Origin of the sequence: Prevotella heparinolytica (genome assembly GCF_004342845.1) — a bacterium.
GTDB lineage: Bacteria > Bacteroidota > Bacteroidia > Bacteroidales > Bacteroidaceae > Bacteroides > Bacteroides heparinolyticus.
In genome coordinates, this window is sequence record NZ_SLXB01000028.1 from 1 (window position 1) to 52,744 (window position 52,744).

Here is a 52,744-nt window from a genome sequence, read left to right on the forward strand (position 1 = left end):
GAAAATCTATCATTTAGGTCTAAGTAATTGGCTATGAACAGCCTTATGAGTTATGAAATGCAGTAGGTAATGATTTAGCGACCTATCTTCAACAGTGATATACAACGCTTTGCATAACTCGAATAACCTATTGCAAAGATAAAGGTATATCGTGAGAAAAAAGAATTTTCTCCAAATTATTTTCACAGAGCCGTCCGTTGGGACGGCTTTTTGTTTTCAGTGTATTCCGTTTTATGATAAGATGCAGTCCTCGAAAACTGCGTTTTTTGTTTTCGCCCCGCTTCTCCGTCTGCACATCCTCCACTTATGCCCGTGTATTATGTCGGGATCGGTTGTTCGTTGTCAGCGGCAAAGGTAGTTCCGGGCTTCCACGGACAAAAAAGGTCGGGGCGGCAAGCCGTTTAGACGACAATCTCCACACTTCCATTTCATTGCAGGTAGTATTCTCGCCATAAAACCTTGTTTGTCCTAAGCCCTACCTTTTTACGCCACTGAAACGAAAACGACCGACCCGACGGAAAGACGCATAAAAAAAATGTCGGATATGCGAGAAGCAGGGAAAAAGAAAATGGAAACTCAACTCCCTCACCTCTAAAATCCGCATAAAATCAAAAAAATCAGACAAGATGAAACTGAGATACAAAATATCAATTTGGGTGGTACTTGCACTCGCAGGCTCTCTCCTTTGTGGCGGAAGCGTCTGGCTTTGGCTGGCATGGATATGTGTGGGAAAACTCCTCATTCGGCTACTCCTTACCATTGCTTTGGCAATCGCCGCATACATTTTGGCTTATGCCCTCATCATCGGGACAATACTTTGGATACTCATTTCTTAAACAGACAGATATATGAAAAGAAGAAGCAAGACAATCGCACAGCAATGCAGATACTACGAAGTGGACAACATCTTCGAGTATATGGTATCGGTTTACCTCAACGGAAACATATCCACCTTTGGGGAACTATACAAGGAACTCTATCGGAAGGACAGAAAGGAATTTATACTCTATCTCTTTTCAGAAGTTGAACCTATTCATATCCAAGAAATCATTTTAGAAACCATCTAACTATATAAGACAATGAAAGGAACAGAACATTTCAAGGACGTTATCCAAAACTATTTGGAAACGAGAGCATCATACGATGAACTCTTTGCGGAGAGTTTCCGCAAAGAGAACAAGAGCATAGACGAGTGTATTACCTACATCTTGACGGAAGTCCAAAGAATGGGGTGTGCAGGTCTGTCCGATGAGGAGGTATATTCCCTTGCCGTGCATTATTACGACGAGGATAACATCGAGGTGGGCAAGTACATCAACTGCCAAGTCGTGGTAAACCATACTATCGAACTCACGGAGGAGGAAAAAACGGAAGCAAGAAAAAAGGCTATCGAGCGATACCAAGCAGAGGAATACCGCAAACTTACCGCCAAGAAACCCAAATTGGAGAAGCAGGTGGAACAGCAGATAGCACAACCCTCACTATTCGAGTTTTAACCCTCTAAACAACAAAAGAAAAATGGAAGCAACGGATTTGAACGAAGCACGCATCTATGTAGGCACTTATGCCAAGTACAACAACGGCTCATTGCAGGGCGAATGGGTGGAACTTTCGGACTTCTACGATTTGGACGGCTTTATGGAGCGTTGTGCCAGGATACACGAGGATGAGGAAGAACCCGAATATATGTTCCAAGCGTGGGAGGAAATCCCCGATGGTCTGATAGCCGAGAGCCATTTGGAGGAAACCTTCTTTGAACTTCGGGACGAGTTGGACAGACTGAACGACACGGAGAAAGAAGCCTTTTGGGTGTGGGCAGACGGCAACAGCTCTCAACTCACACAAGACGCTTACAGCCTTGTGAAGTCTTTCCAATCGGACTACATAGGAAGTTATGCAAGCAGGGAGGATTTTGCGGAGGAACTTGCAAAAATGGAGAATGAGTTATCCGATTTTGCACTGAATTACTTCGACTTCTCCAAATATGCCAATGACCTTTTCGATATGGACTTTTGGTACAAGGATGGTTATGTATTTCGCAATAACTGATTAAGGAGGACAGATTATGAAACCGAGAAACAAGTTCGAGAAAGCAGTACTTGCCGAGAGCAAGCACCTGCGACCGATAACCAAGACACAGAGCAAATGGGCATTCCGTGAGTGTATAGACCATTTCGCCTACCGACTGCCCAAAGGTCGTATCACGTGTATGGATTGTGGGTATAGTTGGACAATGGAGAACCCAACCGAACATTGCACTTGCCCTCATTGTAGAGCAAAGTTGCAAGTCCGAACGACTTTTGAACGTAAGATAAGGCAGAAGCAATACTTTACGATACTTACCGCTTGTGGAGAGTACCAAGTATTAAGAATGTTTCTTCTTTCTGTGGAAATGGAGAAAGGTTGCAAGGCATCATCATACACTATTGAAATCGGTCAGTATTGGTGGAACGCACAAGGACGAAAGACGACTGTTGCCGTTCAGAGAGTATTGGGCAGATACATCGACACCTTTTCCTATTGCTCGCCTATGGCTGTGAGAAACGACAACGAAGCCTACCGCCATATATCGTACTCTCCGATATATCCGAAGTTCAAGGCAACGGAAGCACTCCGCAGGAATGGATTTAAGAATGATTTTCACGACATCGCACCAACTGTTCTCATTCCAGCCCTATTGTCCGACAGCCGTGCGGAAACATTGATTAAAGCAGGTAGAACCGAGCATCTGAAATACTTTCTTGACAATTCGAGGGCATTTGACGCTTGTTGGCAATCCTATAAAGTCGCCACTCGCAACGGCTATGGCATAGAGGACATTTCAATATGGTGCGACTATGTGGATATGCTCCGCAGATTGGGCAAGGACATACACAGTCCGAAGTATGTTTGCCCCACCGACCTGCATAGGGAACACGACCGCAGACAACACGAACTCCGCAGACAAAGGGAAAGGGAAGAAAAGGAGAAGAGACGCAAAAAGGCAATGGAGGACGAGAAACGTTTTCACGAACTCAAATCAAAATTCTTCGGTATCCGTTTCACGGACGGCACAATCCAAGTCCACGTTTTGGAGAGTGTGCAGGAACATTTGGATGAGGGTGTGGCAATGCACCATTGTGTGTTCGACAATGCCTACTATCTTAAAGAGAACTCACTGATACTTTCGGCGACCATTGAGGGCAGACGGATAGAAACGATTGAAGTTAGTTTGGACACACTCAAAGTCGTGCAAAGTCGTGGCGTGTGCAACAAGAACACGGAGTATCACGAGCAGATAGTGAGCCTTGTCAATGCCAACCGCAAATTGATTAGGCAGAGAATGAGAGCGACAGCATAAGCAACAATCACCAAAACATCACAGATATGAAAGCAGAAATAGAAAGTATCGTATGCAACTGGGCGGACGAGATACCCTATATCCTTGTAAGGATAGTCAATGCCATTACCTTATCCGCCAATGAGGAGGAACTAAGGGCTGCCGTCAAGCGGATAGCCGAAGAAACGGAACTTGACAAGTTCTTTGCATACGGCTATGGCGCACACCATTTTTGGCTTACCCATCGCAGGTTATCCAATGGAGAGCCAAAAGAACACAGATTACTAATTGCTGAATTTTGAGAATATGAAGAAGAGAGTTTACAGAGTACGGACGCGGTACATTTTCGAGGGAGTTTTTGAGGTGGTTGCCGAGAGCAGAGAAGAAGCACGACAAAAGGTCATTCAGGATTGCGGAATGGTGATGGGTGGAAACATTCACAGCACCCTGCCCGATGAGGAAATCAATTGGGCTTTCTCCACGCACCCCGAAGTAATTACGAGACGGATAACCGTTCAAGAAGAACTGGCGAAGTAAAGCGGTCGGCAGATTTGCCGACCGCTCCTTTCTTTCGTGAGCTTCGGGCGGACAAAGAAAGGAGCAAAGAAACCCCAATAAAAAACACCTCGTTACTTTTGACGGTGAGTTGAGACGGCTCAAAAGTAACAAAAAGCCCCAATTAGGGTTATTATATTAATGCTCGTATTAGGCGATTTATCTCTTCATCAAATGGATGGTTTACAAAATCAAATCCTTTTCGTGCGATTAAAAAATCAGGGCAACATTCCTCAAAAGTTCCAGATAATAAAATCGGTATAAACTTTGTCGTATCTTGATTTTGGTAAATAGCTCGTGAAATAACTCGACCTTCATGGGCCACTCCACCAGTTGAAAGTTCTGCCTTTTCTTTATACTTGGGAGTGAGAAATACAAGACATTTTGTACAATCTCTTATTTCTTTGTTCATGAAACGAACGAGATCTGCTCCATAAGGAACATCCTCATCTATACGCACTTCGATATTCGCATTTTTCAAATGTTTAGCGATTCTTTGTACTTCCTCTTTGTTTTCATCCCATGCATAAGATATAAATACTATCATAGGAATAACTCTTAACTCACCTTTTTCCTCTTGAGGTTTACTAATCTTTTCTACATTGTCAAATAAGGTCGTTTCTACGCAAACATCAGACCTCTTGTTGTTTATCGAAATGTTTATCTTCTCGGATAATTTACTTATAAATATTTTAACATCCTCATCTGAGAGTAAGGAAAAAAGTTCTCGATACCATACCACTCTTGAAGTCGAGACTCCTTCTTTTTTCCTATACTCTATATACTCAGAATACGAAGGATATGCACCTTGTATAAAAGGTTTTATGGTATTATAATAATCGGGACCATTTACATAGAAGAAAGCCTCTTCTTCTTTCCCAATAAACCTCCATAATTCATTGAATATAAAATCCTTCCCTTTTTGTTCTATTTCTCTTAAGTACATCAAATCTCCTAATGAAATAGATAGTTCCAGCGGAAAGTCTCCATTTATATGGTCATATCCCTTTTGAGAAAGCATAATAAAATCTTGAGACGAGTTACTAAAATGCAAATAATCATTGGATAGCAATAAATTCAACACAACGTACAGGTTATTCATTTCTGACCTATTCCTGACATAGTCTTTTTCTGCTTTGAAACTAATGGTTCTAAGAAACAATCCTTGACCAACATTCATACCAGCAAAGAATGATAAAATGAAATCCTTGTACTTATTTATTTTTAATTCATTCATAATAATTTGTTTTCTGCAAAGTTACTCATTCATAACGAGAAAGTCGAATAAAATGGCAGGAAAACTCCTCTTGCGGCATTTTTATGCTCCGCAAGAGGAGTATTTGATAATCAGGGTATATAAAACAAGGCAAACTCCACTTTTCGTCGTTTGACAAGACCTCTGAGAACTTTGCCCTTGTATCGACAGAAAGAGACAAATTCGCAATAGAAATTCCTGTTGCCAGACTCTATCTTCCGCAGCAATCGGCTCTTGGGATGTTTGCCGTATCCCAGTAATCTGCCTGCTCCTATGTTGTAGGACAGAACGGCAAGCAGCAGGGCATCCTTTCCGTAGTCCTTGAACATCATCAGACGCTTCATCAGGTCTACACGGAGCAGAGAGTCCGCCTGCCGTTCCGTCATTGCTGCCGTGAAGTGTTCACAGGGCAGAAGCCGATGTCCATAGCCTACATAGGGATAATCCTTCCAAGAATGTAAGCCCTCGAAGTGTTTGATGCAGACAACGGCACGCTCGAACGGCGGTAGTGAAAAGAGAGCCTTTCCGCCCTCCTGAGCGGAAAGGCGGAAGCAGGATAGGCAAACAAGGCAGAACGATAAAACGAGAAGTTTACTTCTTGTCCCCATTCGTTTTCTCCTTTTCCTCGTCCTTTTGACTGTTGAACTCAAACGAGAGTTTTTCCGTCTGTCCGAAATTGTCCTCCACATACACATCTATCGTCTGCTGGTCAGAGGAAGCAGAGGTGTAGTATAGCCTGAACACCTCTTTTGTAAGCGGGTAACGGTCATTGGGCTTGAAGACCGTGCCGTCGTCCATCTTCAGCCGTCCCTTTCCATCAGGCTGAAAGTACCTGATGGTATAGCGGGTGTCGGCAAAGTTGCCCTCCCTTTTCAATGTACAGCGTATCTCCGCCGTCTGTCCCTTGACGATGTGCTTCTGCACCGGCATCGTCTCTACCGTGAACGGGTACGCCTGCTGAATATCCAGCTCGTGATCACAAGCAGATAGACAAAACCCCGCGAGGGCAAGCACCCCCATTACCCAAATCGTATTCAATATTTTCTTTTTCATTGTTCATTATCGTTTTGTTGTTCGTTATACATTGTTCCCTACATTCTTGGAAAGCAGAAACTCATTCAAATCCTTGTGGTCGGCATACAGGGAGGAACGGTCGATGACCCTCTCTCCGAAACAGTCGTGTAGTCTCTGAAAAGTCCTTCTCCCTGCATCGTCATTGTCGAGGAAGCATTCTATCCTTTCATAGACCTGCAAGGCTTTCACCGCCTTCTCCACGTTGGAAACGGAATTAAGGACAAGCCAGTCCGAAGCGATGATACCTAATTGCATAGCAGAGAGATAATCCATAAAGCCCTCAAAGACGGAACAGACGTCCGAGCCGTTGCGCTTCAGTGAAATGTCTTTGGGCGGTATGCAACCCTTGAAGATACGGTTGCGCAACTCCAGTCCTTCACTCATATTACGGAAGCCGATGGCATAGTACCGCTTGCCCCGTACACGATACCTCACCTCCTCGCAGTTGGGGATGGCAACGTGGGCATTGATTCCTCGTTCTTCCAGATAACCCAGCAGTCTGGTATCCTGCAACGGTCGCACCCAAATATCATTGAAGACGGGTTCTTTCTCTTCATTCCTTTGTGGATGTTCTATTATGGGAAGCGGATAAGCTCCGTTCCGTGCAATGAATGCCGCCCGCAGGAGGAAATCCTCGCTTCCGATAAACTCTCCTGCCAAGTCAAAGATGTCTCCGCCTTTGCCAATGCCAAAGTCGAACCATACGTTTCTATTTATATCAAGCTTGAAGGAGGGTCTCCGCTCCATGCGGTACGGAGCGGAATACCACAAAACTTTTCCTCTCTGTTTGCTCGGATGAATCCCCATTGCGTTCAGGAAGTCCGCAATCGAAATTGCTCTCATCTTATCCACCTCCATCAGTCCAGCATAATTTTCAGTCCGACACCACATTGGGTATGAAAACGCCCCGTAGAGCCTCCCCACAAACAACGCTCCCTGCCATAGAGCAGCAGTATAAGGCGGTCATTCAGATAGGTCTCCACCTGTAGGGTGATTGCCCCACCATAGATAAAGCCGTCTTTATTGCGTATCGTAGAGCCATCGAACAGCAGTTTCTTTCCACCATTGACCGTCTCATAGCCTGCCAAGGCGGAAATACCCGCTGACAGGAAAAAGGTCTTACTTCCATCGGAAAGCACGCCAAAGAAGAAACCTCCCTCTCCCGTGAATTGCTCCATCGGAATACGGCTTTCGCGATAGGGATGGTATTTGCGGAGATATTCTACTCCGAAACTCCATTGGTGTCCGCCTTTCGTATAGGTGGCAAGCGAAGCCCCGAACGAATAGCCCGTTTCATTCTTTGAAGAGGGAGAATAAAAACCATCCGCCATACCTGCGGTCAGGCATATACCTTTCATCTTGGGCAGACAACGCTGGGCGTGCGCCTGCCCTGCAAAGAGGGCAAGCGACACGACAAACAGGAAAAACAAAGACTTTCTCATACTACTTCACTTTGAGTTCATTGATTTCCCTTGCACGCACAAGGTCTTCATTCTCCACGATAAAGGATTGGTGTCTTCCGCCGTTCTTCTCGTGCATCTCCACAATGAGCTGCTTGTCATCGGGGATGGTGAACTTTTGCAGGGTGAATACCGTGCGTCCGCTCTTCTGCCCCGCCACGCAGGTGATGTAGTTGTAAGCACGCAGCGGAAGCAGTACCTGCTCCTGCATGGCCGTCTGTTTGGCGACCTTCTTGTCCACGATTTTGAACGTGATGAAGTCGATGTCGAACGGCACGTTGGACTTGTTGCGCAGTTCCGTATGGAAGTACAGCAGTCCGTTGTGCGAATACAACCCTTTGAGCAGGTACTGAATACCGAAGGACTTGCTGCCGATGTGCTTCACCGTCCGCCTGTCCTCCTTGTGAATGGATTTCATGATGAGCCTTACCAGCATCGGGCTTTCGCTTCCGAGTTCCTTGAGATAGACCTCCATGGCGTTGTTCGGACGGTTTACGCTCTCCCCATCGTGGATGAAGTCCGCCATTTCCACATTGAGTAACAGCGGCTCGTTGGCATACTTGACATTGAATGTGTAGAATGCCCCGTCTTCGGTGATGACGCTCATGTTCGTCTCTTCGTGGAAGTCCTTGACCGTCGCCTTCACACGGATGACGTTTTCCGCCCCGTCCGCCTTTCCCGCAATGAGATTGGGCGAACCCAGATCCACATAGCGCACGGCAGAGGGGAAGATGATATGTACCGTCTTGTCGTAGGTAATTTCCAAGCCGTGAGGCGGTATCATCCGCTCAAAGGCGATTTTGCGGGTCAGCCCCTGATAGAGGTCTCCCGTTGAAGTCGTTTCCTGTGCGTTTGCACAGACTGCGCCCAGCATCAGGGCGATGGCTAAAACTGTTCTTTTCATTTTTACTTTGGATTAAAGTGGTGAATAATAACTGTGAATTACTTGTTGTCCGGTTGGTAGAGCAATACCTTGTATCCTGCTTTGAGATGCACCTTGACGGTGCGCATTTTCTTGGCGAAATACTGCGAGGTGCCTTGTATCAGTCCCTTCCCAAAATCAGCGGCAAGCTGTGCGCCCGCATCAGTGGAGAAGTTCATACTGCTGCCTGCGGAAGTACCCATTCCTGCGACAATCTCCTTGGCGGCACTGCGCTCCATCGAGCCGGGGATGAATATCCCTGCTTGTCCGTCCGTATCGTACACTGCCAATTCCACGGGGATGATGTTCCCGTGATATTCCAGCGAAGAGATGAGTACGTTCAGGCGTTCGCCCTGTATCTTCGCCACGCCGACCAACAAGGTGTTCCGAGGGATTTCCTTGCCGGATACCAGCATCGGTTCCAAGAGACGGAAACGTACCGTTTGCCCGTCCGTAACCGTCTGCCGGGTATGCACACAGGCGGAGATGGTATTCTTCTCCGTCAGCGGGGCTGTTCCGATGGCGGTATGGAATATGTAGTTCCTCTCCTTGACATATTCGGAGCGGAAAGTCGAGTCGCTCATCGGCTGTGCCAGAGCCGACACCACTTGTTCGCTCACGGGGGCAACGGGAAAGGCTGCCGCCTTCCCGTTTCGGGTAGTTGCGACCGCTTTCCCTTCGGAAGCCGTCTCCCCGTCCGATGCCAATACCATATTGGAAGAAGACTGTCCACCGCCCGACGGCATATATTTTGCCGCCAACTGATAGGACTTTTCAAGTAGTGCCATCTGGTCGTTCACGGTTATGGCGGGCGACTGCTGTTCGCTGCTCATACGGTTTTCCAACTCTGCCAACCGGGCACGCAGTTCTTCCTTTTCAGGGTCTTCCCTCGGTGCTTCATAGAAACTGCCGAGCGTGCGGTTGATGTCTTGGTAGGCTGATGCCGAGGCGTGGAATCCCTCTTGCGGAGCAGCGGTGCGAGAGCCGAAGCCGTTGTCTCTTTCCGACAAATCTGTCTTTAATGCCAACTCTTCGGAACTCTGCTCCGGTTGTCCTCCTGTCATTTCCCCGAATATGGAACTGAGGCTTTGCATGGCACGACTTCGTTCCTGCTCCTTCTGCTCCATCATCTCCTTCTCGTAGGCTTTCTTCTTATCACCGATCAGTTCGGTTGCCATCGGGTCGGGCACTTCCGTGTTGAAGCCCTTGGTCTGTTTCTCCTCTTCTTTCTCCGATGGAGCGAAGATGAGCCACATAGAGCCTGCAAAAAGCAGAAACATCAGGGGGTAAATGATAAACTTTTTTCGCCTTTGTCTCTCTTCCTCCGTCAGCTCAGGCGAGGTGCTCGTATCGGAGGCTGTCTTTCTTTTGAATGGGAACATAATCGTAATACTTTAATAGGTTGATACTGTCGTTGGGATAGAGCCGCCTTACTTCAGGGGCTTCTATATGCTCGATTGCCGGTAACGTTTCCTCTTCAGAGTCTCCGTCTGAGAAGATACGGTACAAACCGTTGAAGAAAACATAGTTGGCAAGGAAAGCGAAGAAAAGAAGCATCGTCAGGACGACATACAGCCTCAGATGAGCGGGGATGCGTCCGCACAGGCGGCGGAGTCTTGCCTCCGCTCCCTCCTGCATCATTCGGAACAGACTTTTCTTTTTCATCGCTTACGGGTACTGATGTCCTTGTTCTCCACAATCTCGAATCCTTCGATATTGAAGCCATTCGGATTGTCATCGCTGCGGCTCGTATTGAGCAGGCGGCATACGGTCACGAGACTGCGCTCGGTCACGTTGGTCGCACGGATAATCATCTGCCGGGCATACGTCCGTACCGCATAGGGATAGCTGTCGAAGTCACAGAGAACGCTGTCCACCTGCACGACCTGATTGATATTTCCTGCCACGATACGGTTGTAGTATCCTTTCTCGGAGAAATCCCGATAGTAATTGTAGGCACTCTTGTCCGCCAAGAGCAGCGCGCGGGAGATATTCCCCTCGATGGCACTCTTATCGGGCGAAAGAGTGAAAAACAACTCGTGGAAGCGGCGCACGTGCTCCTTGGCTTCCGCGGGTCTGTTCTGCGACAGATCCTGCGACAAGGCGAGCATCAGCGACTTACCGCCATCCAACACATAGATTTTCTGCCTCTGGGCTTCGGCAAAGGAGTAGGCACTCCATACCGAATACCCCGCAAGGAGAGCACACAGGCAGACGACGACCAAGGTAAAGAGGCGTATCTGCCTGAAACTTGTTTCGATATTCTTTAATGACTTAAATTCCATAGCATTTCATTTTTGTTTATTATTCGGGAGCATTTCCGCTTCTCCTGCGGAAAAGCTGCCCTGCCACCTCCTTGGCTTTATGTCCCGCACTATGCAAGACCTGTTTTCCGTGTCCTCCGGCAAATCCACCAACGGCTCCGCCCGCAGCACCTGCGATACCGGCACCCTTTCCTGCCGCATAGTTCACGTTTTTACCGTAGTTACCCGCTCCTCCGGCTTGTATTACCCAGCCCGCAACCGTTGGAATGGTGAAGTAGCCGATAATGCCGATAATCATGAAGACGAGGTACACCCCGTTCGAAGCATCTATCGTATAGGTGGGATCATTCTGCAACTGCGTGATGTCGTGTTTGAGCATCAGTTCCTGAATCTTTGCCAGCATCGAACTGAACAAGTCCGCCACAGGCAACCACAGATAGATGGAGATATACCTCGTGAACCATTGCGTGAGGGTGCTTTGGAAACCGTCCCACACGGAGATGGCAAAGGCTATCGGTCCCAAAATGGAGAGGACAATCAGGAAGAATGTCCGGAGCGTGTCGATGAGCAGGGCGGCAGCGGCAAAAAGCAGTTCCAAGAGTTCCCGTACCATATTGCGAATCGATTTCTTCAGGTTATACATACCTCGCTCCACGTACATTCCCGCCATCGTCGCCATATCCGAGGGAGAGATACCGAGTTCATCCAATTTCTTGTCAAACTCTTCGTTACTCACCAGATAGGCTGTTTCGGGATTCTTCACCATCGCCTCGTATTCCAGCTTGTCCCGCAACTTGCGGTATTCGTCCATGCTGAAAGTCTGCTTTTCGAGCATCTTGTGCGTACCCTGCACGACGGGACTGAGCACGCCGTTGATGGTCTCCAAGACCATCGGAAAGAAGAGGATGCAGAGACCGAGAGCGAACGGACGGAGCAAAGGATAGACATCGATGGGTTCGGCACGGGCAAGCGTCTGCCATACCCTGAGTGCCACATAGAAGAGTGCGCCCAAGCCCGCAATGCCTTTGGCGACGCCAATCATGTCACCGCACATCGGCATCATCTCCGTGTAAAGCGAACGGAGCACCTGATGCAGGTTGTCAAATTCCGCTCCCATGACTACCAATACCTTTCGTTGTCCGTTCCATAGAGCGAGAGCACCCGGTCGGTGTCCTGCTGCTTCTTGGCTCTGAGATAGCTCACGGAGATGTTCTTGTTCGTGTAGTAACGCACAAGGTTGCGGTAATCCCTGATTTCCTTGTAGCAGCGATCTACCACGTCCATACGCTCCTTGTCGGTCATCTTCAGCGTGGTGATGTTCACCACCTGCTTGAGTTCCTTGAGCAGGTTGTTGCTCTCCCCGAGCAGTTTGGTGTAGCCGTTGGCAATGGCGACCAGCTCTTCCGGACGGAAGTTCGAGTCAGAGAGCATCTTCTTGTAGTTCTTCACATAGATATCGGAGATTTCTCCGACCATCAAAATCGTCTCCTTTACCCGTTGGGCGTCCCGCACGAGGTTGTTCACCTTTTTCAGGGCATCGTAGTATTTCTTGCTCTCATTGTAGAGCTTCTCGACCTCCTTGAAGTTGTCAAGCGTGTTCTTGACCGTCTTGGAGGTCTGCACGATTTCCTTGGTCGTGTTGATGATACTCTGTGCAAGATTGGTGGGGTCTGTGACCACCCACTGGGCGTGTGCATTGCCTGCCAAGAGGCAACCGCACGCCATAAGCATTAAAATTTTCTTTCTCATTTTTCAAATTGATTTTAGCGTAGATACAATGTCGTTCGAGCCACTCGGAAAAATCAGTCGAGTAAATCTGAAAATCAGTCGACTGTTTTCTTGAAATATGACATCATATTTTTCGGACTTGTTGTATTACGCGGTTAAACATTCATTGATTACTCTTCTTCGGCGAGCTGCCTGACGGCAAGCTCCATATTCCCGCCGAGTTGCTCGGCACGGGCAAGTACGCGCATTTTCTCGGTCTCCTCCGTCGTGTAGGTGAGGTATTCGGCTTTCGACACTTCGGTGGCATAGACAGCAGACTGCACACCTCCCAGTCCGATCCACACCTCCTTGTACGACCGTGTGGCATCGTTGCTCTGGTTGATGGAGAGTATCTGCCCCCGCTCCTTGTCCGTCAGTCCCAAGAGTGCCTGAATCTGGTCGAACTTGTTCATGTACTTGCGCTGGTCAAGCAGTATCTTGCAATCGGAGTTGTTGATGATGGACTCCTTGACAATGTCTGAGGAGATGATGTCATCCACCTCCTGCGTCACCACGACCGCCTCACCGAAGAATTTTCTTACCGTCTTGTAGAGATAGCGAATATAACCTGCCATGTTTGCGGAGGCAATCGCCTTCCAAGCCTCCTCGATGAGGATGACCTTCCGTATTCCTTTCAGACGCCGCATCTTGTTGATGAACAGTTCCATAATGATGATGGTCGTGATAGGGAAAAGGATGGGATGATCCTTAATCGCATCAATTTCGAAGACGATAAAGCGTGCATTCAACAGGTCGAGTTGCTTGTCCGAGTTCAGCAGGTAGTCGTATTCGCCACCTTTGTAGTACGGCTCCAGCACGTTGAGAAAATTGGCCAAGTCAAAATCCTTTTCCCTGACCTTTTTCTCACGGAGCAATGCCGAGTAGTCGGTGGTGAGATACTCGTAAAAGCTGTTGAACGAAGTAACGAGACCGTCGTCCGTCTTGATACGCTCGATAAAGAGTGAAACGGCATTGGAAAGGGCGACCTCCTCCGAACGGGTGGCTGGCTCGTTATCCTTCTTCCAAAGGGTCAGCAGCAGTGTCTTGATGCTCTCCCTTTTCTCCACATCATACACCTTGTCGGTGGTATAGAAGGGATTGAAGCTGATGGGGCTCTCATCCGAGTAGGTGAAGTATACCCCATCCTCGCCCTGCGTCTTGTGGCGTATCATCTCACACAAGCCCTGATAGCTGTTTCCCGTGTCCACTAAGACAATATGGGTGTTCTGTTCCCAATACTGCCTCAAGAGGTGGTTGGTGAAGAACGATTTTCCTGACCCCGAAGGACCCAAGATGAACTTGTTTCGGTTCGTGATGATGCCTTGCTTCATCGGCAGGTCGGAGATGTCGAGATGAATCGGCTTGCCGCTGCGGTCTGCCATCTTGATGCCGAACGGCGAGAGCGAATCGCGGTAGTTGGTCTCTTCGTTGAAGAGGCAGACCGCCTGTTCGATGAACGTGTAAAAGCTTTCTTCTGCGGGGAAGTCTGCTTCATTACCGGGAATGCCCGCCCAGAAGAGCGTCGGCATATCCACCGTGTTGTGTCGTGGCTTACACTCCATCAGTGCGAGTTGGCTGCCCACGTCGTTGCGGATACGGCGGAGTTCCTCCTCGTCCTCGCTCCACGCCAAGACGTTGCAATGACAGCGGACGGAGGTAAGCCCGAAGCTGTATGCCTCGTTCAGGTATTCGTCAATCCATTGCTTGTTGATTTGATTGGAGCGACTATAACGGGAGAGCGAATGCATATTCCGTGCGCTCTTCTCGAAGCGTTGCAGGTTCTCGGCACTATCATCAATAAGCACATACTGGTTGTAGATATGGTTGCACGAGAGCAATAACCCTACGGGAGCGGCAAAGGAAAGGCGGCAGTCGCTGCGGTCGGTGGATAATCGCTCATAGCGCATATCCGTGCCTACCAGCCCGGGCAGGTCTTCCGTATCGGAAAGGGTATGCAGGCAGAGCCGCTTATCGCCGATACGCATTTGGTCGGCTTTGAGGTCGATGTCCTCCAAAACCGTCGTGTCGGAGAGGGACAGCGAGAAATACTTCTCAATCAGTCCCGGTGTCTCCGCCGTCCCGATAATCTCCTCGTCCGTCAGGCGAGAGAGGCGAATAAAACCGCTTTCGTTCATAATCCGCTCGAATTGCTCGGTCGCTTCAAGGAACTTGCGGGCAGTATCCCTGTCCCGTACCTCCTTGGGGATGATATGTCCCCGGCAGAGGGTGGAGAAGTTGCTTTGCTGCCGGTTGCGATTCTTGGTCGTCTTGGTCAGGAACAGGTAGCAGGCGTGATTCAAGAATGGTCGCTCATTGAAGTGTCGCTCGAAACTACGGGAGAGGAAACTCATATTCTCCTTTTGCAAGTCCGGACGGTAGCCCTCCTTGACAAACCAATCCTGCTTGTGTACGACGCTGTAGGTCGGCAACACCTTGATTGCCTTTACCCAAGAAGAATGGATAGCGGCATACTCCGCACTCGTCACCGTATAAAGTTCGGGAAGCTCGACCCGAAAGGCGACCGTAATGTCGGCGTCTTTCGAGAGGATACAGCCCTCTTCGACGGCAAGTAGCGGAAAGCGGTTCTCCAGCGTAGTGGCTTTCAATAGGTTTCTCATTGCTTTTCCTCCTTTCTGTTTTGCAGATTCTTCATCGGTCGGGTTACCGCTCTTTTCCGCTCTCGATGGCGGAAGAGACGGGGGATGCGTCGTCGGTTGATGAGGTAGCGGGGATGGCTGTGCAGCGCGGAACGCTTCATCAGCCCGTGTTCCCCGTACTTTCTGTTTAGGGAGAAAGTCTGCCACACCAGAATGGATGTGGAAGTCCCTCCGAAGCCGATACAGATCCATTGATTGACACCCGCCATATAGAGGATGACAAACAGCACGAAGAGGGCAAGCAGTCCTCCGGCGAAAATGAACAGATACTGGCTTTTGAGTCCCTGAAACTCCACCGAGCGACCGATTCCCTTGTTGATGGGATAGGTCTCCATAGGCTTAGAGGAAGAAACTTCTTAAAATGGTGGCTGCCACGATAAGGAAAATACAGGCTCCGAACCAGCTTGCGGCGGTCTTCGAGGTGTCGGGATCTCCGGACGAGAACTTTGAATAGACCTTTACCCCACCGATAAGTCCCACGACCGCACCGATGGCGTAGATGAGTTTCGTGGCAGGGTCGAAATAGGAAGTTACCATGTTGGTGGCTTGGTTGATGCCCGACAAGCCGTTGCCTTGGGCAAAGGCAGAGGAAATGGAAAGCAGCAGAATGGCTGCGATAAGAAAATGTCTTTTGGTCATAAATCTTTGTTTTGTGCCGAGAGGATTGGATAGACTCTCCCGACGGATGAATACTGTTGTTACTTTCGGATTTTAGTGGTGGCTCTCTTAGGGTCAGCCGTACTCTTTTTCTTTCATTGCTTGTTGCATTAAAGGGTTCATACTATTGGGTCAAGACCATTCGGAAGGGGGCGTTACGCCTTTTCGCCGCTGTAAAGCTCCTCGAAACGGGCACGGACGATTTCATCGATCGTGGCTGAGCGTTTCGCATCGCTTCGGAGCGTTTCCATCAGGCGGGTTCCTTCCAACGCTCTCAGCGTATCGCCGGTACTCTGTCGCTCTGCTTCGGTGTGGGCGTGGCGGTGAATGACCGATAAGGCTTCCAGCACCCGTTCGAAATCAATTCCCGTGGCATATTCGCTTTCTCCCTGTATGGGAAGTTCCTCGTCTTCCTCTTCAAACGATGGAGCATCCGAAGACTCATACACCAAAGGAATCTCATCTATGTCGGGCTGTTCATCCGCCTCTTCCAATGGCTCTTGTCCGTTTTCGGGAGCAAATGTAGATGCCTTTTTTGCTTCCGCCTCGTCTTTTGGATAACTGCGTACTTGTGGCGTCGAGTGGCTGAGTTTGAAGTGACTTTTACCGATGATTTCAGCTTCAGAGACCATTTGGCAAGGCTTTTTCTCAATTGCCCTGTTCTTCCTTTTTCTTCGTTCATACGAGAGAAAAAGAAATAGCCACAGGAGATAGAGCAAGAGAGCGGCAAGGACTATTCGGTACATAGGCGTTGCAGGATTTCGTGAAGCTCATTACCTAACTCAATACAGAGCCTGCTCAACTTCCCTCCGTGGGGTGGGAAGAGGGTGCATACCCCTCTTCTGCGTTCGGAAAGCAGCGGACGATACAAACGGGAGTGGCTCAATGAGGTATGCATCAAGAGGACTCCCGTTTCATCGGCAAGGATGCGACAGTGTTCGTCGGCATCCTCACGTTCCCAAGCCTCTATCATATTGCGAAGCAGGTAAAGCTCCCTGATATTGCCCTTACCCATCGTCAGTATCTGCTCTCCCAAGATGTCTATGAAATGGCGGACGGCTTCCATATCCATCGGACTGCCCGTAACGGGAAAGACGGCGGCATCCATTGCTGAAAGCAACTCCACCGTCCCTTCGGTACGCATCAGTGCCGGGAGATCGAAGAGGATGCAGTGAGGAGTATTGTCCGCACAGTGTCGCTCCACCCAGTTCAGGGCTTCTCGCACCGGAGTACAGATAATCGGATAAGGAGCATAGGGTGTCCGATGTTTCAGGTGCATCAAGCTTTTCAGGTGCATCAGGCTTTGATGATTTAGTTCTTCCGTCTCTTGCTGACGTAGACGGGCGATTGTATAGACGGGATGGTTGCAATCCACGACGGCGACATTGTACCCTCTGTGGTAATGCAGAATGCTTGCGGAAAGTACCGTAAGCGAGGTTTTGCCGACACCTCCCTTGGGGGAAGCGATGGCGAGATAAATGGGTTTACTCATATTTTCTCTTTTCTTTGAACGGGTGAATACTATGTCTTGATAAATCGTTTGTAATCGAAGTTGCCTGACTGAACCTCTTTCGGAGCTTCTTCGGCAACACGCTCCAGTAGTTTGCGAACTCGTTCTCCGGCCGCTTTCTTAATCGCTTGGAACATCGGGGAATCGTGTATCTTATAGATGGTTTCAGCGGCTTTCGCTGCTTCCTCTATCGGGGCATTCTTACAGGAGAGGACATTACCCATTTGTTGCAGCTCTTTCGCTGTGATGCTTTCCGAGAGGGAGTAGCTTTCACCCTGGACTTCCACCAATACATAACCCTCTTCCTCTTCGGAAATGTCCGGAGAGGTCTCTTCCGATATTTCCGTTTCAGGCGTCTGTTCCTGTAACTCTTCGTCAATGGGCAACTCAGCTAAAAGGACATTCTCCTCTTGGGAGAGTTCCTTCTGGGGGATGCGGATGGTAACGACGAATTTCCCCTTGCCTCGTTCTCGGAAAAAGAGCCGCAATTCACGGTAGAGTCTCACGGCACTCCGATAGCGTCCATACAGGAAGCGGGCGACCTGTACGCTGCCGAGATAGGCTAAGCCTACCGACAGCAGAATGACAATCACCTGCTTCATCGCTCGAAACGTTTACGGAACTGTTGCTCAAACAAGGCGTCTATCTCATCACGGTGACTCTCTAAGTGATGCCGGAGGATATGCTCTACAAATGCCCCAATCGTCAGTTTGCCTGCGGCTGCCACATAGACGATTTCGGAAATCTCTTCCTGTGTCTTTTTGGAAATGAACACGCCCTTTCGGTCTCCGATGTTAAGGGGTTGCAGAAAGGTGGTTTCGTAATCGCTCTTCTCTTCCTGAAGGAGACCTGTAGAGTGTCCCTCAGAATGTTCGATGAGCGTGGTGGAGTTACGGATGGTTACTTTTGAAGAGACGCTTTTTCGTTCTCTGCAGGACTCTTTGCCTGCCATTGGTCGGTTTGTTTTCTGTTTCATATCACAATAATTTCTTGAAGTTCTTTTCACTTAATCGGTTGATTTCTTCCTTGTAGTCCTCCAAATGTTTGAGAAGGATGTTTTCCACGTACATGCCCAATGTCATCTCCCTCTTTCGGATGAAGAGGACGATTTCCGACAGTTTGTCCTGCAACTCTTTGGAGATGTAGATTGCCTTGCGGTCATACAGGTCATTGCGGTGCATGAAGAGTGAGATGTAATCTCCTTTGGCGGGATTCTTGCGACGTGTTCGGATGGGTAGTTGTGGTTCTTCCAAAGCCTCTTTCTGTGTTTCCGGAACAGACGCATCCACCTCTTCGACGGTGACAGGCGGTATCATCTCGCTCTCTTTCTTTTTCATCGGGATACCCTGTGAAATCAGTTCCCGGATAGCGACGGGATCTATCGCCCCTTTATTCTTTCCTGCCATATGCTTCAGGTTTTACGATGGACAAGATTTCCTCCACAAGCTCTTTCAGACGACTGCCTCTAAGCAGCGTGCGAGAGGCGGGAAAGATGGTTGAACGGAAGAGGGTCGTACCCTCCTCCATTACCTCCTTTTTGTAGCGGGTCGTATTGGGGACTGCCGTTTTTAAGATGGGAAGTCCCAAATCGGCAATGACCTTTTCATACATCGCATAGAGGGGTGTTTTCTCTCTGCCGTCCACCATGTTCCAAAAGAGGTAGATCCCTTTGTTGGCAGTGTCTATATTGTCGGTTATCGCCTCCTTGATGATGGCTGAAAAGCTCAGCGTGCTTTCCAAGGATATACGGTCGGCGGAGATGGGTGTGAAAATATAATCCATACCGGAGAGGGTGGTCAGCACACCGTCATTGTTGATGGTTCCGGGCAGGTCAAAAAAGACGAAATCCGTATCCGGCTCGTGCGTCTCCAGATATTCCCTAACCGTATCCACGGCTGCCTCTGCCGTGGCACAAAGGATGGTGTACGTGGGCTTTTGCAACTCGGAGAATTGGGTGGCTGCCAATTCTTGCAGCGCGGGGTTGCGATCCACCCCCTGTGCGTCACGCTGACGCATGGCATTGATGCTGAATTGCGGATAGTCACAATCCACCACAATAAGGTTATACCCGCAGGCATAGTGCAGGTAACTTGCCGTCAAGACCGTAAAGGTCGTTTTGCCGACACCGCCCTTCTGGGTGGAGAAGGCAATGAAAACTGGTTTCTTTTTCATTTCATTTTCTGTTTAATGGTTCTACATATATGTGTGGAAAGGCGCATGCACGCCTTGGCTTGTTTCCTTGAAAAGGCGGATATGGAAATGAGTCCGTGAGGGAATAAATCTCCGGACAGACATACGATAAGGTATTCCGATAAGGGAACATAGACCCGCATTTCGGGATATGTCCCTCCCTGCATAAGGGTGGGGCTATATGATGGGATTCATACCTGCACACGTCCCCCCATCCACACGTCCACACTTGTACCCTTGCGCAAGGGTATGGGGGGCGACGGGTGCAATAACTTGTACACATTCTCATTCCTATTTCCATTTCCGTAATTGTCTGTTCAAATGGCTGCGGACAGGTTTTCAGACTTGGGCAGGCAGGTATGTCCACCGACCTGCAAACACCTGTTCGACGGGGCAAATATAGAAGCCTTTACCTCCTTGTTTCTGCCCTTTTTGCTAACTGCGTACTTGTGGCGTCGATTTGCGTATTTGTGGCTTCGTGAGAGGTAAGTGACTTAGGCACAACGCTTAGTAACTTTGCACCCAAGCGGCAAGCCGAAGTCTTCGAGACATAAAGCGTTCTTTTTTGAGTGAATCGTTTTCCGTCCTTCGCGGACGGATTTATTTGCGCCGGAGCAAATAGCAAGGTATGTTTTATGCAGCACGACTCCGTTTTTGCAGCATAAAACCCTTGCTCTTGCAGAGGGTTGAAAAAACTCCGAAGTCGTTTTTTCTTGGAAGGGAGAATGCCTTGTCTCGAATACCGGAGATGCCGTGAAACACTAAAATCCAAAGTAGAAAATGAAACAAAAGAAAATGCGGAGCATAAGCTCCAAAGTGAAGACCGAGAAACGGGTTTCGGTCAATTTTACGGCGATGGAATTTGCCGAGTTTCTCTCCATGAAAGAGACGGCGGGTGTACAAAGTCAGTCGGCTTTCATCAAGGCAAGGGTCTTTGACAGGACTTTCCGTGTCATAAAAGTAGACCGCTCCTTGCTTGACTACTATCAAAAATTGACAACTTTGTACGGACAGTTTCGCAGCGTGGGGGTCAATTACAACCAAGTAGTGGTCGCCTTAAAAAGCAATTTCACCGAGAAAAAAGCCTACGCTATGCTTGCCCAACTGGAGAAACTGACACTCGAATTGGCGGCTATCGGAGGCGAAATCGTACAACTCACCCGTGAATTTCAAGAGAAATGGTCGCAAAGATAAGCTATGGGAGTTCCCTTTTCGGGGCATTGGCGTACAATGGAGAGAAAGTAAATGAGGGGGTCGCGAAGATTTTGGAGACCAACAAAGTGTTTTGTTCTGCCGATGGAACACACGATATAGCGGCATGTATGCAGGACTTTCTGGCATATATGCCGAGTCTGATTCATACCCAAAAGCCTATTATACACATCTCTCTGAATCCACATCCCGATGATAAAATCACCGATGAGCAGTTCTCTGCCATCGCACAGGAGTATATCGAAAAGATGGGCTATGGCAATCAGCCCTTTGTCGTGTATAAACACGAGGACATAGACAGGCATCACCTGCATATTGTCACCTTAGCCGTCGATGAACAAGGAAAGAAGATTAACGATGGCAACAACTTCTACAGGAGTAAGCATATCACACGAGAGATAGAGCAGAAATACAGCTTGTTGCCTGCCGAAAGACAACGGAAAAAGGAGGCTTTTCGACTGCAAAAAGTCCAACCCCAAGAGGGAAATATCAAAAAACAATTGGCTTCGGTTATCAAACCGGCAGCAAAATTCTACCATTGTCCGAGTTTCAAAGAATACCGTGCCTTGCTCTCCACCTATAATATATGCGTGGAAGAGGTCAAAGGGGAGATGTATGGAAAGTCCTATAACGGATTGGTCTATTTTGCTACCGATGATAAAGGTAAGAAGGTAAGTAATCCTTTCAAGTCTTCCTTCTTCGGGAAGGCTGTCGGATATGATGCTCTGCAAAACAGGTTCAAGGCTTCAAAGGAGGAACTGAAAGAAAAAGGTCTTGCTCCCAAGACCAAAGCGGTCGTAGCCGGAGCATTGAGGCGTTTTACCACGAAAGAAGATTTCAGGGATAATCTCTATCGCAAGGGGATTGATGTCCTCTTCCGTGAGAACGAAGAAGGTAGACTATATGGTGTCACTTTTATAGACCATAACAACGGCTGTGTCGTCAATGGCTCGAGATTGGGCAAGGAACTTTCGGCAAACGCTATTGCCGAGTGGTTCGACCGCCCGCATCCCGAACTGTCTGCTCCTATACAGCAGAGTGAGAAAGGCTGTATTCCCCAAACTCAGACTTCGGACGAAGATTCTGTCTTGGGCGGTTTGCTTGACCTGCCGTTGGAGGTTCACGGTACGGATTGGGAGGAAGAGCAGTTCAGAAGAAGGATGCAACGGAAGAAAAGAAAACAACGTAAAATCTAAAAACAACGGATTATGTCACAACAAGAAGACGATTTGAGAGCACTGGCGAAAATCATGGATTTTCTGCGTGCCGTAAGTATCATACTGGTGGTTGTCCATCTCTATTGGTATTGCTATGAAGCGATACGGCTATGGGGCGTGAATATCGGAGTGGTAGATAGGATACTGATGAATTTCCATCGCACGGCGGGACTATTTGGGAATATGCTTTATACCAAGCTTTTTGCGCTGGTACTGATGGGACTTTCATGTCTGGGTACGAAAGGTGTGAAAGAGGAGCATATCACGTGGTCGAAGATATGGGCATTCATGGGCGCCGGCTTTGTCTTTTTCTTCCTCAATTGGTGGATACTCGCCTTGCCACTGCCCATAGAGGCGAACGCGGCTCTCTATACTTTTACGATAACCGTAGGCTATGTTTGTCTGCTGATGGCGGGACTCTACATGAGCCGTCTGTTGAAAAACAATCTGATGGAGGATGTCTTCAATCAGGAGAATGAATCCTTTATGCAGGAAACAAGGCTCTTGGAGAACGAGTACTCGGTCAATCTGCCGACCCGATTCTATTACCGCAAGAAATGGAACAGGGGCTGGATAAACGTGGTCAATCCTTTCCGTGCAGTCTCCGTCTTGGGAACGCCGGGCAGCGGAAAGTCCTATGCCATCATCAATAATTTCATCAAGCAGCAAATCGAAAAAGGTTTTGCCATCTACTGCTACGACTTCAAATATCCCGACCTCTCCACGATTGTGTACAATCATTTGCTGCATCACTCGGAAGGATATAAAGTCAAGCCGAAGTTTTACGTGATCAACTTCGACGACCCTCGGCGGTCGCATCGTTGCAATCCGATACACCCCGATTTCATGAGCGACATATCGGATGCCTACGAATCGGCTTATACGATTATGCTCAACCTGAACAAGACGTGGGTGCAGAAGCAGGGAGATTTCTTCGTGGAGTCGCCCATCGTACTCTTCGCCGCCATCATTTGGTATCTCCGCATTTTCGAGGGAGGGAAATACTGTACCTTTCCGCACGCCATCGAGTTTCTCTGCCGCAAGTACGAGGATATTTTTCCAATACTTACTTCCTATCCTGAATTGGAGAACTATCTTTCTCCTTTCATGGATGCTTGGCTCGGAGGGGCGGCTGACCAGTTGCAGGGACAGATAGCCTCTGCCAAGATTCCTTTGTCGAGGATGATCAGTCCGCAACTCTATTGGATTATGACGGGAGATGATTTCACACTCGACATCAATAACCCCAAAGAGCCTAAAATCCTTTGTGTGGGGAACAATCCCGACAGACAGAACATTTACGGAGCAGCATTGGGGTTGTATAATTCGCGTATCGTCAAGCTCATCAATAAGAAAGGAATGCTGAAAAGTTCCGTGCTCATCGACGAGCTACCTACCATCTATTTCAAGGGGTTGGACAACTTGATTGCCACCGCACGAAGCAACAAGGTGGCGGTATGCTTGGGCTTTCAGGACTTCTCCCAGTTGAAGCGTGACTATGGAGACAAGGAGGCTGCCGTGGTGATGAACACCGTCGGGAACATCTTCTCCGGTCAGGTGGTCGGCGAGACGGCAAAGACGCTCTCGGAGAGGTTTGGCAAGGTGCTTCAGAAACGGCAGAGCATGAGCATCACCCGAAGCGACAAAACGACCTCCATCTCCACGCAGATGGACAGCCTGATTCCGCAGAGCAAGATCTCCACGCTCACACAGGGAATGTTCGTGGGAGCAGTCGCCGATAATTTCTCCGAACGCATCGAACAGAAGATATTCCACTGTGAGATTGTGGTGGACAATGCGAGGGTGGCAAGGGAAACGGCAGCCTATCGTCCGATACCTGTTCTGACGGACTTCACAAATGAAGATGGCGAGGATATGATGGAACAGGAGATAAAGGCGAACTATGATCGGGTAAAGACGGAGGTGCGGGACATCGTGGAACGGGAGTTGCAACGAATTTCCGACGATCCGGAACTTTCCAAACTGCTCAATACCAAGAAATGATGGCTGTTTTTCTTGGCTCTAAGACGGGATTTTTGTATTTTTGAACACGCTAATTGATGACACTATGAATTGTTTTAATCATACTCAAGAACCGGCGGTAGCCCAATGTTCCGATTGCGGGAAAGGGCTGTGTTCCGAATGTGCGGAGAGGTATCAACCGATACTCTGTACACCTTGTTTTCAGAAGAGAAAACGCAGCGAGATTTGGCGAAGCATCTTCAGCCTGTTGTTTCTCATTGCCTTGTTTGTCATAGGTTTCAAATGGAACTTCTTGGCGACCAAAGGCGTTGAGGATATGCGATGGATGTCCGGATATGTGCTGATGGCGATATGGTCAGGCTATCTCTTTGTGGAAAAGTACATTCCTTATAAGATGATGGCTGGGACAAATGGGCAGTGGATTGTTTACTATATTGTCAAACTGCTCCTCTTTGTCGTCATAGGAGTCTTCACCGCACCTTTCACCTGCTTGTGGGCAGTGTTCAGGGTAATAAAGGCTTTTCGGTAAGAGGCGGCAAGAATAACATCTATAAAGAAGAAAGAATATGAGTACGCACAATATACCACTCACATCAGCAGAATACCTGAGTTTCAAGGAAGAGATAACAAAGCGAATTCGCTCTGCACAATACGAGGCGTTGAAAGCCGTCAATAAGGAGATGATAACTCTCTATTGGGAGATAGGCAGGCGCATTACTGAACAACAGAAGGCACTCGGATGGGGAAAATCCGTTGTGGAAAACCTCTCACAGGACATTCAAAAAGAGTTCCCTGGAATCAAGGGCTTCGGAGTTTCCAATATGTGGGACATGGCACGCTTTTACGCTGAATATCAAACGAATGAATTTCTCCAACCATTAGTTGGAGAAATCAGTTGGTCGAAGCATATCGTTATTTTGACTAAGTGTAAGGAGACGCAGCAGAGACAGTTCTATATTCTGGCGACCAAGAAATACGGATGGACGAAAGACGTGCTGATACACAAAATAGAATTGAAAACGTATGAGAGTTTCCTGCTCGGACAGAGTAACTTTGATACTACGCTACCTGAAAATATCCGTAACCAAGCCGTCCTCGCCGTAAAGGACGAATATATGTTGGATTTTATTGGATTGGGCGAGGAACATTCGGAGTATGAGTTGGAACAGGCTATCATCAAGAATATCCGCTCTTTTCTGATGGAGTTCGGAACGGACTTTTCGTTTATGGGAAACCAATACCGATTGGAGGTGGATGGCAGGGAGTACTTCATTGACCTGCTGCTATACAACCGTCGCCTGCAGGCAATGATAGCCGTGGAGCTGAAAATCGGTGAGTTCAAGCCTGAGTACAAAGGGAAGATGGAGTTTTATCTCAATATCCTGAATGAGACGGTTAAACTACCACATGAGAATCCTGCCATCGGCATCATCATTTGCAAATCCAAAAGCAGGACGATTGTGGAGTATGCCCTCAAAACTTCTGCAATGCCTATCGGGGTGGCAACATACAACCTCTCACCCGAATTGCCGGAGGCATACAAGGAACTGCTTCCAACATCTGAGGACATAGCCAAGAAGTTGGAAGTGCTTATCAAAGAATGAATGAAGGGAGGTACTCCGAAATACCGGAATATCTCCCTTTTGATTTACCGTTTCTTGAACTTGCCACCTTTCAGGTCACTCTCCACCATACGCTTGTTCAGCTTCTCACGGAGTTCATCAAGAAAGTAGGTACGGCTGTCATCCTTGCGGCGTTTCATGTTCATATAGACGTTGTAGCAGTTCTTTATCTCCACTCCAAAGATTTCAGAAAGAACATCAGCTAATTCCTCCACACCTATTTCTCCATCATTGATACAGTCGCAGGTGTCGAGAGCATAAAGGAGTTCAACTAAATCTGTTGCCTTGCCTGTCCAACAGAGTTTCTTGGCGGGTTTGACGGGCAAAGCTGGAAGAAGTCCCTGCATTCGCATTTTCACTAATTCCAGCTCCGTGTCAATGACAAAGAGCAGCTCCGATACATTTTTTTCCCATTTCAGTTGGTATGCCTGATGTTTCAGTCATACTTTCTAAATGGAATCGAGTGTAATGGAGAGTACGATACAATGAAGCAAGGTTTGCTTCGGTTTCCCCCAACCTTATAATTTCCTTGATAAGACTGTCTGTTGCAGTTTTGCTATTGTCTGATAGCAGCAACTCAAAGGTTTCTGTTTCAATCAGTTGTTTCATATTATGATTTTTATATTGCTAAATTGTTTGTGCTTATGATAAATGCACAAAACCTCCACCTGTTACAACTTCTGATTGCAACAAATGGAGGTAGAATGGAAAAGAGAAGTTTTACTTGCCTTGTTCCAGTGTGCGAGTGGTGAAATAACTGTCCGAAATTGAAGGGGTGAACTTAATAACGTTGTTATTCAATACCGACTTTCTTTCATTTTTCAGATTAATCATTGTCATCTCCTTAAAGCGATACTTATGGTGCTTTGTATCCACTTCCGTGATTGCAGAGACGGTCATCTCCTTTTCTTTCTCTCCGGCAAGATTGTAGTATGTAGCCTTACGGATAATAAAAATGTGCTTGTCGATATAGGCTATTTTCTTAGAGAAGCCGTTTTCATTGGCAATGGTTTTGTTCTTTGGCGTAATTTCTAAGACATAGCAGACATGATTACCTACATTTTGGTCTTTCAAGAATTTATAGTTGAAATCTTCGACAGCTGGTGTGGACATATCGGCGTAAGAAAACTCAGACCCCATGAAACTTTTGGCATTCTCTGAACTTACAATACGTCGGGTTTTACGAAGAGCCGGCATATAAATCCACTTGTCATCGTTCTTCTTCAAATAATCGAACGATAGAAACCCGGTGCCTTTCACATCAGCAGGCTCGGTAAACCGAATGAGTTTCTTTTCCAAACTACCATTCTCGTAGAGTTTACTGACGATAGTCATCTTGCGAACTCGTTTGTCTCCGGACGGACTGTAAATCGTCATTGATGATTGTGTTTCCATTCCGGCAATACGAGTGGCTTCAATGGCTTTTTGTTGTACTTGTTGCGGAGATAGTCCTCCTTGTGCATGAGCAACATTTACCCACATAGTTGCGATTGTTATAACCGCCGATAAAAAAACTTTCTTCATTGTATTTATTGTTTGATGAATATTCGTGTATCAATCTTCTTTGAAAAGCTCATAAGCTTTTGACTGTTTCTTTTATTGCTTTTATCCTTTCAGTCCTTTTAAGTTATTTGCAATGGATTTTCTGTCTCAAGAATTTCGGTTTCAACACCATACATAGCGCAGGTACGAGCAGCACTGCGGCAATGAGGCATACGAAAATGATTGTTACCATCATCATTCCGAAAAAGCGGACAGGCAGGAAGCCTGAAAAGAGCAGAACTACAAATCCGATAATAACGGCAATGGCATTGAATACGATACCGCGTCCCGTTGCCTTGAACAAGCGATGTACAGCCTCCTTATCGTCGTAACCCGCACGTCGTTCCTCCCGATACCGCCAGACAACATGAATCGTATAGTCCACGCCGACTCCAATAAGGATAGAGGCTTGGAAGGCGGTCATAAAGTTCAGGTCGATACCAAAATATCCCATCAGTCCGAAAAGCATCAACATGGCAAACATGAGTGGAACGATTTGCAGTAATCCTGCCTTAAACGATTTGAAACCGAGGGATATAATGATAAATACAACAACGAGGGAAATCAACAAAGAAAGGAACTGCCCGCTTACGACATGCTTGTCCATATCCGTGAATACATCGGCATTGCCACCAACAAGTTTCACATTGGGGTCATCTTTTACCATTTCCTTGATTTGAGCAACACATTGTCGCAATACCGGTGTGTTCAATTCCTTGAAACGAATCATCAAGAGAGCTTTCTCAAAATTGAAATCCACCATCTTTTCCAAATCCCTCTGACTGCCGCTCATCAGATACAACTCGAAGTATTGTGATACGGCATCGTAGGTGTCGGGGATTTTATCATAACCTTCTTCGCCTTTGTTATAGAGAGCACGGCTGATCTGACGTGTAACTTTCGCGATAGACTGCGTTGTTCCCACTTCGGGGATTTCTCGCACCTTTTTCTCCAAATCATCAATTTTCTTCAACAAGGCAGGGTCTTTGATGTCGCCTTCGAACACGACACAGAGCGGAAAGAAGCCCCCCAGCTCCTTATTGATGATTTGTGCGGACTCCTTCGCAGGATGTCCGTCAGGGAACAACTCGGCGGGATTTGAGTTGATGCTGAAACGCAACAGTCCGGCTGCTCCGATTAGAGAAATGACCACGAATAAAGCCAAAATAGTCTTGGGCTTTTTCGTTACCCAATCGGCAATAAAGTCCAATAATCTGTCCAACCCTATTCCTCTTTTGCTTTTAGGGTTGTTATCCGCTCTCAATCGAGGTTTGGTTTTGGGAAGTACCGAACTCAATGCAGGTATAAAGAACAGACTTCCAATCAAGGCAAGTCCGATACCGATACTGCCAAGAACTCCCATCTGTCCACCGGGAATCAGCACATGTCCCAACATACAGAGCAACCCTGCAATGGTTGTCAATCCTGACAAGATAATGGGAGCGCCGAGACTTGTAACCATTTTGACAGACAATTCTTTTGCTGTATAGTTGTTTCCGGGAAGATTGTCTCTTTGGTAGCGGGCAAACATGTGTATGCCATAGGAATTGGCGGTGGCAATCAGCAATACAACTAAAATAATGGTCGTAACGGCAAACTTCCATCCCAACAAAGGTGTTGCACCCAATGCCGTGAATATCGCCATGACTACAATCAGAATGGGAAGCCATACCCCTCTGAACTGGCGGAAGCTGATAAAGAGAAAGACCATCATCAACAACAATCCGAGAGGAATGAGCCGAGCCATATCCTTCTGCATCATTCCCGCATTCTGCATTCGCATATACGGAGAACCTCCCAAAAGAACTTTCTCTGTGCCGGGATACTTGGCAATCATTGCCTCCACTTGGTCTATTACGTCCTTGTCCTTTGCTCCGGGTTCAAGCAATCCAATAATGGCTGTGGTCGTAAAATCTTTGGAAACCACGCTTCCATAGACAAGGTCGTTACCGGCAAGCTCTTTCTTAATAGTGGCAACATCTTCAGCAGTCCGTGGAATCATTTTCACGGCCGCATCAACGGTCATTGCGTCATTCTCACTGCGGACATTTTTCAATTCAAAGACGGACATTACCCGTTCTACGCCTTTGATGTTCTGCATATCTTGCGAGAAATGCTCCACACGCTTCAGTGTCTTGCCATTCACGACATCATCTGTCTGTACGACAATCATTACCATATCCGTACCGCCAAACATTCTTTCTATCTGTTTTTGATTTACACGAGAAGGTAAATCTTCCGGCAGATAGGTAAGCAGGTCGGGATTAAAACTTGCATTCTTCATCTGAAAGCCCATAAAGGCTGTCAGTGCAAGAAAGAACACGATGACCGCCCAGCGGTATCGTATCACAAATTCAGCTAACTTCTTCATTCGATATTATTTTAAGATTAGATAATCTAAAACGAAACTTTCAACTCTGTAAAAACCGAGTTCTTGGTCTTTTCCAATATCCCAAACAGACGGTCGTCCGGTCCATAGAACAGCTGCCCTCCCACCGTAAGCGTAACGGCATCGGCTATGGCATAACGAATCTTGGGTTGGAAGAAGTATTCTTTCGTGCTGAACTGGCACAGTCCGAGCAGTTCCACGTTCAATGTTTCGTGGAGTAATGACAGTGCAGGTCTGACCGAAACCGAATGATTCCAACGCTCGTGTTGCGTGAAAACAATACGGTTCAGTGAGTTTAGTTTCTGAACTATCGGATTGCCTTTAATGGCTGTCTCCAAGTCCGGTATATACTTACCTATGTACTGTACAATCAAACTGAAATTATCCAAGCTTCGGTCAATCCCTATTGTATATTCCATTTGCTTATTTGAAACGGAATAGATGGGATTATTGCCTTTGTCGGGGAGTGAACAGGCAAATTCACCTCTTAATCCGTAGTTACCCAACGAGGTGGAAAAGTCCATTCCGACAACATGCACCCGATATGGCTCTTGCGATAAAAGGATTTCAGAAGGAGTTTTTTCATAAGCGATGCCGGGAAATTTATGTAACCCGTTGTAATAGGAAAGAGAGAGGTCGAAAGACGGTTTTTCCAAATCTATTTTCACTCCGAAAGACTGGTTCTTCCATCGGTAAGGACGTTTTTCATTGTTCCATACAATCCCATCTCCCATAGGCTTTCCGATGAAAGGGAACAATGATGATTTGTAAACGGGTATCCAATCTACTTCGATACGGAAGGGATAAGGATTAAAGACACCTTTCACTACGAAATTTCCCAGACGCTTATCGTCTTCCTCCGGTGAGAACACACAAAAGTCTTGGGGTGTAACGTTATTGGTCGGATTGAAACCGTCTGCCCGTCCCCAAAGAACGATTTGCTCACCCACACGAAAATCGAACTTGCCAAGATTAAGATTTACATAAGCCTCGCGGATGTCAAACTTATGATTGTTGTTGCCATCGGCTCTGTAACGGACTTCCGAAAAGGCGGAAGCACTTATGCCGATGGGAACTTCTAATTTCAAGGCACCCTCTCCGTAGTAATTGCGTATTTCCTTTTCTCCGCCAAAAATACCTGCACGGAGATAACCATTGATTTTAATGCGGTTATCCTGCGAGATTTCTTCTGTCTGGAGAGAGTCCGTTTCATTCGGAGATTGCGCATAAACAGAAATACCGGAAAACAATGAAAAGATTGTTACTCCGGCAAAAAACTGAAACTTAAATATTTTTATTTTCATTGCCTGATGTTTTTGCAGGCAAAGTTCGGAAGATTGCTTAGGGTAAAATAACCCTCAAATAGCAAGTAATATCCCTATTGCATAAAACTTATAGAGAGTCGAGAAATTGTTTGGGTTTTATACGATGATATTTATGGAAAGCTTCTGTAAAATGGCTGAGATTGGCGTATCCGACTTTATAGCCCACTTCAGACACCGAGTAGAGACGGGTGGATAGCAGGCGCTTTGCCCATTCCATCTTTTCGGATAGAGCATACTCGGCAATCGCCTTGCCAATGACCTGCTTGAAACATTTCTGTAGTTTGGAACTGCTCATATTGGCTTCGCTTGCCAGTTCTGGAATGCTCGGCACGTTGCCGAGGCTTTGAAGTATTCTGCGACGGACACGAAAGACTGCCTCCACATCATTTAGATTCAAATTGGATAGAGATTTCACCTCCGAGCGCTTTTCAAGTTTTTCGAGGAACATCGTCAGTAACTCTATCGCCTTGCCGTGAAGATGAAGTGCGGAGAACAGGGCATCGCCCTCGGCTATTGACTTGATTCCGTCCAATATCTGCTGCATGGCAGGCGTGATGGTCTCGAACAGATAAAAAGCCTTGTCTGAATGAAGCAGCCGACCGATGTAACTCTCGTGAGCCATATCCATCTTTCTCAGCCAATCCTTATTGAAAGTCAGCGTAATGTTCTCATACCGTCGCTTGGGCGGGAAACTCCACTCGGTGGGGATGCTACTCGAAGGCATGAAGATACCGTCGAGTGTGTCAATTCCTACCGTTTTCGTGCTGGTGCCGATAATCTGCTCGTGCTTATGCTCATTGATATAAAACATCACGGGAATCCATTTTGAATTTTCCACCGAACGGCGAATCATCGTCATCGGCTCGTAGGCCACGAAACTGATATAGGTCAGTGTGAGCCACGGCAACGGATAGTATTGCTTGAAAAAGCCACTACCCACCGAAGGCGGAACGGAAAAACCGTTATCCGTTACCGATGTGCCGAATTGCTCGGCAACCATCTCCATCCAATCTTCTGGCTTATTGATTGCACAAAATTCTATGGTCATATCATCATGTCTTTTTGCAAAGATAATAAATAACGAGGATAAAAGATAGAAGAATGCTTCTATTTTTACCCTCGTTGAATTTGTTTTTAAGAATGAAAATGTAGAAAATTAAGGATTACCGCAAAATGCCCTTATCCATTATTCAAATACGAGCAGACTCGAAGGTACCCCTACTGTGGTAACAACAGGTTTAGGTGAACATGCTCCTGTTGCGGGATTGTAGGTATAGTACCCAGTTCCTTCTTTGCAAGTCATCCCAAAAACTATTTCATCTTTCCATTTCCCATAAGTGAAGCATCCCATGCTTGTAGTTAGAGGCAAATTAATTTTCTCGATGGTTTTATTCCGCACATCGATTCTGACGGGTTGATAATTGAAGTCAAGGATAGAAGATTGTGCAGGATCATTGTGCATAGTAAGAGATGGAATATTGACACAAGCATACACAATACCATTTCCTGCATAGTAATAATATAGTATCCAACCATGTGGCTTATCAATACCTGTTGCAGGTGTTTTAGAGAGTTGGAAGTGATAGTCTTTATCCCATTCATCTGTCCCATTCTTAATACGAACAAAACCATCCTTCAAAGGATTATTTCCTTCCATACCGAGGCTGTAAAAATACATATCCCCTAATTCGTCAGTAAATGCAATCGTATGCCGAAACAAGCCGACGAATCCTACGCGGTCATCTTTTATCACTTTCTCAACCTGATGGGTCTTCAAATTAATGATAGCAACCTCTGCGCCAATACCCGGATAAGCAGTGTAGCGTGTTTGCTTCTGCTGAAGAGCTACATACAGTTTGTCTTTCGACTTGGAGAGAACAGCACAACCCGGATCAGGATTATTATCTTTGTATGCGTATTGGGAGAGATCTATTTCTGCCGTTTGTTTCATTGTTTGCACATCAAGTATGCTGATTTTACCACGCTGGCTGAGCACGACATAGGCTTTTCCATCATTCGAAAAGGTTATTTCACCAGGAGCTGAACCTTGTCCGAAAGTCACGGATTCTCCTCTCACGAGATAACCGTTGGCATCACGTGTGAATTTATGAACTTTATCGCCTCCGTTCCCATCGGCGACAAGCACTGTATTCCCTTGGGCAAAAGGGTAGGCTCCGAATGCAAATTCAAAAGCCTTTTTATTGTCCACAGTCTTTTGAGAGAGGTCTGCGAATGTTCCTAAGTAGTCGATTTTTTGATCAACTGTGTTGAAACAAACGAAATGCTGTTTCGTTTCTACAGGACTTGGAGTTGGTTCATCATTCTTATCGCATGACGCCAATCCAAACGTCCCGATAAACATAGCCGATAAAGCCATGTACTGAAATGTTGTTTTTTTCATTGCGTTGTTATTTATAGAGTTAAAAAATATCTTTCGAAAATACATATCTTAGTTTGATATAAAATGTACGTCCTGCCAATGGACGACGGAATTGGTCCCAAACCTCTTTATTGGCGATGTTATGGCATTCTAAAGCTATAGAGTATTTATTTCTGTAAGTCAATAATACTCCAAGATCATTAGTAAAACTGCGAGGAATACGACGTTTCTGTTGTTCCGTCAGTTCCCAAAAATAGAAAAACTCTTCTGTGAATTTCCCATCCCAGAAAGCCTTAACATGCCAATTTTTCAACAATTTATCACTGTGATACTCTGCTCCGAAATTAGCAAACAGATAAGGTATATTGGGGACACGCATTCCCTTTGTCGGATTGGGTGTTGTGCTTTTTGGGAGATAATCGAGAGCATCTCGTACATCTTGATAGGTAAAGTTAGCGTAGGCATATACTGAAGGGGTTATGTCTGCTTTCAATTCAGTTTCAAGACCTTTAATATTGACTTTTTCTGCGTTTACATATCCCGCAGCCATATGCTGATGAATTAGTTTTATCATATCGCTCACTTGCATATAAAAACTGTTTACCTCAAATTGAAGTCTTGATATGCCAAATATGTTGTTTTTGTCTATCAAAAATCCCAAATTAAAATTGTGACTTTTCTCTGGTTTCAATCCTGCAGCAGGAAATGTAATAATGCCGTCACCAAACAATTCTTTTGAATTAGGAAGACGTATTGCACGCTGATAGGAAGCTTTCAAGTGAAATCCATTGAAAGGCTCATATTTCAACGCTTCAATCCAACCAAATTGTGAAGCAGTATTCTCTTTTTGCTTTGGTGGCGTTGATATTTCATATGAAGTCAAATCATCGATCTTTGAGTTTAGATAATAATGCTTTGCTGACAACATATTAGTTAGTTTCCTGCTGAACAATTTTGATTCATAAGTAAGTCCTGACACAATGCTTATTTTCTTCCGTGGGAAGCCTGCCACTTCAAAACCTGCATGCTTACTGGCGAGATCATCCTTTGGTTGTTCATGAGCATAATTGAACAATACATTGAGATTGAAATTGTGATTGGACGAAATTTTGTAGTCGAAATTGATACGCTCATTAAATTCGAAAAAATTATCATCCGAAGCGTGAGGAACACTTCCAGTCTCTCCTTGTCCATTGGGAGAGGGATAGATATTTCCTTCGAAGTCATGGTTCACTCGTGCTGTATCTGTAAAATTATTTGTTGTATGAGAGAGAGAAAAATGCGATTCAAAATGGAGACGATTATTCAACATCCCTTTTTTTATCAGCTTGTTCTCGAACATAAGCATACTGGATTTGTTCTCGGCGTGCTGGATATTCTTCAAGACTCCTTGTATCTCGTTAAAACGGTTGTAATACCCGAACTCTGTACTAATCTCATCGAACCAAAGTTTCGTAAAAGCGACTTTCCCTTTCAGCATATACGAACGAAAACGGTCATGGTCTCGCTTCACCAATAGGTTCTCTCTTTCGGGAACTCTGAAGGAGTAATCATTCTTTGCAGAAGTATAATACCCTCCTGCACCGAGCAAAATACCACTCTTTGGGAAATTCTTGCGAGAGAAGACGTTTCCTTTGTGTGTTTGATAAGAACCTAATTCATACGAAGCATCTAAATAGTCCGTACTGAATTCTTTCGTAACGATATTGACCGCTCCCCCCAATCCGTCGCAACCGAAACGAGCAGGAATGATACTCTTATAGACTTCTATCCGTTCGATAATATCTATAGGAATTTCATCAAGAGAAAACGTACCGTCCGAAGTGCTCATAGGAATTCCATCCCACAGTATTTGGATGCGATTGCCTTCTAATCCATGAACAATAATTCTTGAACTGCTTCCCAAACCACCAGTTTGTCCGACTTTCAATCCTATGGTCTTATCTAAGATGGTCTCCAAAGAAACTGAGCGACCTTGTAAATCTTTACCATTGATTACAGTAATTGCTTCAGGAGACTCACGCATAAATTGAACTTTGGATTTACCTGTAACAACAACGCCATCCAACTCTCGTGCATTTGCCCGAAGACGTATTGTATGCTTTTTTATGGACGATTTCAATGTATCTATAGCCGTTTCATAACCGACATATCGGGTTAAAACAACATAAGAATCGACACCTTTCGCTTGTATTTGGACGATACCACGCCGATTGGTTAAAGCACCATTCTTAAAAGAAGGAACTCCTATTGGTTTCCATTGAACAGTTGCTGCCTCTATTCCATTTCCATTATCCGCATCGACAACCTTTAATTCGACTGTATTTGTCTGCGCATAGAGGTGTAGCGGAAATAGTATTGAAAGAAGCAACAGACTTACACACCTTGAAGTATAATCATATCTTGAAACTTTCATACAGTATATTTCTCTTTGAAACTTCTTGCAAAGTTAAAATGGTTATTCCGCAGAAAATACCCCTATTCTCCATACGTATGCCCCTGTTGTAGCATTTCTATGATATATCGTTTCGGGGCATTCTTCTATTCATTCAGGGTATTTTATCCGTGCTCATCTCCGTACCTTTGCATCTTAGAAAAATCAAACAGAAATCGATATGAATAAAGAGAAAATGAAGCCTCTTGATGAGGAACGGGAGAGCCGTAGCCTGCTCTCCAATGCAGTGGTTGTGCTGCAACTCGTTTTCGGCACACTGCCCCTGCTGCTCGTGGTATGGGCGGTGGACAAGTTGATGAACGGCACATTCTCTTCCACAATAGTTTGGGGAGTTGGAGGAGTAATGATCCTATTCGCCTTGCTTCGAGGCGTGTTCTACGGAACTTCGATTTGGCGGGCGCACCGCTCGGCTTACAATGCCCTTACACGATTGAGGTTGCGTATCATAAGTCATTTGCAACGCTTGCCACTCGGATTTTTTCAGGAGCGTAAGGTGGGCGACTTGGTGAACATCATTAACCATGACGTGGAGCAAATTGAGATTTATTTGGCACACGGATTACCCGAGATCCTCTCGGCAACGCTTTTCCCTGCCTTACTATGTGTAATCATTATGGTGTTAGACTGGCGTTTGGGGCTGTCGCTCATTTCTCTTTTGCCTGTAGCATTTCTTCTGCAAATGGCTGTCAAAACACTTTGGGGAAAGAGCTTTCGACACTTTATGGAAAGTACGCAAAAAATGTCGGAAGACCTTTTGGAATATGTGGCTACCATACCGGTAATCAAGGCTTTCAGCAACGAGGAAAACAGAACGCAGCAGGTGCTTGGTGGTATGCGCGACTACATCCGTTGGGTGAAGCGAAGTATGTTCAGCGTTACTGTTCCGATGACATTGATAACGATGTTCTTGGAAGGTGGTATCGTAGTAATGACCCTTGTCGGGCTATGGCTGATGACTTCGGGCGAACTGACCGTGACACGTTTTATCCTTGCCCTAATATTGGGTGGACTGTTCTCGTCCTCCTTTGCTAAGTTGGCGACATTCCAACATGTCCGAATCGTCTATGGACAGTCGTTGGCAAAAGTGCAGTCCATCACAGAGGTACAGACAAAGGACACGGCGGACAAGAAAACGGATACGACACAAACGGATGTTTGTTTCGAGCACGTTACATTTTCCTATCCAAACAAGAAAGACAATGCGCTGAAAGATGTATGTCTTCAATTTCCGAAAGGTAGTCATACAGCTATCGTAGGCGAGTCAGGGTCGGGAAAAACCACGCTGGCAAGTTTGATGATGGGGTTCTGGCACCCCCAAACAGGTACTATCCGATTGGGAGGAGAGAATATTACGGAACTCTCCGAACGTAATATCGCTGATTATTTTTCGATGGTACAGCAGGAGGTTTTTCTCTTTAACACAACCATTCGGGATAATATCCGTATAGGAAGACCTACCGCCACACAAAAGGAAGTGGAAACGGCAGCACAGCGTGCTCATATTCATGATTTTATCATGGGATTGCCGAATGGTTATGATACGCTGGCAGGCGAAGCTGGCGTAAAATTCTCCGGCGGAGAAAAACAGCGTATTTCCATTGCCCGAATGTTGCTCAAAGACTCTCCAATAGTTATTCTCGATGAAGCCACCGCTGCTTTGGACGGAGAGAATGAGAAACTAATCCAAGAAGCTCTTGATGAATTGCAGCGCAACAAGACCGTCATTACCATTGCCCATCGTCTCAATACGATTCAGGATATGGAGCGTATTGTTGTGATGGACAAAGGGCAGGTTGTCTCAAAAGGAACACACCAAGAACTGCTGAAAGACTGTTCTCTGTACCGCAATATGACGGAGACGCAAGAACAAGTAAGTAAATGGCAACTGAAAGAAGAGGAGGTATAAACAATGGTACGCAATATATTGAATGAATTGACCGCTCGCGGAGTGCGGCATCTGATTATCTCTGCACTGTTTTTCGTGGTTTATGCTCTTTGTGGCACGGCAATCATGCTAACCGTCCTGTTCCTTATCGACCGTCATATACAGGGAGAAAGCATCTCTTTCATTTCGGCAGCATGGTTACTTGGCGGTCTGCTGGTATTGAAAACCATATCCAATGCCATTGCCGATATGAGCAAGCATTTTGCCGGATTTGATCTTGTGGAACGTATCCGTGAGAAAATCATATTGAAACTGAAAATGTTCTCACTCGGTTTCTATACCAATGAGCGTCTGGGAGAGATAAGTACAGTCATTCACAAAGACGTGGATAATATGGAAATGGTAGTAGGACATCTATGGACACGGATGTCTGCTGATTTCATTGTAGCTCTGATACTTGGCATCGGACTGTTCTGTGTGGACTGGCGCATGGGATTGACAATGGTAGCCATTCTTCCTATTGCCCTGTTTTCTCTGTATCGGGGCATTCGCTCGGGAATGAAAGCACAGGAAGAGTCTCAGAACAATCTGGCGGATATGGTCAGCCTCTTTGTAGAATACGTTAAGGGCATTCCGGTTTTGAAAGTGTTTGGAGGAAAAGGAATGTTCCGTGACAGACTCGACCACTCTGTCAGTGAATTTGGAGAAAGCAGTAAGAAGACTTCACGTTTGGCAGCTGTGAGTGTGGGCAGATACACTTTCCTTATAGAGTTGGCTTTCGCTCTGATGGCTACAATCGGTCTTTGGTGGACTTGGCACGGAGAACTTTCCGTTTTTGCCTACCTCATGTTCATTATTGTCTCGAAAGAGTTCTACAAACCTTTTGTCAATATGGAGAGTCATTGGCTGAACTACATCAAGGTAAAGGACAGCTACGGACGCATTTCCCACCTGTTGGACGCTCCCATTGTCGTCAATCCATCACAGCCGAAAACAGCGGAACGCTTCGACCTGTCATTTGAGGGAGTCGGGTTCCATTATGAGAAGGAAAGTTTTGAGATGAAAAATCTCACGTTCAACGTTCCCGAACGGACGGTAACGGCACTTGTTGGCTCGTCAGGTTCTGGTAAAACAACCATTACCAACCTGTTACTTCGTTTTTGGGAACCGCAGAACGGCAGTATCCGTATCGGTGGTATAGACATTCGAGAAATGGACTATGATTATCTACTCGGTAAAATCAGTGTGGTGATGCAGAATGTTATTCTCTTTTCAGACACCATTGCCAATAATATCAAAGTGGGCAACCGCAATGCTACGCAGGAAGAAATCGAGGAAGCTGCACGACGGGCGATGATACACGACTTTATCATCAGTCTGCCAGAAGGTTATGAAACAAAAATCGGAGAAAACGGTTTGGGACTGTCCGGGGGGCAGAAACAAAGGCTTTCAATCGCCCGTGCTTTCTTGAAAGACGCTCCCATCATTCTTTTGGACGAGATAACGAGCAATGTTGACCCTGTCAATGAATATAAGATACAACAGGCAATGTCTGCCCTTATCCGAAATCGCACAGTCTTGGTCATTGCCCATCATTTGCAAACCATCCGTAACGCTAATCAGATTATCGTGATGGACAAGGGACAACTTGTAGAGAATGGAACGCACGCCGAACTCGAAGCAAAAGGCGGAGTGTATTGCAAACTATTGTCAATGCAATAACCTAATCAATGAAAAATATGGAGGTATGGAGTTTGAGCCATACCTCTTTTTTTGCCACTTCTATCCATATCGAAGCCACAAGTACGCAGTTATCCAATACCTCTAACATACACGGTTTCTTTGGTTTACTTTTGTCCGTGCACCGCTGTTGGTGTCATTAAATACATTATAATATGGACGAAAAAATCAAAGACCAAGAAGTCCTTTTGGTCAAGGATCAAAAGGGCGAAAACCTCAAAGCCGTCACAGGAACGGACGAGAAAGGCGGACTGAAAACCGTTCCGCCTACCGCCGAGCATGAACAGAGCTTCCTGAAGTTCGACAAGCACAGCAATGCGCTGGAAAACTTCCTCTCCAACTTCATGCGGCAGTTCAAGCATCCCACACCGTTGAATTTCTTCAAAGTGCCTTTTGAGAGTGCCGTTGCCAGTGCCCGCGTACTCTCGGAGATGCTCCAAGCTCCGGATGTTCCCTCCAATAAGGAGATGCTGGACTCCGCCCGTGTCAATCCCTCAGACTATACAGGAGAGCAGAAGCAGTTCTTTCAAGGCATTGACCCCGACAAGGTGAAGTGGGAGCAGTTCGAGCAGATGGGTGTAAGCCGTGAGAGTCTCGAAAAGGGCAAGCATCTTGATGACCTACTTCAATACCGCAAAACTCCGCTTATTCCCATCGCAATCAAAATCGGAGAAGTCTCCCTTTACACCGATGCCCGTCTTTCTCTGAAAGCCTCCGGAGACGGTACGTTTATCCCCGTTGTCCACGCCATCCGCAAGGAACCACAGTTGGAACGCGAGTTCTTCGGGCATACCTTCACCGACGAGGACAAGAAAGCCCTAAGAGAAACGGGTAATCTCGGTCGCACCGTGGAGCTGACCTTCCCCGGCAAAGATGAACCGACCCGCAGTTTCGTGAGTATTGACCGCCTGACGAACGACATCATCGCCCTGAGTACCGACCGGGTACGCATCCCCGATGAAATCAAGGGCGTGAAGCTGACTGATGAGCAGAAAAAGGAACTCTCGGAAGGAAGGAGCATCTATGTAGAGGGCATGACTTCCAAAACGGGAAAGCACTTCAATGCCAACCTTCAATTCAATGCCGACAAGCGGTCTATTGAATTTCGTTTCGGCTCTCCCAAGCAGGAACAACGCCAAAGACAAGCCACCGAAGGACAGGAACAAACGGAGCAGAAAGAATTGCGTGTCCCCAAGAAGATGCTGGGACGTGAAATCTCTCCCGAAGAGCAAGCGAAGCTCAAAGCAGGTGAAACGGTCTATATGACCGGGCTTATCGACAAAAAGGGAGAGCCTTTCAATGCCTATGTGCGTCCAAACTTCGAGAAGAACAAGTTCGACTTCCTCAAATGGAATCCCGACAAGTCCCAAACCAAAGAGGTAACTCCCGACAATGCTTCCCGCACACAGGTCGCCGTCAATTCCGAAGGCAAGACCAACGAGGCTACCAAGCATGTGAAGGAGCCGCTCAAACAGGGACAGACAGAACCTACCGCCCTGCAGGAACAGAAGGAAGAGGAGAAGAAACGTTCTAAGGGAATGAAAATGTAATCCGCCACCACTAATATCCAAAAAGTAAGAACAAATGAAAGTCATCATAGCAGAAAAGCCGAGCGTAGCTCGTGAAATCGCCCGTGTCGTTCGGGCAACCAACAAGAAGAATGGTTATATCGAAGGAGGCGGCTATGCCGTCACGTGGGCATTGGGACACCTGATAACGGCAGCCATGCCCGAAGCCTACGGCATCAAGGGTTTCCGCAAAGAGAACCTGCCGATTCTTCCTTCCGTCTTTACCCTTATTCCCCGCCAAGTCAGGAGCGGTAAAGGCTACAAGGCAGACCCCAGTGCCGTTGCCCAGCTCAAAGTCATTGAAAAACTCTTCAAAGCGGCAGAGGGCATCATCGTAGCCACCGATGCAGGAAGGGAGGGTGAGTTAATCTTCAGGTTCATCTACGAGTATCTCGGCATTGCCAAACCCTTCGACCGTCTATGGATCAGCTCGCTTACGGACAAAGCCATCAAAGAGGGGCTTGCCCGTCTGCAAAGCGGAGCGGCGTATGACAACCTCTATTATGCCGCCCGTGCCCGCAGCGAAGCCGACTGGCTGGTGGGCATCAATGCCACACAAGCCATATCCATAGCGGCAGGGCGAGGCACTTACTCCTTGGGCAGGGTACAGACTCCGACCCTCTGTATGGTCTGCTCTCGTTTCTTGGAGAACAAGAAGTTCGAGCCACAGCCATTCTGGCAATTCAGCCTTGCCGTAAGGGAAGGTGATGAGAGTTTTCGCTTCTCCTCTGCCGACCGCTGGTTCGATAAGACGGAAGCCACTGCCCTGTACGAGAAACTCAAACAAGCTCCTTATGCCACTGTAGAGACAGTTGTGCGTAAGGAGACCAAACAGGAACCACCGCTTCTGTATGATTTGACCACTCTTCAGAAAGAAGCGAACAGCCGATACGGATACACGGCAGAACAAACCCTTTCCTTGGCGCAGAAACTCTACGAAAAGGCGTACATCACCTATCCACGCACGGGCAGCCGCCATATTCCCGAAGATGTCTTTGCCGAAATTCCCGCTTTGATAGCATTTTTGCACGACCATCCCGTATGGGGTATCCATGCACGCCGACTGACCGAACTCAATGCGTATTCGGTGGACGGCAAGAAAGTGACCGACCACCACGCCCTGCTCATCACGGGCAAGAAGCCGATAGACATGTTCGGAGAGGAAGTAGTCATCTACGACATGATAGCCGGACGTATGCTCGAAGCCTTTTCCGCCCGATGCGTGAAGGATGTCAGCACGGTTACTGCCGTCTGCGGGGAGGTGAAGTTTATCCTCAAAGGAGAAATCATCAAGGAAGAGGGTTGGCGTGCTGTCCTCAAAAACAGCAGGAAGAAAGACAAGGAGCAGGCGGAAGCCGAAGAACGGGAAAGTCGGGAGAATGGAGAAGGCATCATCATCCCCCAATGGGAGGAAGGCGGACAGCTTCCGCTCTGTGCCTGTTCGCTGGCACAGGGAACGACCAAGCCCAAGCCCCTGCACACGGAAAGTTCACTGTTGGCAGCTATGGAGACGGCAGGTAAGGAATTGGAGGACGAGGAATTGCGTGCGCAGCTCAAAGATTGCGGTATCGGCACGCCTGCTACCCGTGCCGCCATCATCGAAACCCTTTTTGCCCGCGAGTACATGGTACGCCAAAAGAAGTCGCTTGTTCCCACGGAGAAAGGACTTGCCGTCTATTCCATTGTTAGGGAGATGAAAATCGGCAATGCCGAGATGACCGGACAATGGGAAGCAGACTTGGCGAGAATCGAACGGGGAGAATTGAAAGAGCGGGATTTCCGCACGGGCATCGAAAGCTATGCCACTCAGATTACCGACGAACTGCTCTCTTCCAAAATCCTCTTCCCCAAGATACAGAGCGACATCCATTGTCCCAAATGCGGCAAAGGAACACTGGTCTTCTATCCCCGATGTGCCAAATGTTCCGATCCCGATTGCGGACTGACGCTTTTCCGCAGCGTGGCAGGCAAGAGCCTCACGGACGAGCAACTGACGCAGTTGGCGGTGAACGGGGAGACAGGTATCATCAAAGGCTTCACCTCCAAAGCGGGCAAGAGCTTCGAGGCTTCTCTCTCCTTGGACGGAGAGTTCAAGACGGTCTTTGTCTTCCCCGAACGTAAGAAACCGGACAAATCCCGAAAGTAACTCCCCATAATTTGCTAATTTTGCCACTGAATGAAGCGGTCATAGACAATCATATTGTTTTTACTGCGGATTTTAGTGGTGGCACTCGGCGGGGACGTCGAGTGCCTTTGCATTATATACTCATTAAAATCACAGATATGACAGCCATTCGATTTTCCTATTACGAGCTATCCCTACTTTCTTTTCTTCGGGAAAGCCATCCCGAAAAAGCCGGTGATATTTCTTTTATCAAAGAGCGTGCGGCAGCTGCTTCCGAAGCCTATGCCGAAGCCTTCGATACCGCTCTTCCCATAGCCGAATGTATCGGTATCGCCAACAAGACGCTCTATGCGGGTTTGCACTTTTCCCACCACGATACCATCTCCTCTGTTCTTTGGAACGAGTTCTCTGCTGAAGTGCCGCTTGAAACGGTCAGGGAGACTGCTATCCGCCTGCGCCCGCTCTTAGAAAGTATCTTCACCAAGTATCCGATTTCGGATGAGTTCGCCTATATGCCCGAATACAACTCCCTCTATACGGAGATTACGGGCTTTGTCCAACTAAAACTCGAAGAAGATGGCAAGTTATAACAAGAAGGAGCATCTAAGGGCGAACGTAGAAGCCATCAAGACGGTCTTTGCCCTGCATCGGGAACAACGCACGGCAACGGAGGAGGAAATGGAGGTGTTGAGGGCTTATACGGGCTTCGGCGCATTGAAGTGTATCCTCTCTCCTGCCAACACGATGGAGGACATCGCCCGATGGAACAAGTCGGAGTTGGAACTTTTCCCCTTGGTGATGGAACTGCATCGCACCATTCGGGATAACACCGCTTCCGAATCGCAGTACAAGAGCTATATGCAGAGCCTGAAAAACTCCGTGATGACCGCTTTCTATACTCCTGCACCCGTAGTACGGGAGATTGCCGCTTCCTTACGGGAGGCAGGCATCGTCCCCAAGCGAATCCTTGACCCTTCAGCGGGAATGGGCGAGTTCATCCGCTCTTTTGACGGCATTGCAGCCGAAGGGCATACGACTTTCGGTTTCGAGAAAGACATCCTTACGGGACAGATGCTCTCCGCCCTGCATCCCGAAGACAAGATACGCATCCGAGGCTTCGAGGAAATCGAATCCAAGCTCGGAGGTTATTTCGATGTGGTCAGCAGCAACATTCCTTTCGGAGATGTGGCCGTCTTCGACCCTGTTTTCAGCAAGACGGCAGAACCTACCCGAAAGATCGCCCGCATGTCCCTGCACAATTACTTCTTCGTCAAGGGGGTGGATATGCTCCGTGAAGGCGGTGTGTTGGCATTCATCACCTCGCAAGGCGTTATGAACGCCACGACGAACGAACCGGTACGGGAGTGGCTGATGAACCATACCCGCCTTGTTTCGGCAGTCCGTCTGCCGAACAATCTCTTTACAGAAAATGCGGGGACGGAAGTGGGCAGTGACCTTATCGTCCTGCAAAAGCAGAGCGACAAGACAAGTCTTACCGAAGAGGAAAAGCGTTTCATCAAGAGTGAAAAGCGACCCAGCGGAGTGCTGTTCAACACCTATCTGCGAAGTATGTCGCAAATCGTGCATACCGAGTGGAAGCAGGATACCGACCCTTACGGCAAGCCCGCCATCCTGTTCCATCACGAGGGTGGAGCGGAAGGCATCGCCACCGATATGGGAAAAATTCTGCGGGCGGATTTAGCCAAACGCTTGGATATGGCGTTGTATCAAAAGCACCTCTTTATTCAGGAGCAACCCCAAGTTGCCGTTTCCGTTCCTCCCGAAGTCAAGCAGCAAGAAGCAACGCTTATGCCTGTCGCTTCGACAGAGGAGCAACCACACCAAGAGGTGGGGCAACCGAGAGAGGAACAGCCGACGGAGCAATCCCGAAGCAGTGTCGCTCCACAGGTACAACTGCTCGACCTTTTCGGCAATGTTATCCCGGAGGAAAAGCCCAAACGTAAAGCTGCTGCAAAACCGAAATCTGTCGAGACTTCACAAAGCAATGAGACGGCACAGAGGCTGAAAGACACGGGAGAACTATGGTGGCAACAGGACAAGGAGAAAGGGATGCAGCAGCGTCCCTATGAGGGAGTATGGCACGAACATCTCAAAGAGGGTTCTTTGCTGGCTTCGGACTTTCAGGTAGGAATGTTTGTCCGTGATATGGAGGACAACCGCATGTTCCAGCCCATAGACCTCCCGTTCCAAGAACGACAGAAAATGTTGCTCTACATAGACCTGCGGGATGCCTACCACGCCCTCTATGATTATGAAGCGGAACGCAAGGTGGCGAATGAATCCCTGCGACAGAACCTCAATGAACTGTACGACCGTTTCGTGCGGCAGTACGGACATTTGAACGACCGCAAGAACCACGAGCAGATCCTGATGGATGCCGGTGGCAGGGAAATCCTCTTCTTGGAACGGAAGGTGGATAAAGAAACGCTCAAAGCCGATATTTTCCATCAGCCCGTTTCTTTCAGCCTGCACGAAGTGACAGAGGTGGGCAATGCCCAAGAGGCGCTCTCGGCTTCACTCAATAAATTCGGAGCGGTGGACACCGGGTATATGCTCTCTTTGCTTCCTGACATCTCCGAAGAAGAGATGCTCTTCGAGCTGCACGACAGGATTTACTACAATCCTTTGGAGGGAGAGTATGAAATCGCCGAGAAGTTCATATCGGGCAATGTGGTCGCCGCTTCGGAGCGTATCGGACAATATCTTTTGGAGCATCCGGAAGACACAAGGGCGCAAGCCTCCTTGCAGGCACTGAAAGATGCCATTCCCGAACCGATACCCTTCGTGGACTTGGATTTCAACTTCGGGGAGCGATGGATCCCCGTAAATCTCTACTCAGACTATGCCTCGTACCTCTTCGACACGGAGGTGATGATACGCTACGATTCAAGTGCGGACGAATACTCTGTGGAGGCACGGATGCACAATGCCAATATATGGGACAGGTTCTGTGTGCGGGGACAGCATCGTCGCTACGACGGCATTGCCCTGATGAAGCACGCCCTGCTGAATACGACGCCCGACATCACCAAGAAAATCATGGTCGGCGACAAGGAGGTCAAGGTACGGGACACGGAAGCCATACAGATGGCAAACGCTAAAATCGATGAGATACGAAACGGCTTCACCGATTGGCTGAACGAGCAGAGCGATGAGTTCAAGCAGCGGTTGGAGAAACTCTACAATGACACTTTCAATTGTTTTGTGCGTCCCCAGTATGATGGTTCCCATCAGACATTCCCCGACCTTAATCTGAAAGGCTTGGGTATCGAAAGCCTGTATGACAGTCAGAAAGATGCCGTGTGGATGCTCAAACTCAATGGAGGAGGGATCTGCGACCATCAGGTGGGAGCGGGAAAGACGCTCATCATGTGCACCGCTGCGTATGAGATGAAGCGGCTCGGCTTGGCGAACAAGCCGATGATACTCGCCCTCAAAGCCAACGTGCAGGAGATAGCACAGACTTTTCAAACGGCTTATCCGAATGCCAAGCTGCTCTATCCGGGCAAGAACGACTTCACGCCCGACAAGCGGCAGCGGATTTTCCACGACATCAAGAACAACAACTGGGACTGCATTGTCCTCACGCACGACCAGTTCGGCATGATACCGCAGTCGGACGAGATACAGCAGAAAATCCTTCAGGACGAGCTGGACAGCGTGGAAGAGAACTTGGAGGTTTTGCGTCAGCAGGGACGCAGCATCTCCCGTGCAATGGAGAAAGGACTTGTCAAGCGGCAGATGAACTTGCAGGCGAAGCTGGATGAAATCAAGTTCAAGATAGAGAACCGCAAGGACGATGTGGTGGATTTCAAGACAATGGGCATTGACCATCTTTTCGTGGACGAGTCGCATACATTCAAGAATTTGATGTTCAACACCCGCCACGACAGGGTAGCAGGGCTTGGCAACAGCGAGGGTAGCCAAAGAGCCTTGAATATGCTCTTTGCCATACGAACCATTCAGGAACGGACGGGGAAAGACTTGGGAGCAACCTTCCTTTCGGGGACGACCATATCGAACTCACTTACGGAGTTGTACCTGCTGTTCAAGTACCTGCGTCCCCAAGCTCTCGAAGCACAGAACATCAAGACCTTTGATGCGTGGGCAGCCATTTTTGCCAAGAAGTCGGTGGACTATGAGTTCTCCGTCACCAACGAAATCGTGCAGAAGGAGCGTTTCCGCTATTTTATCAAAGTGCCGGAGTTGGCGGCGTTCTACGCTCAAATCACCGATTATCGGACGGCAAAGGACATCGGCATAGACCGCCCCGAAAAGAATGAAATCATGCACAATATCCCGCCCACACCCGAACAGGAAGAGTTCATCACCAAGTTGGTGGAGTTTGCCAAGACGGGCAATGCAGAATTATTAGGACGAGAGAAACTCTCCGATAGGGAGGAGAAAGCCAAGATGCTTATCGCAACGGACATGGCTCGAAAGATGAGCTTAGATTTGAGGCTTATTGATCCTAACAAGTACGGAGATCATGTGGACAACAAAGCCTCCCACTGTGCTGCCAAGATTGCGGAATACTATCACAAGTTTGAGGAGCAGAAAGGAACGCAATTTGTATTCAGTGATCTCGGTACGTATAAGCCGGGCGAATGGAACCCCTACAGCGAAATCAAGCGCAAGTTGGTGGAAAACCACGGCATACCCGCTCAGGAGATACGCTTCATTCAGGAAGCCAAGACCGACAAGGCACGAAAGACGCTTATCGCTGGAATGAATGCGGGGACAATACGCGTGTTGTTCGGTTCCACCTCCATGCTCGGCACGGGCGTGAACGCCCAGAAACGTGCCGTAGCCATTCATCATCTTGACTGTCCCTGGCGTCCTTCCGACTTGGAGCAGAGGGACGGCAGAGCCGTGCGTAAAGGAAATGAAGTCGCCAAGTTTCATGCGGACAACAAGGTGGATGTCATTATCTATGCTGTGGAGAAGTCTCTTGACAGTTATAAATTCAACCTGTTGCATAATAAGCAACTCTTCATCGAACAACTGAAAAACAACCGTATGGGCAGCCGTACCATTGATGAGGGAAGTATGGACGAGAAATCGGGAATGAATTTTTCCGAGTATGTCGCCATCCTCTCCGGAAATACCGACCTGCTGGAAAAGGCAAAGTTGGAAAAGAAGATTGCCGGTTTGGACAGTGAACGGCAGGCGTTCATTCGCAGTAAGTCATCCTCCCGAAGCCGATTGGACGAAGTTATGAGAACGGTGGACGGAAACAAGGAATTGATAGCCCGTTTCCAAAACGACTGGGACTTGTACCAAAGTCGTGTACAGAAGGATAAGGAGGGCAATATCCTCAACCCGATAACACTCAAAGGGGTGGAAGGAAGCGACCCGAAACGCATTGCCGCCAAGCTCGCGGAAATCAACGAGAAAGCCTGCACACGGGGAGAGTATTTCAATATCGGAACACTCTACGGATTTAATCTTGTGGTCAAGACGGAATCCTCCTCCAAAGACCTTTTCGACCTTTCACAGAACAAGTTCTTCGTGATGGGAGAAAGTGGAATGAAGTACAGCTACAACAACGGCAGGATTGCGGCAGCCCCGCAACTCGCCTGCATGAACTTCCTGAACGCCTTGGAGAAGATACCCGGCTTGATTGAGAAGTTTAAGGCGGACACGGAAAAGATAGCCAAGGATATTCCTGTTTTGCAAGAGGTCGTGAACGGATCTTGGAAGAAGGAAGAGCAGCTCAAAGACCTCAAAACGGAACTCGCTGCCCTTGACCGCAAGATACAGCTCTCTCTAAAACCCATCGAGCAGGGAGAGAGTGAGCAAGAAGGAACGGAGGTGATGCAGGACGGCGAAGGAAAGACGGAAGAATTGGAACGGTCACGTCCGATTGAGCCGACTGTCACCGCTCCCTTCGTCAGCACCTCTGCGGCTCAAACCGACAGACCGTTGGAAAGCAGCGGGCAGAGTATCTCCGCTACACAGCCCTCTATGAACGGACTGCCGCCGTCTCTGGCAGAAAAGGTGTTCGTTGTCAGACCGAAAATATAATCTGTAATGTTATCATCACATTCAAACGGCAGCCCCCCCCCGACTTGTCATTACGACAAAACGGGGGCTTTGCTGTTGCGTATAATCCGAAATTACGTGCCTTTGGACGGTCTCTTCTTTTTTCGTTTGAGGTTCTCCGTAAAGTGGGTTTGCATAAAGGCGAGGATTTCTGATTCCAGATACCACGTCTTGTGATAGACGATGTGGTAAGGAAGCGTCCCCGATGCACGGTAACGTTGCAGGGTACGCTTGCTCACTTGAAGCATCATGCACACCTCTTGGTTATCCAGCAGCGGTTCTCCGTCTATCATCGGACGTTGGGGGATGTCGGGAGCCGTCTGCTTCAAGTCATCAAAACGCTTCATGATGCGTTCCATCCATTCAAGGAAGGTCGCTCTATCCAATAGTTCCATCCTTTACCCTCCTGCTTTTAAGTTCGAAGTTATGCCGTAGCTCTTTCAGGTTCTGAGGATTGCAGTACAGGCTCTTGTTGCGTATCGCCTTCTCGATGTCATGCAGGTTGTAGTAGCAACGCCCGTAGATCATCTTGTAGCTGATTCTGTCCGTACTGCGCATACGCTGAAGGGTACGCTTGCTGATACCGAGTATCTCGGCTAACTCATCGTTGGTAACAAGGCGGTTTTCGTACTCTATCTTTGCCTTTTCCTCTTTCTCTACATAACGGAGGATTTTCTCTATCTTGCCCATCAGTTCGTGGTAGGCTTTGCTTTCGATTGTTATGACATCCATGACGCTTTGAGTTTGATTATGCTGCAAAGTTCGGGAGTTAAAACCGTCTGGATTGTATGCTAAATATGTACTGAATAGAGATTTTTCTGTCTGATTCCAAAAGCCATACGACAAAAGCATCCATATTGAAGCCACAAGTACGCAGTAAAGGAAATGCTGGTTTAGAATGCTTCCTCCGTAAGTACATTTGCACAAAGTGTAACATTAAAACGGACAAGAATATGGAAGTAATAACAATCGAGAAGAAAACGTATGAAGCCATGATGGAACGTTTTCGCATTTTGACCGCCAAAGTCGATGCCCTGTGTCGGGAGTGTGACGAAAGGCGTATGGGCAGGTGGCTGGACAATCAGGATGTCTGCCAAATCCTGAACATCAGTTTGCGTACCCTGCAAACTTACCGCAGCAACCGGATGCTGCCCTATACGCAAATAGGGTATAAGATGTTCTACAAGCCGGAGGATGTCGGGAAACTGCTCGAACAATCCTCCGCTTTATGACCAATGAATAGTATCACCACTAAATCCGATGTAAAATATGGACAACGATGTAAAGACCAAGAACAACGAAGAGATTGTGCACTTTCTCAACGCGAGCGACCGCATGATAAAGGGAATAGATGTCCTGCGGAAAAAGAACAGACCTCTGCTTAACGGGCATCGCTATCTGACGGACGATGAACTGTCCCGCCTGTTGCATATCAACCGGCGCACGTTGCAGGATTATCGCAACATGGGAAGAATCTCCTTTGTTAAGTTAGGCGGAAAGGTACTCTACCGGGAAGAAGATGTGGAAAAACTGTTGCAGGAGAATTATCGCCCTCGGTTTGAGAAGCCTTGACAGAGAAACAGGCAGTAAGAAATTCTTGTCTTACTGCCTGTTCTCATATTCAGTTGTACCATCCGCCTTTGGTATAGCACACGAGTAGCGGAGGAGCTGTTCTCTTCTTCTCGGTCAGTCTTCCGATTATCCATATACGGAAACCCTTTGCCTGTGGAGAAGCAAAGCGAAAAGACAGCATCGTTATCATTTCAAGGTTGTATAAATCCACCGCACCGCCCTTGAAAGATAAGGTTTGCATCACCTCGTCTTCTCTGAGCAAACCCTCTTTGAAGATAGACTTGATGTGGCTGTTTATCTTACCGGAGAATACGCCGAACAAATCGGCTATTTCACAAGCTGACATCCAAACGGGAGTTGTCGGGATATGTACTTTTCCATTCTCTCCAATGGTTATGATTTCTCTTTTCATCGTTCGTCCTCCTTATTATATAGTAATACCATTGAACTGCTCTATCTTACTCAGTTTGTCGGAGAGTGCCGCCATGTCCCGACTTTCCTTTTCGTGGGTGATTTTGGCGTAAATCTGCGTGGTGCGGATATTCGTGTGTCCGAGCATCTTGGAAAGGGTTTCGATGGGAACGCCGTTGGTCAGGCAGATTTCCGTCGCCATAGTATGGCGACTGGTATGCCACGTAATCTCTTTTTCGATACCGCAGAGTCCGATGATTTTCTTGATGTTCTTGCAGGCGGTAATGTACTGCGGAACGGGCAGGAGGTAATCCTCCTTCGCCATGCCATCGTACTTCTCGATAATCTGTTTCGGAATATCCAAAAGCATGATATTGGACTCCACACCTGTCTTTTGTCGCTTGGTCATAATCCAGAGTTTACCGTCAAAGGAAGTCTGAAGGTTGTCCTTGGTCAGGTTCTTCATATCGGTAAAGGACAAGCCCGTAAAACAGCAGAAGACGTACAAGTCCCGAACCAGCTCCATTGATTTACGCCTGAACTTCAAATCCAACAGCCTGCGGATTTCATCCTTGGTCAGATAGTCCCTGTCGGTACTCTCGGCGGATATGCTGTAATCCACGAACGGGTCACGAACTATCCATCCGTGGTTCTGGGCAATGGTAATCATACGGCGCAGGGGCATCATGTAAATCCATACCGTGTTGTTACAGCATTGCTTTTCGGTGCGCAGGAAGATGTCAAAGTCGGTAATGAAAGCCGGAGTGAGTTCTTTCAAAGCAATGTCGCTGACACGGTAGCGGTTCTTGATGAACTCCTCCAAATGCTTATAGACCGTGCAATACTTGTGGTAGGTGGATGGGCATCGCAAGCCTGCATCGACCTGTTTGAAAAAGTCCTCATTGTGCTGGGCAAAGACTTTCAGCAAGGTTTCATGCCGCATTTCCAAGCCCAAGAAAGCGTTCTTCACTTTCTCGGCAGTGACATAGTTATCCCGCTCGGCTATCTCCTTGTATTTGGCATTGATACCGACACGTATCTTGTCTAAGAAACGATTGGTTTCCAACGCCACGGTACTTTTGCCCGAAGCACGGTTGCTCTTGATGTCCCACAAGTCGGGCTGGATGTCGCATTTGCAACTGAACTGGGCTATCGTACCGTCTATGGTGATACGGCACATCACGGGAACGGAACCGTTCTTCTTGGGGGCGTTCTTTTTGAGGTAGAACAGAACCTTAAACGTACTACGCATAACTCTGACTTTTTACGGTTTACAAAACTATTCATTGTCAGGTTATTTGTTGCTATGCAAAACATTGTCGTTCAATGGTAAAGAAACAGTCCGCAATTTATTTGCCTGTTTCCTTTCATCGACGTACCTTTGTAGGAGGTAATCCCCGAAATTCAGGTCGGATTTTGCACTGTTCGTTACCGCTTTTCCCAATCCTCACTTGCAAAGGAGGTGGTAATGTTTTGGTAACGCTGCTCTGTCCGAAGTTGGTATAAACCCGTCTTTTCGAGGTTTTGCACTGAAAGGCTCGAAAGTCAGAACCGACTGACTCACAAATCATTCACGCTATTTCGCCTTTTCTTGAACCTTGGGGATAGATTTTTTTCAAAAA

General features: G+C 47.4%; 52 protein-coding genes. 20 read left to right on the top strand and 32 right to left on the bottom strand.

Annotated elements, in window-relative coordinates:
* Nucleotides 1–626 precede the first annotated feature (626 nt).
* From EV202_RS12585 to EV202_RS12615, 7 genes are read left to right on the top strand one after another with little or no spacing between them, the layout of a single operon-like run.
* Nucleotides 627–836, top strand: coding sequence for a hypothetical protein (locus EV202_RS12585; RefSeq protein WP_004366574.1), 210 nt, complete (start codon nt 627–629; stop codon nt 834–836).
* 12 nt (nt 837–848) lie between these two features.
* Nucleotides 849–1,067, top strand: coding sequence for a hypothetical protein (locus EV202_RS12590; protein WP_004332867.1), 219 nt, complete (start codon nt 849–851; stop codon nt 1,065–1,067).
* A gap of 12 nt (nt 1,068–1,079) precedes the next feature.
* Nucleotides 1,080–1,496, top strand: coding sequence for a PcfK-like family protein (locus EV202_RS12595; protein WP_131927314.1), 417 nt, complete (start codon nt 1,080–1,082; stop codon nt 1,494–1,496).
* A gap of 22 nt (nt 1,497–1,518) precedes the next feature.
* Entirely contained in the window at nt 1,519–2,049 is a 531-nt protein-coding gene (locus EV202_RS12600; protein ID WP_131927315.1) for an antirestriction protein ArdA, read from the top strand.
* Between the two features lie 16 nt (nt 2,050–2,065).
* Nucleotides 2,066–3,340 carry a PcfJ domain-containing protein gene (locus EV202_RS12605; protein WP_131927316.1) on the top strand — a complete coding sequence of 425 codons (1,275 nt, stop codon included), beginning with the start codon at nt 2,066–2,068 and terminating at the stop codon, nt 3,338–3,340.
* A gap of 26 nt (nt 3,341–3,366) precedes the next feature.
* On the top strand, nt 3,367–3,621 hold the full coding sequence (locus EV202_RS12610; protein WP_019189171.1) for a hypothetical protein: 255 nt from the start codon (nt 3,367–3,369) through the stop codon (nt 3,619–3,621).
* 4 nt (nt 3,622–3,625) lie between these two features.
* Nucleotides 3,626–3,856 (top strand): hypothetical protein, encoded by a 231-nt coding sequence (locus EV202_RS12615; protein ID WP_077084617.1) that lies wholly within the window; start codon nt 3,626–3,628, stop codon nt 3,854–3,856.
* A 151-nt stretch (nt 3,857–4,007) separates the two neighbouring features.
* Here the strand turns inward: EV202_RS12615 and EV202_RS12620 are convergent, their stop codons facing one another.
* From EV202_RS12620 to EV202_RS12715, 20 genes are all read right to left on the bottom strand, one after another.
* Nucleotides 4,008–5,111 carry a toll/interleukin-1 receptor domain-containing protein gene (locus EV202_RS12620; RefSeq protein WP_052078129.1) on the bottom strand — a complete coding sequence of 368 codons (1,104 nt, stop codon included), beginning with the start codon at nt 5,109–5,111 and terminating at the stop codon, nt 4,008–4,010.
* A gap of 110 nt (nt 5,112–5,221) precedes the next feature.
* Entirely contained in the window at nt 5,222–5,737 is a 516-nt protein-coding gene (locus EV202_RS12625) for a lysozyme (protein WP_131927317.1), read from the bottom strand.
* A complete protein-coding gene (locus tag EV202_RS12630) occupies nt 5,721–6,182 on the bottom strand; it encodes a DUF3872 domain-containing protein (protein WP_131927318.1) in 462 nt (153 codons plus the stop codon). Before EV202_RS12630 ends, EV202_RS12625 begins: the two co-directional genes overlap by 17 nt.
* 24 nt (nt 6,183–6,206) lie before the next feature.
* Nucleotides 6,207–7,061 carry a toprim domain-containing protein gene (locus tag EV202_RS12635; RefSeq protein WP_131927319.1) on the bottom strand — a complete coding sequence of 285 codons (855 nt, stop codon included), beginning with the start codon at nt 7,059–7,061 and terminating at the stop codon, nt 6,207–6,209.
* Nucleotides 7,061–7,645: a conjugal transfer protein TraO gene (locus EV202_RS12640; RefSeq protein WP_131927320.1), complete on the bottom strand. Its 585-nt coding sequence runs from the start codon at nt 7,643–7,645 to the stop codon at nt 7,061–7,063. The genes EV202_RS12635 and EV202_RS12640 overlap by 1 nt, the downstream gene beginning before the upstream one ends.
* A 1-nt stretch (nt 7,646) precedes the next feature.
* A complete protein-coding gene (gene traN / locus EV202_RS12645) occupies nt 7,647–8,567 on the bottom strand; it encodes a conjugative transposon protein TraN (protein WP_131927321.1) in 921 nt (306 codons plus the stop codon).
* A 38-nt stretch (nt 8,568–8,605) separates the two neighbouring features.
* Nucleotides 8,606–9,967: a conjugative transposon protein TraM gene (gene traM, locus EV202_RS12650; protein WP_131927322.1), complete on the bottom strand. Its 1,362-nt coding sequence runs from the start codon at nt 9,965–9,967 to the stop codon at nt 8,606–8,608.
* Nucleotides 9,918–10,250: a TraL conjugative transposon family protein gene (locus EV202_RS12655; RefSeq protein ID WP_061868049.1), complete on the bottom strand. Its 333-nt coding sequence runs from the start codon at nt 10,248–10,250 to the stop codon at nt 9,918–9,920. The genes traM and EV202_RS12655 overlap by 50 nt, the downstream gene beginning before the upstream one ends.
* On the bottom strand, nt 10,247–10,870 hold the full coding sequence (traK, locus tag EV202_RS12660) for a conjugative transposon protein TraK (protein WP_004341670.1): 624 nt from the start codon (nt 10,868–10,870) through the stop codon (nt 10,247–10,249). Before traK ends, EV202_RS12655 begins: the two co-directional genes overlap by 4 nt.
* Before the next feature lie 19 nt (nt 10,871–10,889).
* Nucleotides 10,890–11,966: a conjugative transposon protein TraJ gene (traJ, locus tag EV202_RS12665; RefSeq protein ID WP_097656207.1), complete on the bottom strand. Its 1,077-nt coding sequence runs from the start codon at nt 11,964–11,966 to the stop codon at nt 10,890–10,892.
* 2 nt (nt 11,967–11,968) lie between these two features.
* Nucleotides 11,969–12,598 carry a DUF4141 domain-containing protein gene (locus EV202_RS12670; RefSeq protein ID WP_165899433.1) on the bottom strand — a complete coding sequence of 210 codons (630 nt, stop codon included), beginning with the start codon at nt 12,596–12,598 and terminating at the stop codon, nt 11,969–11,971.
* Between the two features lie 149 nt (nt 12,599–12,747).
* A complete protein-coding gene (locus EV202_RS12675) occupies nt 12,748–15,234 on the bottom strand; it encodes a TraG family conjugative transposon ATPase (RefSeq protein ID WP_131927323.1) in 2,487 nt (828 codons plus the stop codon).
* Nucleotides 15,231–15,608 carry a DUF4133 domain-containing protein gene (locus EV202_RS12680; RefSeq protein WP_070693963.1) on the bottom strand — a complete coding sequence of 126 codons (378 nt, stop codon included), beginning with the start codon at nt 15,606–15,608 and terminating at the stop codon, nt 15,231–15,233. Before EV202_RS12680 ends, EV202_RS12675 begins: the two co-directional genes overlap by 4 nt.
* A 4-nt stretch (nt 15,609–15,612) precedes the next feature.
* Nucleotides 15,613–15,912: a DUF4134 domain-containing protein gene (locus tag EV202_RS12685; protein ID WP_061868046.1), complete on the bottom strand. Its 300-nt coding sequence runs from the start codon at nt 15,910–15,912 to the stop codon at nt 15,613–15,615.
* A 173-nt stretch (nt 15,913–16,085) separates the two neighbouring features.
* Nucleotides 16,086–16,676, bottom strand: coding sequence for a conjugal transfer protein (locus EV202_RS12690; protein ID WP_131927324.1), 591 nt, complete (start codon nt 16,674–16,676; stop codon nt 16,086–16,088).
* Entirely contained in the window at nt 16,664–17,422 is a 759-nt protein-coding gene (locus EV202_RS12695) for a ParA family protein (RefSeq protein ID WP_061868044.1), read from the bottom strand. Before EV202_RS12695 ends, EV202_RS12690 begins: the two co-directional genes overlap by 13 nt.
* 29 nt (nt 17,423–17,451) lie before the next feature.
* Nucleotides 17,452–18,042: a hypothetical protein gene (locus tag EV202_RS12700; protein WP_131927325.1), complete on the bottom strand. Its 591-nt coding sequence runs from the start codon at nt 18,040–18,042 to the stop codon at nt 17,452–17,454.
* On the bottom strand, nt 18,039–18,392 hold the full coding sequence (locus EV202_RS12705; protein WP_039422504.1) for a DUF3408 domain-containing protein: 354 nt from the start codon (nt 18,390–18,392) through the stop codon (nt 18,039–18,041). Before EV202_RS12705 ends, EV202_RS12700 begins: the two co-directional genes overlap by 4 nt.
* Nucleotides 18,393–18,417: 25 nt before the next feature.
* The gene (locus EV202_RS12710; RefSeq protein WP_131927326.1) at nt 18,418–18,846 is read right to left on the bottom strand and encodes a DUF3408 domain-containing protein; all 429 of its coding nucleotides are present in this window, start codon (nt 18,844–18,846) and stop codon (nt 18,418–18,420) included.
* A complete protein-coding gene (locus EV202_RS12715; RefSeq protein ID WP_131927327.1) occupies nt 18,830–19,612 on the bottom strand; it encodes a ParA family protein in 783 nt (260 codons plus the stop codon). The genes EV202_RS12710 and EV202_RS12715 overlap by 17 nt, the downstream gene beginning before the upstream one ends.
* Nucleotides 19,613–20,410: 798 nt before the next feature.
* On the opposite strand from EV202_RS12715, the gene mobA reads away from it, so the two are divergent.
* The 5 genes from mobA to EV202_RS12745 all read left to right on the top strand — a co-directional run bounded on the left by mobA (nt 20,411) and on the right by EV202_RS12745 (nt 25,646).
* On the top strand, nt 20,411–20,824 hold the full coding sequence (gene mobA, locus EV202_RS12725; RefSeq protein ID WP_097652908.1) for a conjugal transfer protein MobA: 414 nt from the start codon (nt 20,411–20,413) through the stop codon (nt 20,822–20,824).
* Entirely contained in the window at nt 20,809–22,038 is a 1,230-nt protein-coding gene (gene mobB, locus EV202_RS12730; RefSeq protein ID WP_097652910.1) for a conjugal transfer protein MobB, read from the top strand. Before mobA ends, mobB begins: the two co-directional genes overlap by 16 nt.
* Before the next feature lie 12 nt (nt 22,039–22,050).
* Complete coding sequence (gene mobC / locus EV202_RS12735) at nt 22,051–24,063, top strand: conjugal transfer protein MobC (protein ID WP_131927328.1); 2,013 nt, start codon at nt 22,051–22,053, stop codon at nt 24,061–24,063.
* 304 nt (nt 24,064–24,367) lie between these two features.
* Entirely contained in the window at nt 24,368–24,571 is a 204-nt protein-coding gene (locus tag EV202_RS15465) for a permease of the drug/metabolite transporter (protein WP_211815600.1), read from the top strand.
* A 37-nt stretch (nt 24,572–24,608) separates the two neighbouring features.
* On the top strand, nt 24,609–25,646 hold the full coding sequence (locus tag EV202_RS12745; RefSeq protein ID WP_070693941.1) for a PDDEXK nuclease domain-containing protein: 1,038 nt from the start codon (nt 24,609–24,611) through the stop codon (nt 25,644–25,646).
* 44 nt (nt 25,647–25,690) lie between these two features.
* On the opposite strand, the gene EV202_RS12750 is transcribed toward EV202_RS12745, so the two are convergent.
* The 8 genes from EV202_RS12750 to EV202_RS12785 all read right to left on the bottom strand — a co-directional run bounded on the left by EV202_RS12750 (nt 25,691) and on the right by EV202_RS12785 (nt 35,716).
* Nucleotides 25,691–26,017, bottom strand: coding sequence for an RteC domain-containing protein (locus tag EV202_RS12750; protein ID WP_004366603.1), 327 nt, complete (start codon nt 26,015–26,017; stop codon nt 25,691–25,693).
* 22 nt (nt 26,018–26,039) lie between these two features.
* On the bottom strand, nt 26,040–26,273 hold the full coding sequence (locus tag EV202_RS12755; RefSeq protein WP_097549288.1) for a ribosome biogenesis protein: 234 nt from the start codon (nt 26,271–26,273) through the stop codon (nt 26,040–26,042).
* 111 nt (nt 26,274–26,384) lie between these two features.
* Nucleotides 26,385–27,188: an outer membrane lipoprotein-sorting protein gene (locus tag EV202_RS12760; RefSeq protein ID WP_225709821.1), complete on the bottom strand. Its 804-nt coding sequence runs from the start codon at nt 27,186–27,188 to the stop codon at nt 26,385–26,387.
* 103 nt (nt 27,189–27,291) lie between these two features.
* Nucleotides 27,292–29,577: an efflux RND transporter permease subunit gene (locus EV202_RS12765; protein WP_004366606.1), complete on the bottom strand. Its 2,286-nt coding sequence runs from the start codon at nt 29,575–29,577 to the stop codon at nt 27,292–27,294.
* 26 nt (nt 29,578–29,603) lie between these two features.
* Entirely contained in the window at nt 29,604–30,899 is a 1,296-nt protein-coding gene (locus tag EV202_RS12770; protein ID WP_131927329.1) for a hypothetical protein, read from the bottom strand.
* An 88-nt stretch (nt 30,900–30,987) separates the two neighbouring features.
* Nucleotides 30,988–31,968 carry a helix-turn-helix domain-containing protein gene (locus EV202_RS12775; RefSeq protein ID WP_009347200.1) on the bottom strand — a complete coding sequence of 327 codons (981 nt, stop codon included), beginning with the start codon at nt 31,966–31,968 and terminating at the stop codon, nt 30,988–30,990.
* 138 nt (nt 31,969–32,106) lie between these two features.
* Nucleotides 32,107–33,321 carry a YncE family protein gene (locus EV202_RS12780; RefSeq protein ID WP_009347198.1) on the bottom strand — a complete coding sequence of 405 codons (1,215 nt, stop codon included), beginning with the start codon at nt 33,319–33,321 and terminating at the stop codon, nt 32,107–32,109.
* A 19-nt stretch (nt 33,322–33,340) separates the two neighbouring features.
* Nucleotides 33,341–35,716 (bottom strand): TonB-dependent receptor, encoded by a 2,376-nt coding sequence (locus EV202_RS12785; RefSeq protein WP_131927330.1) that lies wholly within the window; start codon nt 35,714–35,716, stop codon nt 33,341–33,343.
* A 199-nt stretch (nt 35,717–35,915) separates the two neighbouring features.
* Here EV202_RS12785 and EV202_RS12790 point away from each other — a divergent pair, with 199 nt between their 5' ends.
* The 6 genes from EV202_RS12790 (at nt 35,916) to EV202_RS12815 (ending at nt 49,121) form a co-directional block, all read left to right on the top strand.
* Complete coding sequence (locus EV202_RS12790) at nt 35,916–37,661, top strand: ABC transporter ATP-binding protein (protein ID WP_099835367.1); 1,746 nt, start codon at nt 35,916–35,918, stop codon at nt 37,659–37,661.
* Between the two features lie 3 nt (nt 37,662–37,664).
* Complete coding sequence (locus EV202_RS12795) at nt 37,665–39,362, top strand: ABC transporter ATP-binding protein (protein WP_070693934.1); 1,698 nt, start codon at nt 37,665–37,667, stop codon at nt 39,360–39,362.
* Between the two features lie 173 nt (nt 39,363–39,535).
* Nucleotides 39,536–40,930 (top strand): DUF3945 domain-containing protein, encoded by a 1,395-nt coding sequence (locus EV202_RS12800; protein WP_131927331.1) that lies wholly within the window; start codon nt 39,536–39,538, stop codon nt 40,928–40,930.
* Between the two features lie 34 nt (nt 40,931–40,964).
* Nucleotides 40,965–43,094 carry a type IA DNA topoisomerase gene (locus EV202_RS12805; protein ID WP_131927332.1) on the top strand — a complete coding sequence of 710 codons (2,130 nt, stop codon included), beginning with the start codon at nt 40,965–40,967 and terminating at the stop codon, nt 43,092–43,094.
* Nucleotides 43,095–43,231: 137 nt separating this feature from the next.
* Nucleotides 43,232–43,663, top strand: a complete 432-nt coding sequence (locus tag EV202_RS12810; RefSeq protein WP_097559712.1) for a DUF1896 family protein — start codon at nt 43,232–43,234, stop codon at nt 43,661–43,663.
* Nucleotides 43,650–49,121 (top strand): helicase-related protein, encoded by a 5,472-nt coding sequence (locus EV202_RS12815; RefSeq protein ID WP_131927333.1) that lies wholly within the window; start codon nt 43,650–43,652, stop codon nt 49,119–49,121. Before EV202_RS12810 ends, EV202_RS12815 begins: the two co-directional genes overlap by 14 nt.
* A 92-nt stretch (nt 49,122–49,213) precedes the next feature.
* Here the strand turns inward: EV202_RS12815 and EV202_RS12820 are convergent, their stop codons facing one another.
* Together EV202_RS12820 and EV202_RS12825 are read right to left on the bottom strand one after the other, a co-directional pair.
* Nucleotides 49,214–49,534: a helix-turn-helix domain-containing protein gene (locus tag EV202_RS12820; protein WP_131927334.1), complete on the bottom strand. Its 321-nt coding sequence runs from the start codon at nt 49,532–49,534 to the stop codon at nt 49,214–49,216.
* Nucleotides 49,518–49,871 (bottom strand): helix-turn-helix domain-containing protein, encoded by a 354-nt coding sequence (locus EV202_RS12825; protein ID WP_131927335.1) that lies wholly within the window; start codon nt 49,869–49,871, stop codon nt 49,518–49,520. The genes EV202_RS12820 and EV202_RS12825 overlap by 17 nt, the downstream gene beginning before the upstream one ends.
* Before the next feature lie 221 nt (nt 49,872–50,092).
* On the opposite strand from EV202_RS12825, the gene EV202_RS12830 reads away from it, so the two are divergent.
* Entirely contained in the window at nt 50,093–50,371 is a 279-nt protein-coding gene (locus tag EV202_RS12830) for a helix-turn-helix domain-containing protein (RefSeq protein ID WP_131927336.1), read from the top strand.
* A gap of 37 nt (nt 50,372–50,408) precedes the next feature.
* On the top strand, nt 50,409–50,711 hold the full coding sequence (locus tag EV202_RS12835; protein ID WP_131927337.1) for a helix-turn-helix domain-containing protein: 303 nt from the start codon (nt 50,409–50,411) through the stop codon (nt 50,709–50,711).
* A 49-nt stretch (nt 50,712–50,760) separates the two neighbouring features.
* On the opposite strand, the gene EV202_RS12840 is transcribed toward EV202_RS12835, so the two are convergent.
* Nucleotides 50,761–51,123: a hypothetical protein gene (locus EV202_RS12840; RefSeq protein WP_131927338.1), complete on the bottom strand. Its 363-nt coding sequence runs from the start codon at nt 51,121–51,123 to the stop codon at nt 50,761–50,763.
* A gap of 15 nt (nt 51,124–51,138) precedes the next feature.
* Complete coding sequence (locus EV202_RS12845) at nt 51,139–52,374, bottom strand: site-specific integrase (RefSeq protein WP_131927339.1); 1,236 nt, start codon at nt 52,372–52,374, stop codon at nt 51,139–51,141.
* Nucleotides 52,375–52,744 lie beyond the last annotated feature (370 nt).

What these genes read in the sequence shown, in the direction of transcription:
- EV202_RS12700 (WP_131927325.1), bottom strand. Translation starts at nt 18,042, where the DNA reads ATGAAGCAGGTGATTGTCATTCTGCTGTCGGTAGGCTTAGCCTATCTC.
- EV202_RS12685 (WP_061868046.1), bottom strand. Translation starts at nt 15,912, where the DNA reads ATGACCAAAAGACATTTTCTTATCGCAGCCATTCTGCTGCTTTCCATT.
- EV202_RS12755 (WP_097549288.1), bottom strand. Translation starts at nt 26,273, where the DNA reads ATGAAACAACTGATTGAAACAGAAACCTTTGAGTTGCTGCTATCAGAC.
- EV202_RS12830 (WP_131927336.1), top strand. Translation starts at nt 50,093, where the DNA reads ATGGAAGTAATAACAATCGAGAAGAAAACGTATGAAGCCATGATGGAA.
- EV202_RS12845 (WP_131927339.1), bottom strand. Translation starts at nt 52,374, where the DNA reads ATGCGTAGTACGTTTAAGGTTCTGTTCTACCTCAAAAAGAACGCCCCC.
- EV202_RS12745 (WP_070693941.1), top strand. Translation starts at nt 24,609, where the DNA reads ATGAGTACGCACAATATACCACTCACATCAGCAGAATACCTGAGTTTC.
- EV202_RS12840 (WP_131927338.1), bottom strand. Translation starts at nt 51,123, where the DNA reads ATGAAAAGAGAAATCATAACCATTGGAGAGAATGGAAAAGTACATATC.
- EV202_RS12705 (WP_039422504.1), bottom strand. Translation starts at nt 18,392, where the DNA reads ATGGCAGGCAAAGAGTCCTGCAGAGAACGAAAAAGCGTCTCTTCAAAA.
- EV202_RS12635 (WP_131927319.1), bottom strand. Translation starts at nt 7,061, where the DNA reads ATGGAGGTGGATAAGATGAGAGCAATTTCGATTGCGGACTTCCTGAAC.
- EV202_RS12655 (WP_061868049.1), bottom strand. Translation starts at nt 10,250, where the DNA reads ATGAAAAAGAAAAGTCTGTTCCGAATGATGCAGGAGGGAGCGGAGGCA.
- EV202_RS12765 (WP_004366606.1), bottom strand. Translation starts at nt 29,577, where the DNA reads ATGAAGAAGTTAGCTGAATTTGTGATACGATACCGCTGGGCGGTCATC.
- EV202_RS12790 (WP_099835367.1), top strand. Translation starts at nt 35,916, where the DNA reads ATGAATAAAGAGAAAATGAAGCCTCTTGATGAGGAACGGGAGAGCCGT.
- traN (WP_131927321.1), bottom strand. Translation starts at nt 8,567, where the DNA reads ATGAAAAGAACAGTTTTAGCCATCGCCCTGATGCTGGGCGCAGTCTGT.
- EV202_RS12640 (WP_131927320.1), bottom strand. Translation starts at nt 7,645, where the DNA reads ATGAGAAAGTCTTTGTTTTTCCTGTTTGTCGTGTCGCTTGCCCTCTTT.
- EV202_RS12760 (WP_225709821.1), bottom strand. Translation starts at nt 27,188, where the DNA reads ATGAAGAAAGTTTTTTTATCGGCGGTTATAACAATCGCAACTATGTGG.
- EV202_RS12825 (WP_131927335.1), bottom strand. Translation starts at nt 49,871, where the DNA reads ATGGATGTCATAACAATCGAAAGCAAAGCCTACCACGAACTGATGGGC.
- EV202_RS12795 (WP_070693934.1), top strand. Translation starts at nt 37,665, where the DNA reads ATGGTACGCAATATATTGAATGAATTGACCGCTCGCGGAGTGCGGCAT.
- traM (WP_131927322.1), bottom strand. Translation starts at nt 9,967, where the DNA reads ATGTTCCCATTCAAAAGAAAGACAGCCTCCGATACGAGCACCTCGCCT.
- EV202_RS12605 (WP_131927316.1), top strand. Translation starts at nt 2,066, where the DNA reads ATGAAACCGAGAAACAAGTTCGAGAAAGCAGTACTTGCCGAGAGCAAG.
- EV202_RS12630 (WP_131927318.1), bottom strand. Translation starts at nt 6,182, where the DNA reads ATGAAAAAGAAAATATTGAATACGATTTGGGTAATGGGGGTGCTTGCC.
- EV202_RS12815 (WP_131927333.1), top strand. Translation starts at nt 43,650, where the DNA reads ATGGCAAGTTATAACAAGAAGGAGCATCTAAGGGCGAACGTAGAAGCC.
- EV202_RS12750 (WP_004366603.1), bottom strand. Translation starts at nt 26,017, where the DNA reads ATGCGAATGCAGGGACTTCTTCCAGCTTTGCCCGTCAAACCCGCCAAG.
- EV202_RS12680 (WP_070693963.1), bottom strand. Translation starts at nt 15,608, where the DNA reads ATGGAGACCTATCCCATCAACAAGGGAATCGGTCGCTCGGTGGAGTTT.
- EV202_RS12800 (WP_131927331.1), top strand. Translation starts at nt 39,536, where the DNA reads ATGGACGAAAAAATCAAAGACCAAGAAGTCCTTTTGGTCAAGGATCAA.
- EV202_RS12695 (WP_061868044.1), bottom strand. Translation starts at nt 17,422, where the DNA reads ATGAGTAAACCCATTTATCTCGCCATCGCTTCCCCCAAGGGAGGTGTC.
- EV202_RS12595 (WP_131927314.1), top strand. Translation starts at nt 1,080, where the DNA reads ATGAAAGGAACAGAACATTTCAAGGACGTTATCCAAAACTATTTGGAA.
- EV202_RS12590 (WP_004332867.1), top strand. Translation starts at nt 849, where the DNA reads ATGAAAAGAAGAAGCAAGACAATCGCACAGCAATGCAGATACTACGAA.
- EV202_RS12600 (WP_131927315.1), top strand. Translation starts at nt 1,519, where the DNA reads ATGGAAGCAACGGATTTGAACGAAGCACGCATCTATGTAGGCACTTAT.
- mobC (WP_131927328.1), top strand. Translation starts at nt 22,051, where the DNA reads ATGTCACAACAAGAAGACGATTTGAGAGCACTGGCGAAAATCATGGAT.
- EV202_RS12775 (WP_009347200.1), bottom strand. Translation starts at nt 31,968, where the DNA reads ATGACCATAGAATTTTGTGCAATCAATAAGCCAGAAGATTGGATGGAG.
- EV202_RS15465 (WP_211815600.1), top strand. Translation starts at nt 24,368, where the DNA reads ATGTCCGGATATGTGCTGATGGCGATATGGTCAGGCTATCTCTTTGTG.
- EV202_RS12710 (WP_131927326.1), bottom strand. Translation starts at nt 18,846, where the DNA reads ATGGCAGGAAAGAATAAAGGGGCGATAGATCCCGTCGCTATCCGGGAA.
- EV202_RS12785 (WP_131927330.1), bottom strand. Translation starts at nt 35,716, where the DNA reads ATGAAAGTTTCAAGATATGATTATACTTCAAGGTGTGTAAGTCTGTTG.
- EV202_RS12805 (WP_131927332.1), top strand. Translation starts at nt 40,965, where the DNA reads ATGAAAGTCATCATAGCAGAAAAGCCGAGCGTAGCTCGTGAAATCGCC.
- EV202_RS12810 (WP_097559712.1), top strand. Translation starts at nt 43,232, where the DNA reads ATGACAGCCATTCGATTTTCCTATTACGAGCTATCCCTACTTTCTTTT.
- EV202_RS12585 (WP_004366574.1), top strand. Translation starts at nt 627, where the DNA reads ATGAAACTGAGATACAAAATATCAATTTGGGTGGTACTTGCACTCGCA.
- EV202_RS12615 (WP_077084617.1), top strand. Translation starts at nt 3,626, where the DNA reads ATGAAGAAGAGAGTTTACAGAGTACGGACGCGGTACATTTTCGAGGGA.
- EV202_RS12620 (WP_052078129.1), bottom strand. Translation starts at nt 5,111, where the DNA reads ATGAATGAATTAAAAATAAATAAGTACAAGGATTTCATTTTATCATTC.
- EV202_RS12625 (WP_131927317.1), bottom strand. Translation starts at nt 5,737, where the DNA reads ATGGGGACAAGAAGTAAACTTCTCGTTTTATCGTTCTGCCTTGTTTGC.
- traJ (WP_097656207.1), bottom strand. Translation starts at nt 11,966, where the DNA reads ATGGGAGCGGAATTTGACAACCTGCATCAGGTGCTCCGTTCGCTTTAC.
- EV202_RS12715 (WP_131927327.1), bottom strand. Translation starts at nt 19,612, where the DNA reads ATGAAAAAGAAACCAGTTTTCATTGCCTTCTCCACCCAGAAGGGCGGT.
- EV202_RS12835 (WP_131927337.1), top strand. Translation starts at nt 50,409, where the DNA reads ATGGACAACGATGTAAAGACCAAGAACAACGAAGAGATTGTGCACTTT.
- traK (WP_004341670.1), bottom strand. Translation starts at nt 10,870, where the DNA reads ATGGAATTTAAGTCATTAAAGAATATCGAAACAAGTTTCAGGCAGATA.
- EV202_RS12610 (WP_019189171.1), top strand. Translation starts at nt 3,367, where the DNA reads ATGAAAGCAGAAATAGAAAGTATCGTATGCAACTGGGCGGACGAGATA.
- mobA (WP_097652908.1), top strand. Translation starts at nt 20,411, where the DNA reads ATGAAACAAAAGAAAATGCGGAGCATAAGCTCCAAAGTGAAGACCGAG.
- EV202_RS12820 (WP_131927334.1), bottom strand. Translation starts at nt 49,534, where the DNA reads ATGGAACTATTGGATAGAGCGACCTTCCTTGAATGGATGGAACGCATC.
- EV202_RS12780 (WP_009347198.1), bottom strand. Translation starts at nt 33,321, where the DNA reads ATGAAAAAAACAACATTTCAGTACATGGCTTTATCGGCTATGTTTATC.
- mobB (WP_097652910.1), top strand. Translation starts at nt 20,809, where the DNA reads ATGGTCGCAAAGATAAGCTATGGGAGTTCCCTTTTCGGGGCATTGGCG.
- EV202_RS12670 (WP_165899433.1), bottom strand. Translation starts at nt 12,598, where the DNA reads ATGAGAAAGAAAATTTTAATGCTTATGGCGTGCGGTTGCCTCTTGGCA.
- EV202_RS12770 (WP_131927329.1), bottom strand. Translation starts at nt 30,899, where the DNA reads ATGAAAATAAAAATATTTAAGTTTCAGTTTTTTGCCGGAGTAACAATC.
- EV202_RS12675 (WP_131927323.1), bottom strand. Translation starts at nt 15,234, where the DNA reads ATGAGAAACCTATTGAAAGCCACTACGCTGGAGAACCGCTTTCCGCTA.
- EV202_RS12690 (WP_131927324.1), bottom strand. Translation starts at nt 16,676, where the DNA reads ATGTACCGAATAGTCCTTGCCGCTCTCTTGCTCTATCTCCTGTGGCTA.